At 60.5% G+C, this 57,671-nt stretch carries 47 protein-coding genes and 1 pseudogene (1 of these 48 running past the window's edge); 40 read left to right on the top strand and 8 right to left on the bottom strand.

Annotated features, from left to right (window positions below; translation table 11 throughout):
* The 7 genes from Q0R02_RS03955 to Q0R02_RS03925 form a co-directional block, all read left to right on the top strand.
* On the top strand, positions 1–1,232 hold the 3' portion of the coding sequence (locus tag Q0R02_RS03955; protein ID WP_293881043.1) for a TonB-dependent receptor. It extends 1,069 nt beyond the left edge of the window; only the last 1,232 of its 2,301 coding nucleotides appear in the window; its start codon lies beyond the left edge, outside the window; its stop codon occupies positions 1,230–1,232.
* Positions 1,233–1,319: 87 nt separating this feature from the next.
* Entirely contained in the window at positions 1,320–2,579 is a 1,260-nt protein-coding gene (locus tag Q0R02_RS03950; protein ID WP_293881041.1) for an MFS transporter, read from the top strand.
* The gene (locus Q0R02_RS03945) at positions 2,576–3,991 is read left to right on the top strand and encodes an amidase (protein ID WP_293881039.1); all 1,416 of its coding nucleotides are present in this window, start codon (positions 2,576–2,578) and stop codon (positions 3,989–3,991) included. Before Q0R02_RS03950 ends, Q0R02_RS03945 begins: the two co-directional genes overlap by 4 nt.
* A 30-nt stretch (positions 3,992–4,021) precedes the next feature.
* Positions 4,022–5,347 carry a histidinol dehydrogenase gene (hisD, locus tag Q0R02_RS03940; RefSeq protein WP_293881037.1) on the top strand — a complete coding sequence of 442 codons (1,326 nt, stop codon included), beginning with the start codon at positions 4,022–4,024 and terminating at the stop codon, positions 5,345–5,347.
* Positions 5,344–6,108 carry an SDR family NAD(P)-dependent oxidoreductase gene (locus tag Q0R02_RS03935; protein ID WP_293881035.1) on the top strand — a complete coding sequence of 255 codons (765 nt, stop codon included), beginning with the start codon at positions 5,344–5,346 and terminating at the stop codon, positions 6,106–6,108. The genes hisD (Q0R02_RS03940) and Q0R02_RS03935 overlap by 4 nt, the downstream gene beginning before the upstream one ends.
* Before the next feature lie 15 nt (positions 6,109–6,123).
* The gene (locus Q0R02_RS03930; protein WP_293881033.1) at positions 6,124–7,266 is read left to right on the top strand and encodes a cobalamin-independent methionine synthase II family protein; all 1,143 of its coding nucleotides are present in this window, start codon (positions 6,124–6,126) and stop codon (positions 7,264–7,266) included.
* The gene (locus Q0R02_RS03925; RefSeq protein WP_293881031.1) at positions 7,263–8,018 is read left to right on the top strand and encodes an aldolase/citrate lyase family protein; all 756 of its coding nucleotides are present in this window, start codon (positions 7,263–7,265) and stop codon (positions 8,016–8,018) included. The genes Q0R02_RS03930 and Q0R02_RS03925 overlap by 4 nt, the downstream gene beginning before the upstream one ends.
* A gap of 14 nt (positions 8,019–8,032) precedes the next feature.
* On the opposite strand, the gene Q0R02_RS03920 is transcribed toward Q0R02_RS03925, so the two are convergent.
* The gene (locus tag Q0R02_RS03920; RefSeq protein WP_293881029.1) at positions 8,033–9,058 is read right to left on the bottom strand and encodes a LacI family DNA-binding transcriptional regulator; all 1,026 of its coding nucleotides are present in this window, start codon (positions 9,056–9,058) and stop codon (positions 8,033–8,035) included.
* A gap of 232 nt (positions 9,059–9,290) precedes the next feature.
* Here Q0R02_RS03920 and hisD (Q0R02_RS03915) point away from each other — a divergent pair, with 232 nt between their 5' ends.
* Positions 9,291–10,604, top strand: coding sequence for a histidinol dehydrogenase (gene hisD / locus Q0R02_RS03915; RefSeq protein WP_293881027.1), 1,314 nt, complete (start codon positions 9,291–9,293; stop codon positions 10,602–10,604).
* Between the two features lie 44 nt (positions 10,605–10,648).
* Here hisD (Q0R02_RS03915) and Q0R02_RS03910 read toward each other — a convergent pair whose 3' ends face one another.
* The gene (locus tag Q0R02_RS03910) at positions 10,649–11,680 is read right to left on the bottom strand and encodes a cupin domain-containing protein (protein WP_293881025.1); all 1,032 of its coding nucleotides are present in this window, start codon (positions 11,678–11,680) and stop codon (positions 10,649–10,651) included.
* A gap of 105 nt (positions 11,681–11,785) precedes the next feature.
* Here Q0R02_RS03910 and Q0R02_RS03905 point away from each other — a divergent pair, with 105 nt between their 5' ends.
* Positions 11,786–12,616 (top strand): alpha/beta fold hydrolase, encoded by an 831-nt coding sequence (locus Q0R02_RS03905; RefSeq protein WP_367271426.1) that lies wholly within the window; start codon positions 11,786–11,788, stop codon positions 12,614–12,616.
* Entirely contained in the window at positions 12,613–13,749 is a 1,137-nt protein-coding gene (locus tag Q0R02_RS03900) for an ester cyclase (RefSeq protein ID WP_293881023.1), read from the top strand. Before Q0R02_RS03905 ends, Q0R02_RS03900 begins: the two co-directional genes overlap by 4 nt.
* Before the next feature lie 138 nt (positions 13,750–13,887).
* Here Q0R02_RS03900 and Q0R02_RS03895 read toward each other — a convergent pair whose 3' ends face one another.
* Positions 13,888–15,435 (bottom strand): serine hydrolase, encoded by a 1,548-nt coding sequence (locus Q0R02_RS03895; protein WP_293881022.1) that lies wholly within the window; start codon positions 15,433–15,435, stop codon positions 13,888–13,890.
* A gap of 46 nt (positions 15,436–15,481) precedes the next feature.
* A complete protein-coding gene (locus Q0R02_RS03890) occupies positions 15,482–16,246 on the bottom strand; it encodes a helix-turn-helix domain-containing protein (protein ID WP_367271425.1) in 765 nt (254 codons plus the stop codon).
* 131 nt (positions 16,247–16,377) lie between these two features.
* On the opposite strand from Q0R02_RS03890, the gene Q0R02_RS03885 reads away from it, so the two are divergent.
* The 9 genes from Q0R02_RS03885 (at position 16,378) to Q0R02_RS03845 (ending at position 30,168) form a co-directional block, all read left to right on the top strand.
* On the top strand, positions 16,378–18,408 hold the full coding sequence (locus Q0R02_RS03885; protein WP_293881021.1) for a serine hydrolase: 2,031 nt from the start codon (positions 16,378–16,380) through the stop codon (positions 18,406–18,408).
* On the top strand, positions 18,408–19,418 hold the full coding sequence (locus tag Q0R02_RS03880; RefSeq protein ID WP_293881019.1) for a dipeptide epimerase: 1,011 nt from the start codon (positions 18,408–18,410) through the stop codon (positions 19,416–19,418). Before Q0R02_RS03885 ends, Q0R02_RS03880 begins: the two co-directional genes overlap by 1 nt.
* Positions 19,415–20,704 carry a peptide MFS transporter gene (locus Q0R02_RS03875; RefSeq protein ID WP_293881017.1) on the top strand — a complete coding sequence of 430 codons (1,290 nt, stop codon included), beginning with the start codon at positions 19,415–19,417 and terminating at the stop codon, positions 20,702–20,704. The genes Q0R02_RS03880 and Q0R02_RS03875 overlap by 4 nt, the downstream gene beginning before the upstream one ends.
* A gap of 75 nt (positions 20,705–20,779) precedes the next feature.
* Positions 20,780–23,092, top strand: a complete 2,313-nt coding sequence (locus Q0R02_RS03870) for a TonB-dependent receptor (protein ID WP_293881015.1) — start codon at positions 20,780–20,782, stop codon at positions 23,090–23,092.
* A 4-nt stretch (positions 23,093–23,096) separates the two neighbouring features.
* Positions 23,097–24,152 carry a DUF1611 domain-containing protein gene (locus tag Q0R02_RS03865; protein ID WP_293881014.1) on the top strand — a complete coding sequence of 352 codons (1,056 nt, stop codon included), beginning with the start codon at positions 23,097–23,099 and terminating at the stop codon, positions 24,150–24,152.
* Positions 24,149–25,282, top strand: a complete 1,134-nt coding sequence (locus tag Q0R02_RS03860; RefSeq protein ID WP_293881013.1) for a hypothetical protein — start codon at positions 24,149–24,151, stop codon at positions 25,280–25,282. The genes Q0R02_RS03865 and Q0R02_RS03860 overlap by 4 nt, the downstream gene beginning before the upstream one ends.
* Positions 25,279–26,877 carry a serine hydrolase gene (locus tag Q0R02_RS03855; RefSeq protein WP_293881011.1) on the top strand — a complete coding sequence of 533 codons (1,599 nt, stop codon included), beginning with the start codon at positions 25,279–25,281 and terminating at the stop codon, positions 26,875–26,877. The genes Q0R02_RS03860 and Q0R02_RS03855 overlap by 4 nt, the downstream gene beginning before the upstream one ends.
* Positions 26,874–28,163 carry a dipeptidase gene (locus Q0R02_RS03850; protein WP_293881009.1) on the top strand — a complete coding sequence of 430 codons (1,290 nt, stop codon included), beginning with the start codon at positions 26,874–26,876 and terminating at the stop codon, positions 28,161–28,163. Before Q0R02_RS03855 ends, Q0R02_RS03850 begins: the two co-directional genes overlap by 4 nt.
* A 49-nt stretch (positions 28,164–28,212) precedes the next feature.
* Positions 28,213–30,168, top strand: a complete 1,956-nt coding sequence (locus Q0R02_RS03845; protein WP_293881007.1) for a serine hydrolase — start codon at positions 28,213–28,215, stop codon at positions 30,166–30,168.
* An 85-nt stretch (positions 30,169–30,253) separates the two neighbouring features.
* Here Q0R02_RS03845 and Q0R02_RS03840 read toward each other — a convergent pair whose 3' ends face one another.
* Positions 30,254–31,525, bottom strand: coding sequence for a cysteine desulfurase-like protein (locus tag Q0R02_RS03840; RefSeq protein WP_293881005.1), 1,272 nt, complete (start codon positions 31,523–31,525; stop codon positions 30,254–30,256).
* A gap of 90 nt (positions 31,526–31,615) precedes the next feature.
* Here Q0R02_RS03840 and Q0R02_RS03835 point away from each other — a divergent pair, with 90 nt between their 5' ends.
* Positions 31,616–32,752: a membrane dipeptidase gene (locus Q0R02_RS03835; RefSeq protein WP_293881004.1), complete on the top strand. Its 1,137-nt coding sequence runs from the start codon at positions 31,616–31,618 to the stop codon at positions 32,750–32,752.
* 8 nt (positions 32,753–32,760) lie between these two features.
* Here the strand turns inward: Q0R02_RS03835 and Q0R02_RS03830 are convergent, their stop codons facing one another.
* Entirely contained in the window at positions 32,761–33,240 is a 480-nt protein-coding gene (locus Q0R02_RS03830; RefSeq protein ID WP_293881003.1) for an Lrp/AsnC family transcriptional regulator, read from the bottom strand.
* Between the two features lie 94 nt (positions 33,241–33,334).
* On the opposite strand from Q0R02_RS03830, the gene Q0R02_RS03825 reads away from it, so the two are divergent.
* The 13 genes and pseudogenes from Q0R02_RS03825 (at position 33,335) to Q0R02_RS03765 (ending at position 49,174) form a co-directional block, all read left to right on the top strand.
* The gene (locus Q0R02_RS03825) at positions 33,335–33,571 is read left to right on the top strand and encodes a hypothetical protein (protein WP_293881001.1); all 237 of its coding nucleotides are present in this window, start codon (positions 33,335–33,337) and stop codon (positions 33,569–33,571) included.
* On the top strand, positions 33,571–35,292 hold the full coding sequence (gene ilvB, locus Q0R02_RS03820) for a biosynthetic-type acetolactate synthase large subunit (protein WP_293881056.1): 1,722 nt from the start codon (positions 33,571–33,573) through the stop codon (positions 35,290–35,292). Before Q0R02_RS03825 ends, ilvB begins: the two co-directional genes overlap by 1 nt.
* A gap of 15 nt (positions 35,293–35,307) precedes the next feature.
* Positions 35,308–36,006, top strand: coding sequence for a DUF998 domain-containing protein (locus Q0R02_RS03815; RefSeq protein WP_293881000.1), 699 nt, complete (start codon positions 35,308–35,310; stop codon positions 36,004–36,006).
* A 171-nt stretch (positions 36,007–36,177) separates the two neighbouring features.
* A complete protein-coding gene (locus tag Q0R02_RS03810) occupies positions 36,178–37,488 on the top strand; it encodes a sugar MFS transporter (protein WP_293880998.1) in 1,311 nt (436 codons plus the stop codon).
* Between the two features lie 56 nt (positions 37,489–37,544).
* Positions 37,545–39,122 (top strand): alpha-L-arabinofuranosidase C-terminal domain-containing protein, encoded by a 1,578-nt coding sequence (locus tag Q0R02_RS03805; RefSeq protein WP_293881054.1) that lies wholly within the window; start codon positions 37,545–37,547, stop codon positions 39,120–39,122.
* A gap of 29 nt (positions 39,123–39,151) precedes the next feature.
* Positions 39,152–40,141 carry an arabinan endo-1,5-alpha-L-arabinosidase gene (locus tag Q0R02_RS03800; protein ID WP_293881052.1) on the top strand — a complete coding sequence of 330 codons (990 nt, stop codon included), beginning with the start codon at positions 39,152–39,154 and terminating at the stop codon, positions 40,139–40,141.
* A 2-nt stretch (positions 40,142–40,143) separates the two neighbouring features.
* Positions 40,144–41,175 (top strand): annotated as a pseudogene (locus tag Q0R02_RS03795) (family 43 glycosylhydrolase); the annotation flags it as partial.
* A 259-nt stretch (positions 41,176–41,434) separates the two neighbouring features.
* Entirely contained in the window at positions 41,435–44,245 is a 2,811-nt protein-coding gene (locus Q0R02_RS03790; protein ID WP_293880996.1) for a TonB-dependent receptor, read from the top strand.
* A gap of 14 nt (positions 44,246–44,259) precedes the next feature.
* Positions 44,260–44,838 (top strand): hypothetical protein, encoded by a 579-nt coding sequence (locus tag Q0R02_RS03785; RefSeq protein WP_293880994.1) that lies wholly within the window; start codon positions 44,260–44,262, stop codon positions 44,836–44,838.
* Positions 44,835–45,785 carry a family 43 glycosylhydrolase gene (locus tag Q0R02_RS03780; RefSeq protein ID WP_293880992.1) on the top strand — a complete coding sequence of 317 codons (951 nt, stop codon included), beginning with the start codon at positions 44,835–44,837 and terminating at the stop codon, positions 45,783–45,785. Before Q0R02_RS03785 ends, Q0R02_RS03780 begins: the two co-directional genes overlap by 4 nt.
* A 40-nt stretch (positions 45,786–45,825) precedes the next feature.
* Complete coding sequence (locus tag Q0R02_RS03775) at positions 45,826–46,968, top strand: aldose epimerase family protein (protein WP_293880990.1); 1,143 nt, start codon at positions 45,826–45,828, stop codon at positions 46,966–46,968.
* Between the two features lie 23 nt (positions 46,969–46,991).
* Entirely contained in the window at positions 46,992–48,155 is a 1,164-nt protein-coding gene (locus Q0R02_RS03770) for a cellulase family glycosylhydrolase (protein WP_293880988.1), read from the top strand.
* Between the two features lie 29 nt (positions 48,156–48,184).
* Positions 48,185–49,174 (top strand): glycosyl hydrolase family 43, encoded by a 990-nt coding sequence (locus Q0R02_RS03765; protein WP_367271427.1) that lies wholly within the window; start codon positions 48,185–48,187, stop codon positions 49,172–49,174.
* Here Q0R02_RS03765 and Q0R02_RS03760 read toward each other — a convergent pair.
* On the bottom strand, positions 49,171–49,929 hold the full coding sequence (locus tag Q0R02_RS03760) for a FadR/GntR family transcriptional regulator (protein ID WP_293880984.1): 759 nt from the start codon (positions 49,927–49,929) through the stop codon (positions 49,171–49,173). The two genes, Q0R02_RS03765 and Q0R02_RS03760, sit on opposite strands and share 4 nt — an antisense overlap.
* 108 nt (positions 49,930–50,037) lie before the next feature.
* On the opposite strand from Q0R02_RS03760, the gene Q0R02_RS03755 reads away from it, so the two are divergent.
* The 7 genes from Q0R02_RS03755 to Q0R02_RS03725 all read left to right on the top strand — a co-directional run bounded on the left by Q0R02_RS03755 (position 50,038) and on the right by Q0R02_RS03725 (position 57,145).
* A complete protein-coding gene (locus tag Q0R02_RS03755) occupies positions 50,038–51,597 on the top strand; it encodes an aldehyde dehydrogenase (NADP(+)) (protein ID WP_293880982.1) in 1,560 nt (519 codons plus the stop codon).
* 49 nt (positions 51,598–51,646) lie between these two features.
* Positions 51,647–52,639 carry an AraD1 family protein gene (gene araD1, locus Q0R02_RS03750; RefSeq protein ID WP_293880980.1) on the top strand — a complete coding sequence of 331 codons (993 nt, stop codon included), beginning with the start codon at positions 51,647–51,649 and terminating at the stop codon, positions 52,637–52,639.
* Entirely contained in the window at positions 52,639–53,565 is a 927-nt protein-coding gene (locus Q0R02_RS03745) for a Gfo/Idh/MocA family oxidoreductase (RefSeq protein WP_293880978.1), read from the top strand. The genes araD1 and Q0R02_RS03745 overlap by 1 nt, the downstream gene beginning before the upstream one ends.
* Positions 53,549–54,442: a 2-dehydro-3-deoxygalactonokinase gene (locus Q0R02_RS03740; RefSeq protein ID WP_293880976.1), complete on the top strand. Its 894-nt coding sequence runs from the start codon at positions 53,549–53,551 to the stop codon at positions 54,440–54,442. The genes Q0R02_RS03745 and Q0R02_RS03740 overlap by 17 nt, the downstream gene beginning before the upstream one ends.
* Positions 54,439–55,086: a 2-dehydro-3-deoxy-6-phosphogalactonate aldolase gene (locus tag Q0R02_RS03735; RefSeq protein ID WP_293880974.1), complete on the top strand. Its 648-nt coding sequence runs from the start codon at positions 54,439–54,441 to the stop codon at positions 55,084–55,086. The genes Q0R02_RS03740 and Q0R02_RS03735 overlap by 4 nt, the downstream gene beginning before the upstream one ends.
* 41 nt (positions 55,087–55,127) lie before the next feature.
* Positions 55,128–56,090, top strand: a complete 963-nt coding sequence (locus Q0R02_RS03730) for a glycoside hydrolase family 43 protein (RefSeq protein ID WP_293881050.1) — start codon at positions 55,128–55,130, stop codon at positions 56,088–56,090.
* A gap of 98 nt (positions 56,091–56,188) precedes the next feature.
* On the top strand, positions 56,189–57,145 hold the full coding sequence (locus tag Q0R02_RS03725; RefSeq protein ID WP_293880972.1) for an IS1595 family transposase: 957 nt from the start codon (positions 56,189–56,191) through the stop codon (positions 57,143–57,145).
* Positions 57,146–57,278: 133 nt separating this feature from the next.
* Here the strand turns inward: Q0R02_RS03725 and Q0R02_RS03720 are convergent.
* Positions 57,279–57,671: DUF3800 domain-containing protein (locus Q0R02_RS03720; protein WP_293880971.1), on the bottom strand; the 393-nt coding region annotated here is incomplete at its 5' end.

Raw genomic sequence — 57,671 nt, 5'->3', positions numbered from 1 at the left:
CCGACAATGACCAGTCCAGCGTGATTTTCCAGAATCCGGCGGCCGGTTTCGGGTCTGGCGTTCAAGAGCCGAACACTTCGTCGGCCGCCTTCACACAGGAATTCCAAATTGCTTCGACCGCCACCGCTCCCCTGCAGTGGATCGTTGGCGCATTCTATCTGCATGATCGTGTCAACGAGAGTTACCAGCAGAAGATCACGGCTCCCGGCACGATTACGCCCGGTTTCAAGGCCAGCGCGCTGTTGCGGACCGATGCCTATGCAGGTTACGCGCAGGCGACATACGCAATCGTTCCCGAGCTTAAGGTAACGGCGGGCATTCGTTACTCACATGAGAAAAAGGCATTCGAATTCGCCGACTATGCCAACGGCGTGCCCGGAACCTATGACTTCGGCGCTCCGTATAGCCAAACTTCGGGTGCGCCCACGTTCAACAGCACGACATGGCGCGCTGGATTGCAATACACACCCGACCGCAGCCTGATGCTTTATGCGACGGCTTCGACGGGATTTGAATCCGGCGGCGTTAATGACACTGGTGGAAGCGCCGTTATTCCAAGTTCCTATGCGCCCCAAAAGGTCAACGCTTATGAAGTTGGTGCAAAAGCGCGGATGTTCGATGGCAAAGTCCAGGCCGATTTCAGCCTGTTCTATAACAAGTTCCGGAATCTGCAGATTAATGTCTACACGCCTTTGGTGTCGTATTTCGGTAGCGCGGGTAAAGCGCGATCCAAAGGTGGAGAGATCGCAATCAGAACACTTTTGGCTACCGACTTTCATGTGGATCTGACCGCTGCATATCTTGACGCCAAATACACTACATATATCAGCCGTAATAACTTCTTTGGTGCATCAAATGGTCAGGATCCTGTTTCGGTAGACTTGGCGGGTAAAAGAATACCGAACTCACCCAAGCTAACGACGACAGCGGCAGTCTATTACGAACTGCACGTCGGCGATGAAGCTGTTGTGACGCCATATGTGAGCTGGATGCACTCGAGCGGATATTATACGACGGACTATAACACTGCTTTGGATCGTCAGAAAAACTACAATCTGGTTGATGTGGCGCTCCGTTATGCTCCAAATTCAAAGCTGTTCGTCGAAGCATATGGTAACAACGTGTTCGACAAACCAGTATTGTTCAGCGGCGTGGTTGGACGTACCCAGCGGGTTCAAGTCTCATATGGTCCGCCCGCAACTTACGGGCTGCGCGCAGGTGTGAAGTTCTGATAATTGTAATCTTAATGCCGGTATAAACGGCGGGGAGCGCGCAGCTTAGGCGTCGGGCTCCCCTTCAAGGCGAGGGATTTTGCCACTGTGACCGACAGCAAATTGCCCGATAGCACAAGCGGGGATGGCGACGTCCTCGACCTATCGCACGGGCGGCGCATATCGATCTTTTGCCTGCTGCTCGGTGCCGAATTTCTATACGGTTGGGCATGGAATACGGTCGATGTGCTCAGGCCTTTTCTCCGGCAATCGCTTGGCCTGAGCTTAATCCAGGCAGGATCGGCTTATTCTGCTCAAGGTGCAGGTGCCCTGGTGGGCGCAATCATCGCCGGTCAACTTGCCGACCGCTTCGACCGTCGCAAGGTGCTCGCCGGGCTCATTCTCGGCTATGGCACCGTTCTGCTTGCGGGCGTGGCCGTTGGCAATTACCCACAATTGCTCCTGCAGCGGTTTGTCCTTGGCCTGTTCATGGGCGGATCGTTTCCCGTCGGCGTCAGCATTTATGTAAACCTATTTCATGCCCGTATTCGAGGGCGGTTGGCGGGCACCCTGAATGTCGCGTTCAGTTCCTCGATCATCTTGCTGGGCCTGGCGCTGGGCGTAGTGGGCGGCAGCGGGTGGCGTTTGCTGTTCTGGATGGGCGGAGTCCCGGCGATCGCGATGGCGGTGGCGGTGTACTGGCTCATCCCACCTTTCCCGAAGGCTGCGGTCGAGGTCAGCGCCACGCGGCGAACTTTTCCGATCGGCGAGCTGTTTCGTCCCGAAGTGCGCAGGCAGACAATCCTGCTGGCAACCATGACCGGGCTTAACTTTTTTGGCTATCAGGCGTTTAGCGGGTGGTTCACGACCTATATGACGGGACCACGGGGACTGGACGCTGCAACCGCCGGTGAATTGGTCGCGTGGCAGTTCACCGGCAACATCATCGGTGGATTCATTTGGGGATGGGCTGCGGATCGCTTCGGTCGACGCTTCAATGCGCTGGGCTTCTTTATCGCGTCGGCCGCTATCGCCCTTTACATCGCCGCGCCGACACAGTTGCCGTTGCTGCGTGCCATCGGCTTCCTTTACGGGATTACAATCTGCTGCAGCGTGATCTGGGGGCCGTGGCTGGCGGAGCTTTATCCACCACACCTGCGCGCGACGGCGAGTTCGATTTTCAACTGGGGCCGGATCATCAGCTTTTTCGCGCCGCTGATCACAGCTTCGATCGCTACCCGCTTCGGGCTTCCCGCAGCCATGCTCGCGGGCGCTGCCAGTTTTTCGCTGGCCGGAATAATCTGGCTGATGCAACCCGAAACGCTCGTGCGTCGAGGCATCAAGCTGCCGGTTGCGGTCGTCGTGTGACGACCAACGCTACTATTGCCGAAGTTGCGCGAGACGTAGCCGACGGGTTGGTGTCGTCGGCTTCGCTGGTCGCAGATGCAACGGCCCGGATCGCCGCGCATGATCGGCAGGGTGCTTCGCTCGGCGCGGTCATAACCATGAACCCGCAGGCAATGGACGACGCCGAAGCGCTCGACCGTGAACGGCTGAGGTCCGGGGTTCGGGGGCCGCTGCATGGCGTGCCGATCGTCATCAAGGACAATATCGACGTCCTGGGATTGCCGACCACATCGGGGTGCATTGCTTTGGCCAAGGCCATGCCGAGGTGCGATGCCGTCCAGACAGCAAGGCTTCGGAAAGCCGGCGCGATCATCCTCGCCAAGACCAATATGTCCGAGTTCAGCTTTGAAATTCGTTCACGCAGTTCGATCGCTGGTGATGTTCGCAACCCATTCGACACCGCCGTCAGTGCGGGCGGGTCGAGCGGCGGCGTGGCGGCGGCGATTGCTGCGGGCTTTGCCTATGGCGGACTCGGCACCGACACCGGTGGGTCAATCCGCACCCCGGCTTCCTACAACGGTCTGATCGGACTCAGGCCGACTTTTGGATTGCTGGACTTGGGGGGCGTGGCACCGCTTGCACCGAGCGCAGACACGATCGGTCCCCTCGGCCGATCGGTGGCGGATGTCGCGATCATGATGGCAGCGATGACGGGCCTGAACTACGCCCCGCCAGCCACGTCGATAGACGCAATCCGCGGCAGGCGGATCGGCATTTTACGGCAGGCGTTCGGAGCCTCCGACGAAATCGCCAAAGCCTGTGAAGATGCATTGGAGCGGCTGGCGTCAGCGGGCCTCGCGATCGTCGATCCCGTGATACTACCCGAGGCGGTTCTACCGACCTGCCCAACTGATTTGGTCGATTACGAATTTCCCAACGCATTCGACGCCTATCTGCGGTCGGGATTTGAAGGCGGTATTCCATCGTCGCTTGAGGAGATTGTCGCCAGTGGCGCGCACTTGGTCGACTATCATGATGTACTGCGGCGGCGCCTGCGCGTGCCGTTGGATCGGGCACCTTATGAGCGGCTTCTGGCATGGCGTGACGCTCTTGCCGACGCGGTGAAATTGTTGATGGCGCTGCACCGCCTCGATGCGCTGGTCTATCCGACTTCAGCGGTCGTGCCGACCTCACTTGACAATCCGCGCGGCGGCTGGGCACCCGAAATCGCGGCCTATATCGGCGCCCCCGCCCTGACATTGCCCGCTGGCTTCTCGTCGGGCGGGATACCAATCGGCATTGAACTTCTTGGGCATCGTCAGGATGATGCCGGGTTGATGGCTATCGCAGCGGCGGTTGAAGCAGTCCTCCATTTCAACCATAGCCCGACTTCTGCACAGTCACAGGTTGAAGTCGAACCAAACGCAGATTAAGGTTTGCATTCGAATTCATAGGAGGCGAAAATGGCAGTTTGGTTGAAGCGCGGCGCGACTGCCGAAGCGAAAGCGGAAGCGAACAAAAAGGTGCAGGACATCGTCGAGGGCGTCCTTGCCGATATTGATGCGCGCGGTGATGCCGCTGTCCGCGACCTATCGATCAAATTCGATAACTGGGATCGCGCAAGCTATGTGCTGACCGCTCAGGAGAAGCAGGACTGCCTCGACCAGCTTACCGGCCAGGATTTGAAGGACATCGAATTCGCGCAGACGCAGGTGCGCAACTTCGCACAGATCCAGCGTGACAGCATGAAGGACGTCGAGGTCGAAACCATGCCCGGCGTTATCCTGGGCCACAAAAACCTGCCGCTCAATGCTGCGGGCTGCTATGTCCCTGGCGGCAAATATCCGTTGCTGGCTTCCGCGCATATGAGCGTGATCACGGCGAAGGTTGCAGGCGTAAAGCGTGTCATCACATGCGCGCCACCCTTTCAGGGCCGCCCGGCCCCCGCCATCGTTGCCGCACAGGTCATGGCAGGTGCCGACGAAATCTATGCTCTGGGCGGTATTCAGGCAGTCGGCGCGATGGCGCTTGGCACCGAAACTATCCTGCCCGTCGATATCCTCGTCGGCCCAGGCAATGCCTTTGTCGCGGAAGCCAAGCGCCAGCTTTTTGGCCGCGTTGGTATCGACCTATTCGCCGGGCCGACCGAAACGCTGGTTATCGCCGACGAAATCGGCTGCGATGGCGAACTGGCGGCGACCGACCTGCTGGGACAGGCCGAACATGGCCCCGACAGCCCGGCAATACTGCTCACGACGAGCCGGAAGCTTGCCGAAGACACGATGCGCGAGATCGAGCGGTTGCTGACAATCCTGCCTACGGCTGACTATGCCGGACGGGCATGGGCGACTTATGGCGAGGTTATCCTGGCTGAGGACGATGCCGAAATGGTGCGCATAGCCGATGAGATTGCTTCGGAGCATGTTCAGGTGATGACGCGCGATCCGGACTATTTTCTGAACAACATGACCAACTATGGCGCGCTGTTCCTGGGCGCGCGGACCAACGTGGCGTTCGGTGACAAGGTGATTGGCACCAATCACACCTTGCCGACCAAGAAATCGGCGCGTTACACAGGTGGTCTGTGGGTCGGCAAGTTCCTGAAGACTTGCACATACCAGCGCGTTCTGACCGATGAGGCTTCCGCGATGATCGGCGAATATTGCAGCCGGTTGTGCGCTCTCGAAGGCTTTGCTGGACATGGGGAACAGGCCAACATCCGCGTGCGCCGTTATGGGCATCGTGACATTCCCTATGCGGGCAAGGCCGAGCCGCTGGTCGTCGTATGAACCTGCCAAAAACCCCCAGCTTTCGACTTGACGGGCGACGTGCGGTTGTGACCGGGGCCGGTCGCGGGATCGGCCTCGCTCTTGCTGCTGCGCTGGCAGAAGCGGGTGCCGAAGTGACGCTCGTCGCGCGGTCGGAAGACGAAATTGCGGCGGGTGCCGAGGCTATTCGCGTTGTTGGCGGTCTTGCCAGTTGGGCGATCCTCGACGTGAGCAACCTGGCGGCAGTATCGGCGTTTTTCGAAGCACGCCCAGCGTTTCATGTCCTCGTCAACAACGCGGGTACCAACCGACCCAAACCGATGCAGGACGTCACCGAGGACGATTACGACGTGGTACTCGGCCTGAATGTGAAAAGCGCGTTCTTCGTGGCGCAGGCTTGCGTGCGAAAAATGCTTGCCGACGGAACGCTCGGCAGCCTGGTCCACATCGGATCACAGATGGGGCATGTCGGCGGACCGAACCGATCGCTTTACTGCGCTTCAAAATGGGCGCTCGAGGGTATGTCGAAAGCCTTCGCGCTCGATCTGGCCGTGCATGGGATCCGGTCGAACACGATCGCACCGACCTTTATCGAAACGCCGCTGACCAGGCCGTATTTAGAGGATACCGCGTTCATGGCGAGCGTTCTTGCCAAGATCAAGCTCGGACGGGTGGGGCAGGTCGAGGATATCATGGGCGCCGCGCTCTTTCTTGCGTCCGATGCATCGGCGCTGATGACCGGTACCAGCCTGGTGGTCGACGGCGGCTGGACCGCAGACTGAATTCAAAGAGGGACTATGATGACGAGCACGCCGATCCGCACGACACACGTCGGTTCACTGCCTCGCAGCAAGGCTGTCACCGACCTCGTGTTCGCAGTGGAACGTGGCGAAGCGGTCGATCTCGCTGAGTTCGACGCCGTCATCGGGCAAGCCGTCAAGGATTGCATCGCACGCCAGACTGCAGCCGGAGTCGATATCGTTTCCGACGGCGAAATGTCGAAAATTTCCTATGCGACTTACATCAAGGACCGGATCACGGGATTTGACGGCGACAGCCCGCGCACGCCGCCCGCCGATTTGGAGGACTTCCCCGTCTTCATGGCGCGTCAGTCCAAAGGAGGCGGCACCCCCACCTATCGTCGGCCACGCTGCATCGGACCGGTTGCGATGGCAACAATGGTGTCGCTGGAACAAGACATCGCCCGCCTGGACGCCGCGATGGTCGGCAGCGCGGCGCACGGCGCGTTCATGAACGCAGCATCGCCCGGCGTGATCGCGTTATTCCAGCCAAACGACTACTATCCGACGCAGGACGACTATCTCGAGGCGCTCGCGGAAGCGATGCGGCCTGAATATGAGGCGATCGTCGCGGCGGGCCTGATCCTGCAACTCGACAGCCCCGACCTCGGTCTGGGGCGACACATGATGTACAAGGATCGCACCGAAGCCGACTACCTCGTGCTGATTGCGCGCCATGTCGAAGTGCTGAACCATGCATTGCGTAACGTGCCCGCAGAAGCCGTCCGGATGCACGTTTGCTGGGGCAATTACGAAGGACCCCATCATTGCGATGTCGAGATGGGCGTTATCCTGCCGGTCCTGATGAACGCCAAGCCGCAGGGACTATTGTTCGAAACCGCCAATCCCCGCCACGCGCACGACTGGAGCTATTTCGCGGGTATGATCGACCTGATTCCGGAAGATCGCGTTTTGATCCCTGGCGTAATCGACAGCACGACCAACTTTGTCGAACATCCAGAGGTGGTCGCCGAACGCATCGCGCGCTTTGCCAACATCGTCGGGCGCGAACGGGTGATCGCAGGGACCGACTGTGGGTTCTCGACTTTTGCCGGGTTCGGCGCAGTCGATCCGGACATAGTCTATGCAAAACTAGCAACGCTGGCGGCCGGGGCGGCACTGGCGAGCGCGCGGCTGTGATCGCGACGCTGAAAGAACGGCTGGCGGCGCGCGAACTGATTGTCGGCACGTTCGTCAAAACACCTTCGCCGATAGTGGTGGAGGTACTGGCGCTGACCGGAATGGATTGCCTTTGCCTCGACGCCGAGCATTCGCCCTTCGATCGAGCGGCCATCGATCTGTGCATCATGGCTGCGCGCGCTAAAGGTCAAGACGTTCTGGTCCGCGTGCCATCGTCAACGCCCGAACATATCCTCAACGCGCTCGATTGTGGCGCGACGGGGGTTGTCCTGCCCCATATTCGCTCTGTCGAAGAAGCACGCGCTGCGGTGGCCGCGTGCCATTACGGACGCGGCGGGCGCGGCTATGCCGGGTCTTCACGTGCAGCCGGATACACGACGACCCCCATGGCGATGCACAAGGCAGCAAGCGCCGCGCGCACCGTTGTAATTGCCCAGATCGAAGACCCGGAAGCCATCGATGGCATCGATGAGATTGCTCAAGTCGAGGGCATCGACGCGCTGTTCGTCGGTCGTGTCGACCTGACGGTGGCCTATGGCAGCGAAGATCAGGACGACCCCCGCGTGGTGGCGGCGGTGGAGGCCGTGTGTGCCGCGGGTCTTCGTCATGATCGGCCGGTCGGCATGTTCCTCGCGCGCGTCGGCGACGTTCCCTATTGGCGGGACAAGGGCGCGAGCCTGTTTCTGTTGGGTTCGGACCACGGCTTCATGCTTGCGGGTGCCGCCGACCTGATCGCCCGCGCCAAAAGCTGAAAGCGAGATTGCAGTCAGGCCATTCGTGCCGACCGACCGATAATGAACTGGCCGGTGAAAAGACGGCGCTCGGCAGGAAGCGACGCATCCTCGATTCGTTCGACCAGCATCGTCACCGCCGCCTCGGTCATCCGTTGGACAGGCTGGCGGACCGAAGTCACCTGATAGCTCGACCAGGTTGCCGGACCCGAACCGTCAAACCCTACGACCGACAAATCTTCGGGAATGCGCAGCCTGAATACTTCACGACCGGCATCGATCGCCCCGATCGCCATCTGATCGCTAACGCAGACAACCGCGTCGAAGCTCGCGTCGTTCGCCATCAAAGCCTGCAACCCCGTACTGCCGCTTTCATAGCTGAAATCGCCGCGCACAACGGGAACGTCGAGAATCCCCGATTGGCGCAAAGTTTCAGACGCTGTTTCGCGCCGCTCTTCTCCGACATAGCTATCCTGCGGCCCGGCAATAATGCCGAACTTTTTATGTCCCGCGGCCAGCAGCTTGCCGATGAGGTCCCGCTCCCCCGCCACGGAATCGCAGCAGACCGAGGCGGCGGAGGCGGTTCCTGATACGCGATTGTAAAGAACGAGAGGCACATGGCGATCCTCGAACATCTGGATCTGCTCATCCGAGAGTCGCGCGGCGCAAATTACGCCGTCCACGCTATGGCGCCAGACCTGATCCAGCACGTCGTCTACTTCGCCTTCCGCGTGCAAGGAAAACAGCAGCACACGAATGTTCCGCACAGTCAGACGCTCGGTCAGCTCCGCCAAAACCTCGGGATAATACAGCATGGTCAGGCTTGATATCAGCACGGCGACGAGGTTGGTGCGCCGCGAAATCAACGCCTGCGCCAGGGCATTCGGGCTATAGCCCAGCTCGTTGGCGGCAAGAATGATTCGCTCGCGCGTCGCGGGTGCGATGCTGGCGTTCGGAGAATAGCAGCGCGAAACCGCCGATTGCGACACGCCTGCCCGAAGGGCGACATCGTACGACGTCGGCCGTCGACCATTGGCACGAAACTCGGTTTCTGCCGGCATCACCTCGCCTGCCGGCTTTGATCGCTTGCTGCCGCTGCCCGCTGCCATAACCGCCCTCGAAAACTAACAAGATCGGGCATCAAGCCGCCTTTTGCCCCGAGTGCAATAGATGACCGTTTCAATCCCAAAATCAAAGAGTCCTTGGCAACCGTTGCATTCGGATGCAATGCATGGTGGAACGGTCCATAGAGTTTCACGCATGGTATCCGGACAGGCAACGAGAGGATCAACGATGACGACGGCGATTGGAAGTGCCCCGATTGGGTTCGAGGGGCGAGCGACATACGTAAAGGCACCGGGTCGGAATTCGCTTGCCGATACCGGCGACGTCGTCGATCTCGTAACCCAGATCCTGAAAGACGTGCGGCTTCGTGGGGATGCGGCTGTGCGCGAATATTCGGGCAAGTTCGACAAGATCGAGTTGGAGCGTTTCGAAGTTTCTCCCGCCGAACGCCTTGCTGCGCTGGCTGGCATGGAAAAGCAGACCCAGGCCGACACCGAATTCGCTATCGAAAACGTTCGTCATTTCGCACAGGCGCAGCTCGACACGATACTGCCGCTCGACATCGAACCGATGCCGGGCCTCCACCTCGGCCACCGCGTCATCCCTATCGAACGCGTCGGTGCCTATGTTCCTGGCGGTCGTTTCCCGCTGCTTTCGGCGCCGATCATGACGATTGTTCCGGGCAAGGTCGCTGGCTGTGACGAAGTCGTCGCCTGCCTTCCGCCAAACGCCCACCCCGCGATGATCGCCGGTTGCCATCTGTCCGGCGCAGACCGGATTTTCCGGATCGGTGGCGCACAGGCAATCGCGGCAATGGCGTTCGGCACCGAAAGCGTGCCGCAGGTGAACAAGATCATGGGACCCGGCAATGCCTTCGTGAACGAAGCCAAGCGCCAAGTTTTCGGCCCCATCGGCATCGACCAGCTTGCCGGGCCATCGGAAATCTTCGTCGTCGCCGATTCGACCGGCGACCCCGAACTGATCGCCACCGACCTTTTGGGGCAGGCCGAACATGACGTCCGCACTCGCGTCGGCCTGATCACCACCGATCGCGCGCTTGCCGAAGCGACAGTGCTCGAAGTCGCCCGCCAACTTGAAACACTGGCAACCGCGACCGTCGCTCGCGAAAGCTGGGACAATTACGGCGAAATTGTCTATTGCGTCGATGAAGCTGCGATGATCGCTTATTCAGATCATGTCGCTGCCGAACATCTCCAGATACACACCGCCGACCCGCACGCGTTTTCGTACAAGGTCCGCAACTACGGGTCTCTCTTTATCGGTGAAAATGCCAGCGTCGTCTATTCGGACAAGTGTGTGGGCACCAACCACACGTTGCCAACGATAGGCGCAGGCCGTTACACCGGCGGCTTGTGGGTTGGTTCTTATGTGAAGATCGCAACTTACCAGTGGCTCGACGCCGCCGGTGTTGCCGCGGTTGCCCCATCGGCGATCCGCCAAAGCGGCAGCGAAGGTCTTGAAGGCCATCAGAAAGCCGCAGCCATCCGCTACGACCGGCAGTTGGCCGCCAGCGCAGCCTGATCACCAAACTCCGCATCTCCCCAGTGGAGATGCGGAGCAAGCGGCTAAACCGGCTTCGAATCGAAAACCGGGAGCGCCGGATCAACCGTTCCACGCACCACGAATACTTTGGCGGGCACCGACGCTGTATTCCGGAATGCGTGGCTCAGCCCGATCGGCACGGTCAGCGTGTCGCCAGCGCCCATGATCAACCCACCATCCGCCCAGCTGATCTCGATCGTCCCCTCCTGAACCATCAGCACTTCGGCTTCGGCTCGTGCGTGTGTCGGGACATACGCTCCGGTTTGCAAAGTGAGCTGGCGCAAGTTGAAATCCTGTGGCCACCAGCCCTTGATCGGTCCAGCGGCAAACCCATCACGTGTCGCGCACGGCACGATGATGCCTGCTTCCTCGACGCCGACCGCCGCGAGTGGCGAAGTTGGATTGGCGACGATATCGCCTGCCAGCACAACGCATTCGGCCAGCTTTTCAGCGGGAGGCGTCTGCAATTCAGCAAGCTGGCTTTCGGTCAGCACGCCTTCCATCTCGACATCTTTCAACTGGGCGGAACCGCTCGACGTGTCGATCAGGCGACCACCCTTTGCCAGTTTCAAACCAAAATCCGCCGCCGCTTCGAAAACTGCTGGAGCCCAGGTTACCTGACCTGGATCGTCCTCACCCAAAACCGTGAACAGAAACCCTGTGCCTTCATCGACTTTCTCGAACCCACGGAACATTCGGGTCGGCACAGAGGCAACGTCGCCCGGCCCGATCTCGAGCGAGCCGTCTTCGCGATTGGGGCCAAAGATCAGCCGCCATTTACCCGAATGAATGATGAAAACCTCGGCGGTCTCATGGCTGTGCTGCGAATTGACGCATCCCAACGGCTGGCGCGCGGCACCGATGTTGAAACCATGGGGTTCGGCGATATGGACGACCTGCTCGGGACTTTCCGACACACCCTTGCCGATGATCGTGAAGTTTTCCTTTTCGGTCGATCCCGGCGTTTTGGTGTCTAGAAATGCCGTGCGGCACGGGATCAGGTCCGCATAACGAACAAGGCGCGCATTCATCGCCGATTGGCTCCACTCGGACACTGTAATTCCCTTGAATGGTCGTGTTCGACGACCTGTTGCATTCGGATGCAATAACGCTAAGACATATGAAACCGCAACGCAAGAGCGACCGGAGCAATTCCAGCCATGATGGCACCAACGACGCAAGGGGAAGACCGACGAAAGGGCGCAGCCCTTTTTGCCAACTCACCCGATTTCGACGATCCAGTGCCACTGCTGTTACTTCCCGGCACATTGTGCGACGCCCGCATATTCGCGCCCTTTGCTTCGGTTTTTGCAGATAGTCCGACGATGGACATTCCAATAAGCCGCGCGGAATCGACCACGGCACTGGCTCGGCACATACTGGCCCGTGCGCCATCAAGATTTGCGTTGGTCGGCTTTTCGCTGGGCGGCATCGTTGCTCTCGAAATCGCAGCCATTGCTCCGGAGCGCGTTATGGGACTGGCGCTGATCGCCACCACCGCGCGCGCCGATCCTGTGAAAAATGCGGCCATTCGTCGCCACGGCGTCGCCGACGCCCGCGCACGCGGACTGGCTGCACATTTCATTGATAATATTTGGCCCGAATCGACGGCTCCTGCAAATCGGGATGATAAAGATCTCAAGGCGCTGGCAATCGAAATGGCCGAAGCGACGGGCGTTGCTACCTATGCGCAGCAAGTTGAAATCGCCATTTCCCGAGCCGACAGTCGCCTTCGCCTGCGCAATCTTAAAATGCCGACGCTGGTCGTATGCGGTGCTGTCGACAGTATCTGTCCCCCTAGCCGTCATACCGAGATCGCCGAAGCTATTCCTGGCGCGGAGCTCGCCATCATTCTCGGGGCCGGTCACTATGTCCTGCTCGAAGCACCCGACGCCGTCGCCCGCCATCTGAGCGACTGGTTGAAGATTCTTTCCATCAACACTGATACCCTCCCTCCTCGCACTGCGCGACAGACCAAGGATTTCCAATGAGCGACGCCGATCCAACAGCTTCGACGAAAGTCAGCAAAAACAGCACCCAGCCTTATTCGCCGGAAGCCGTCCTCCAGGTCGAGCGCCGCGATTATACGCAGTTGGCGCCCGAAGGGCGCGCGCGCGTCCAGAGCCTGAACGGCTTTGACGACGTTTACACCGATATCGTCGATTACATCATTCGTTGCACCCACAAAATCTGGGACGAGCGTGATGTCGGCCTGATCTACACCCACTACACGCATAATTGTGTCGTCTATGGCAATCTCGGCACGATGTATGATCGCGAAACCATCGTTCGCGAAACCATCCAGCGTCTGGTCGAACTGCCCGACCGTCGTGGCATGGCGACTCAGGTCATCTGGCGCGGCAACGATGTCGACGGCTTTTATACAAGCCACATGACGCACGGCACCGGACGCCACACCGAATACGGACAATGGGGAAAGCCGACGGGCCGAACCTTTGTGACACGTACTGTGGCCGACTGCATGATCTTCGAAAATAAGATTTACCGCGAATGGGTCGTGCGCGACAATATGGCGCTGCTCGTCCAACTCGGCATCGACCCCCATGCCTATGCCGAAACCCTCGCGGCGGCCAAATTAGCGCGTGGCGAGGACGTGTTCGAACTGTCTGAAAACCGCCGCCTGCTGGGCCAGTATCCGCCCGAGTCCGAAGCCGATGTCTCCATCGCGCATACCGACAACGAAGCGCAGGTTCTCCGTTGGCTCCATCACATTTACAACAAGCGCATGTTCGGCAAGATCGCTGACATCTATGCACCGACTGTCCAGTGGCACGGCCCGATGATGCGCGAACTCTATGGCACCGCTGCCGTCCTCCAGCAGACGATGCGTCTTGTCGCGCTGATGCCCGACTGCGCGTTCGTGCCGCAGCACATTTGCTCAACGCCGAGCGAAGAGGGCGGCGAAAAGGTCGCGGTGCGCTGGATGATGGACGGCCATCACTTTGGCTACGGCTCACTCGGTGCCCCGACCGGCCACAAATTGTCGGTCATGGGATTTACCCATTTTCACATCATAGATGGCAAGATCGTCGACGAATGGGTCGTTTACGATGAGTTTTCGATGCTGGTGCAGTTGAAACTGGCGGCGATGACATCGGAATAAACCCACCTTTGCTGTTTAAGGGAGCATAGCCTGGGCTATCTCCCTTCGACGCGGGCCGACTAGCTCCGTCAGCGCTTTTCGGACCTCAACTTCCCACAAGCCCCGTTTACGCCGACCATTAGCTCAAGCACCGCGATCTCATGGGGATTGGCGCGCACTTTCCGATAAGGAAACCGGCAAAAGCAAAAGGTCTGAAAAGTCGAAGCTGAAATCTGCGATCGGGGAAACGGGTTTCATCCGTGCGCTCTTAACGCGGCGGTCGGAACCCACTGCAAAGGTGACGTAAGCGTTCTCAATAGCCGGATCCCCCCAGTGGGTGCGGAACGTGTCATGATCGACATGGATCAGTTGTCCGGCCATCCCGGTCGAGCGATCAAATGACATGGCAAGACCGTTTGCTGCTCGCGTCACCGTGATCGTGCCATACCATGCGTCGCGGTAAACGCCCGCATAAGTCTGGAGTGGCAAGGGCGGGGTAACATTTTCATCAGGCTTTACCGCTGCCCGGACGGCCATCTCGGCCAAACCCAGTTGACGATCTCTGACGATCTTGCCCGCTGCTGCCCAGTCGACGGGACTTGCTCCGAGATAGTGATCGAGCAAGTGATAGGCGATTGCCTTGACTGCATAATGTTCCTCGGCATTTGTGAGGACGGTGATGCCGACGCCAAGGTCCGGAATCATGACAACCATCGAAATGCCGCCATATACACCGCCGCCGTGGGTCACGATTTTATGCCCCCGATAATCGGAAATGGTCCAGCCGAGGCCATAGGCTTCCAGGTTCGGACGCGAGGTTGCGAGTTCGGGCTCGCCAGGTGGTGTCGGCACGATCACTTGCGGCGCCCACATTTCCCGCGCTCGGGTCTCACTGAAAAGGCGCTTACCATCCGGGATGATCTCGCCATGGCGAAGCTGCACCGACATCCATTTCGTCATGTCGGTCGCGCTGGCGTTGATCGACCCCGCCGGGGCCTCGTTGTCGATGTTCGGAACCGACGGCAAGGCACCAACGGGGCCGAGACCCCGCACAAGACCGGAGGTCCGCGCGTGTGGCCATGCCCGATTGCCTGTTCTTATTTCACCGAAAGAAGGCGTTGCGTCGCGCATGCCGAGCGGTTCGAAAATTTCTTTTCGCGTAAAGTCCTCCCAGCGCTGACCGGACACACGTTCGAGCAAGACGCCAGCCGCAATATAGAGAACATTATCGTAAGCAAAAACACTACGGAAGCTCGTTTTGGGCGGAAGAAAGCGAAGACGATCCACGATTTCCTTGCGCGAATAGCTCGTCTCGGGAAAAATAAGGAGATCGCCCTGTCCTTTGCCCAGCCCGCTGCGGTGAGTCAGCAGGTCACGAACCGTCAGCTCCCTGCTGGCATATGCATCATATAATTTGAAACCTGGCAGGACATCCTCAATGCGGTCGTCCCATGACAGCTTGCCGCGATCGATGAGTATCGCCAGCCCGGCAACTGTGAACGCTTTGGTATTCGACCCAATCGGAAAAAGCGTATGCTCGTCCACGCGCATTGTGCCGGCAAGCTTACGGACGCCAAATCCCAAGGCAGCACTTCCGCCAGGCTCGACGATTGCGACGGCCGCTCCGGGAACGCCGAAATTCGTCAGTGTACTGGTAACGTAGTTCTCAATGTCGGCAGGCGGTGCCGCAGCCAGCGGCGATGCCACAACGCCACACGCCAGCGTGAGCACAACCCACAGCGAATGCAGGGCTTTAACGCCCCGCAACCGAGTCAACGCCGCTGCCCGCTTTATCCCGCTTGTTCAAACCTGCGGTGCGGCTTCTTTGCGTCGCCGCTGTCGTCAGTGAGACGATGCCGTCTTGAACGGCGTTCCCAGAGGCAAGACCGTCTTGCCAGCGTCCTTCGTGCCTTGATGCCAGTGCAAGCAGCAATTCTTCATCGACGCTGGCCATGACGCCAAGAACTTCTGCCTCATCGCAGCCATCGGCAGCAAGGTAGGCGTGCCCCATGCTCGAATCGATATATATTGCCTGCCCTTCTCCGAGCGTCACTGGATCGTAAAACTCAGTGCTAACAACGATCGTGCCTTTAAGGACGAAAACGAATTCCTCACCGTCGTGATGAATCAGATCACCGAACTGCTCGGGGGTCTTTGCACGGATCCGGGTAATTACGGGAATCATGCGTTTGCGCCGCAATTCAGTACATAGATAATAATAGTCGTAATTATCTGTCTCAACCCGAACCGCAGTTTCGATATCGCCGATGCTGCGCCGCGCCGTCACCATTCCGGTTGTCTGTTCTGTCGGTTCTGCAAACAGTTCGGACATGCGCATGCCCAGCCGCTGGCTAAGCAGATAAAGCTTGTCGTATGTCAGCGTCAGCCGGTCATGCTCGACTTTCGACAGGGTGGAGACCGGAATGCCGCTTTTTGCGCTCATTTCCTTCAACGTCCACCCCTCTCGGCTGCGGACGCTGCGCAAAAGAGCGCCGAGTGTAGGCTGGTTGGGTGACATACGTGATCTCTGCCGTTGACAAATCTCTAATCAGGATCACAATGTCCCGAATAGACTAAGTTTAGACTGTAGGCGGTGCGAGTGATCCGGGCAATGCCCGATCTTGCCATACGATGGAAGAGGGGCTCTGAATGAATGCTTGGAAGACGGTGTTGGCAGGCGCGTTGCTGCTGACCGGGATGGGGAGTGTTGCACAGGTCCGTGATGCGCTCGTCCCTTCGCTTGCCCCCATTCGCGCCGGTCGTGCCACTCTGGCCCCGGCGGCTCCGATTGCGCCACAACCCGGAGGACGTCTGCTAACCAAGGAGGACGTCGACGCATGGCTCGATGGCTATATGCCCTATGCGCTTCGCAGCGGTGACATTCCGGGCGCAGTGGTGACGGTCGTGAAGGATGGAAAAATCCTGACTTCGCGGGGCTTCGGTTACGCTGACGTCCAAAAACGAACGCCCGTCGACCCAGATCGCACGCTTTTTCGCCCAGGATCGGTTTCGAAGCTGTTTACCTGGACGGCGGTCATGCAACAGGTTGAGCAGGGCAAGATCGACCTCGACGCCGACATCAACCGCTATCTCGATTTCAAGATTCCCGATCGCGGTGGCAAGCCCGTGACGATGCGCCAGTTAATGACGCATACTGGCGGTTTCGAGGAAACATCGAAGGGCATTTTGTTCTACGACCGCAAGTACGAGTTACCACTTGGCGACTATCTCAAGCGCTGGGTGCCGACCCGCATCTATGAGGCGGGGACGATGCCGGCCTATTCGAATTGGGGAACCGCGCTGGCCGCATACATTGTCCAGCGTACCTCAAAAGAGAATTTCAGTGATTATCTGGACCGCCACGTGTTCGGACCGCTTGGTATGCGCAACACCACGATGCATCAGCCGGTGCCTGCCAATCTCACTGCGCAACTGGCGTCGGGCTACCCGAAACCAGGCGAGCCATCACCTGGTTATGAATTCGTGGGTCCGGGACCGGCTGGCGAAGCAGCGGCATCTGGCAGCGACATGGGTCGGTTTATGATCGCCCATCTTCAGAACGGGGAACTCGACGGCCAGCGTATCCTGAAGCCAGAGACGGCTGTCATGATGCACGACAGCCCGCTCGACAAGGTAAACCCCATCTCGGTAATTCCGCCGCTCAACCGGATGGAGCTTGGTTTTTTCGAAACCAATATCAACGGGCGCGAGGTCGTGGGTCATCTGGGGGATACCATCGCCTTTCACACCTCGCTGCACTTGTTTTTGCGTGACAACGTCGGATTTTATGTTTCGTTCAACAGCCCTGGCAAGGGCGGCGCGGTCGGTCCGTTGCGCACCGCAGTGTTCGAGGATTTCGCCGATCGCTATTTGCCCAACGTCGCCGCACCTGACGGGCGGGTCGATGCCAAAACGGCAGCCAAGCATGCCCAAATGATGGTCGGCACCTGGTGGGCGAGCCGTCGTGCCGAGACGACGTTCCTGTCGATCCTTTCATTGGTTAGCCAAACAAACATCTCGGTCGGGCCCAAGGGCGAATTGATCGTCCCAGATGTGAAAAATACCGGAGGACGGCCGCAGGAATGGGTGGAAATCTCACCGTTCCTTTGGCGTGCGGTGAACAGCCATGATCTGCTGGCTGCGCAAGTCGTCGATGGCAAGGTGACACGCTGGAGCTATTCACTTCCCGCACCGTTCGAATTTTTCGACCGGGTGCCTGGGGGGCGGTCGTGGAATTGGATAAAGCTGGCGTTGATCGGCAGCGCGATCGTCCTGCTGCTGACCCTGATTTTCTGGCCCTTCTCCTGGGCCATCCGCCGGCGTTTCAAAACGGCACCGACGGTTTCAGGCCGCGCATTCGGGGTCTATCGCGCAACGCGGATCATGGCGGGTTTAGCACTGGCCGCGCTCGTCGGTTGGGTCGCTGCGCTGGCTACGATGCTCAGTAACCCGTCGAACCTGGCAGGCGCGTTCGATACGCAACTTTGGCTGCTGAAGATTGCGGGCTGCATCATCTTCGTTGGCGCCGTCCTGATCACCGGGTGGAACGCTTGGCTGAGTTTGACCGATGGTCGGAATTGGTCCCGCAAGGCATGGAATACGCTCATCTTTCTGAGCACGCTCGTCATACTCTACGTTACTTGGGCGTTCGGGCTCCTTGCCTTGTCGGTGAATTACTGATGGCGCGGCTTGCTTTGACTGTCGCAACCGAGACGCTCCGGCTCGTCAAGCCGTTCCGCATTTCGGGTTATGTCTTCCAAACATCGGACGTGATCGTCATTAAGCTCGACGACGGCGGACATTGCGGGCGCGGGGAAGGCGGCGGCGTATTCTATCTTGGCGACGATGTGCCGCATATGCTGGCGGCTATCGAGGGCGCGCGTGCAGCCATCGAAGCGGGGCCGACCCGTGACGAACTGCGCGCGATCCTACCACCCGGCGGGGCGCGTAACGCCGTCGACTGCGCGCTGTGGGAACTCGACGCAGCGCACGCGGGCAGGCCGGTCTGGGGACTGTCCGGTCAACCGGAGCCCAAGCCATTGCGGACGACGTTCACCCTGGGAGCCGATGATCCGGCGATCATGGCCGAAGGCGCGCGCGCCTATCGGGATGCGCGATCGATTAAAATCAAGCTGACCGGTGATTTGGACCTGGATTTGGCGCGCGTCGGTGCCATTCGGGCGGCGCGTCCCGACGTGTGGCTCGGTGTCGATGGGAACCAAGGCTTCGCAATCGATGACCTTGATGCGCTGGCTTCGGGGCTGCTCGCGGAGCGCGTTTCGCTGCTCGAGCAACCGCTGGCGCGGGGCCGCGAGAGCGATCTCGATGGCTACCGCTCGGTCGTGCCGATCGCGGGCGACGAAAGCCTGCTATCGCTTGTCGACTTGCCCGGCGCGGTCGGCCGCTTCGATGTCGTCAATATCAAGCTCGACAAATGTGGGGGGCTGACCGAGGGTCTGATGATGGCTGCCGAAGCCCGTCGATTGGGGCTCGGCGTGATGGTTGGCAATATGATCGGCACAAGTCTTGCGATGGCCCCCGCATTCGTGCTCGGGCAGCTGTGCGACCTTGTTGATCTGGATGGCCCAACCTTCCTAGCGCACGATCGCGTGCCTAGCATCACTTACACCGATGGTGACGTCTGGGCGGGGCCGGATGTTTGGGGATCCGGGACGGTGAGCGCCAGGTGACATCGGAAAGTCCATGGTTTGGCCAGCCTCGCGGCCTGACTATCCTGTTTCTCACCAATATGTGGGAACAGTTTTCTTATTACGGCATGCGGGCACTGCTGGTATATTACATGACCAAGGAACTGCTGCTCGGCCAGGCACAATCCTCGTTCATTTATGGCATTTATACCGCATGTGCCTATTTCACGCCGATCTTTGGAGGCGCTATCGCAGACCGTTATCTGGGTAAACGTCGTGCGATCATCATCGGCGCGAGCGTCATGGCACTCGGCCATTTCATGATGACCTTCGGACCCCTGTTTTATGTCGCGTTGGCAACAATCGCATTGGGCAATGGCCTGTTTCTGCCAAGCCTGCCCAGCCAGGTCGGCGACCTTTACAAATCGGATGATCCGCGTCGCGGCTGGGCGTACAATGTCTATTACGTCGGAATCAATATCGGCGGGTTTCTGGCGCCGCTGATCTGCGGGACCGTCGGCGAGCTTTATGGCTGGCACTATGGCTTTGGGCTCGCGGGGATCGGGATGCTTGTTGGCCTGGTGATCTACCTGAGCGGCCAGCGATATCTTCCACCTGAACCCGCACGTTCGGCAACAAATAAAGTCGCGCACGGCAGTTTCGACCGGCAAACACTGCTTGTCCTGTTCGGTATCGGCGTGTCGGTCACGATCTTTCGTGCAGCCTATGAACAGGTAGGCAATACCGTGGCACTCTGGGCCGACAGTGGCGTCGATCGCAGCGTGGGAAGCTGGGCCATCCCGATGACATGGTTTCAGTCGCTCAATCCCCTATTCGTGATGTTCATGACCCCGCCGTTACTTGCCTGGTGGGGCAGGCGCGCGGCGGCGGGATCCGATCAGTCGCCGGCACGACGTATGGCGATGGGCGCGCTCATCGTTGCGCTCGCCTATCTGATGCTCGCTGCGCTCGTTTGGTTCGATGCGGGGCAACGTTCTGGTTGGCTGTGGCTGGTCATTTTCTTTGTAGTCTTCACTTTCGGCGAACTCTTTATTCTGCCGACGGGGCTAGGGCTCTTTGCTCGCTTGGCGCCGCTCAATCTTGGCGCGACGACCGTGGCCTCGTGGTTCCTGATCACATTTTCGGGCAGCCTGTGTGCGGGGTTGGTGGGATCGCTGTGGAGCCGGATGGCGCCCGCATTGTTTTTCGTGATCCTGGCCGGACTTGCAGCATTTGCCGCGCTACTTCTGCGCAGTCTGGAAAGAGCGGTGGAGCAGGTCGATCAAAGACCGAATCAGGTTGACAAGTTTCAGATCAAGACAATATGATCCTGTTATGCCGCAATTTATCACTGCGGCGGGTTAATCAGCGCACGCAAGTATGCGGCGAATAAAGGGAAAGCCATGACAGCACATCGCACCGGACTCCTTCTGTCTTCTGCCGCCGCCGCTTTAGCGGCAATCGCACCAGCATCGGCGCAGACCATGCCTGATGCGTCGAGCACGGACGAAAGTGTGATCATTGTGACCGCACAAAAGCGCGAGCAAACTCTGATTGACGTTCCGCAGTCAATCTCGGTGGTATCTGGCGATCAGCTTCGCGGTCAGCAGGCAACAAGCTTTCAGGATTATCTGAAACTCGTTCCGGGCCTCTCGATCGATCAGGCGACCCCGGGACAGACGCGCTTGACGATCCGCGGTCTCAATACCGGTGGCGTTGCCTCGACAGTAGCGGTCTATCTCGATGAAGCTCCGTTCGGGTCAAGTACGGGCCTTGCCAACGGCGCGATACTCGCTGGCGATTTTGACACGTTCGATGTCGCACGGATTGAGGTTCTGCGGGGACCGCAGGGCACACTTTATGGCTCCAGTTCTCTGGGCGGCGTTTTCAAATTTGTAACTACCGCGCCTGAGTTGGGAAAGTTTGGCGCGCGAGGCCGCGCGGCTCTCGAAACTGTCAAAGGCGGTGACGCGTCTTATGCCGGAAACGCCGTGATTAACGTGCCACTCGGCGAGACGCTGGCGGTTCGCGCGTCGGGCTTTTATCGCAATAACACCGGCTTTATCGATTCGATCGGCACTGGCGGGTCGCGGGTCCGTGACAACGTCAATCGCTCGCGCAACTACGGCGGCCGCGTTGGGCTGCTGTTCAAGCCGAGCGAGACCTTTTCGCTGCGCTTGAACGCGCTTTTACAAAACATTGAGTCGAAAGCGCCGACGTTCGTCGAATCCGACCCCGCCACACTCAGTCAGCGATATGGGCGGCCGACTCAGTCGATATTCGTGCAGCCGTTCAGGAACATAAATTATCGCCTGTACAACGCGACAGCGGACTTTGATCTCGGGTTTGCTACGCTCACTTCAGCGTCCACTTACAGCACGCAGAAGCAGTCTATTCGCGATGACCTGACAACGCAGCTGGGTGGTACAATTGGCTTCTTGTTTCAGGTCCCTGCAGCGGGGGCGACGCCAGCGCGGTTCCTCTCCAACGAACTGTATCTACGGCAGAACACCAATTTGAGGAAATATACTCAGGAAATCCGTCTTGCGTCGTCAAAAAGCGACGTTTTCGAATGGCTGGTAGGTGGTTATTATTCGAATGAAAAAGCACTTATTTTCCAGCAGTATGTAGCTGTTATACCGGGGACCCTGACGCCAATCACGACACTCCCGCCTGGCACTGTTAGTGTTTTGGCGGGTAACGCTCCGGTCACAACGCTGCCGCTCCTGGCCCAGGTCAACCTGAATTCAAAATATGAAGAGGTTGCGGGATTCGCGAATGCAACCGTCCATCTCGGCGATCGGTTCGACATCGATTTTGGCGGGCGGTACAGCCACAACAAGCAAACGGCGACACAGGCTTTAGCCGGTGTTCTGGTCGGGGGCGCATCGTCCTATACTCAACCGTCGTCCGAAAATGTCTTCACTTATTCGGTTGCTCCAAAGTTTAAGTTCGGCGACCGCGCATCGCTCTACGCTCGCGTGGCCAAGGGCTTCCGGCCCGGTGGCCCGAACGCCCTCGGGCCCGGAGCACCGGCCGCCGCGCGCTCGTACAAGTCCGATCAGACGGTTAATTACGAAGTCGGGTTCAAGGCCGAAACCGCAGATCGCAAGCTGTCAGTCGATATCAGTGCCTATCACATCGACTGGTCGCGTATTCAGCTGCTGACGACGATCCAGACTGTGGCAGGACCCTTTAACTTTAACGGCAACGGCGGCAAGGCACGAAGCGACGGTGCAGAATTCACGATCGTGGCGCGTCCGACCCCGGGGTTGGTGGTGTCTGCTAACGGTTCCTACATCAACGCTCGCCTGACTGCCGACGCCCCCGCCGCTAGCGGCCTCAAGGGCGACAAGCTGCCGTTCACGCCCGAATATTCGGTTGGTCTCAATGGCGATTATCGGTGGAATATCGGCGGGTCGACAGAGGCGTTCTTTGGTGGTTCGCTTCGCTTTCTGTCAAAGCAGGTTGGTGGGTTCGATAGGACTTATCGTGGCACCTATGGCCGCCGTTCGAACATCCCGTCTTATGAAGTTGTTGATCTTCGAGCCGGTGTAGATTTGGGGCGCGCAACGGTCGAGGTTTATGCCAAGAACATCACCGACGCGAAGGGGATCACCGCAGTCGGCGCTTTGGGGCAGTATCCAGCAGGAGCGATCGGGGTGGGCGTTATCAATCCACGCACATTCGGTATCGCTCTCACCGCATCCTATTGACCTGATGTCGCTTGTCTCCGCCTTTTCACCCGTCTCGGCCGGTCCAGTGCCGGCCAGCGGGCCGCCGCCCTTGCTGCTGTTCCTTGGTGACGAGGTCGAGAGTGGTTACGCAAAGACCGCTTTTGGTCTGCGTGATTGGGCTGGAGAACGCTGTGTCGGTGAATTGACGCTGCCAGGTGCCAAGGTGACCACCGGATTGCCTACTCTGTCAGTTGTCCAAGCTTACGGACTAGGTGCCCGGGCGTTGGCCATCGGGGTTGCGACGCGTGGCGGGATGATACCTGTTAACTGGATGGCTACGCTGTTGAGCGCGCTTGAGGCTGGTCTCGACCTGATTTCCGGCATGCACGTGCGCTTAACAAGCATCCCGGAGCTGGTGGCTGCTGCCCATCGGTTAGGTCGCCAACTGATCGACGTCCGTGTGCCGCCGCCAGGCATCACGGTAGGAACCGGCGTGCGGCGATCGGGATGGCGCGTTCTGACGGTTGGTACCGATTGCGCACTTGGCAAGAAATACGCTGCTCTTGCGATCGCGCGTGGATTGCAGGACCGTGGCCTTGACGCTGCGTTTCGGGCGACAGGCCAGACAGGAATCCTGATTGCGGGCAGTGGCATGCCGATCGACGCTGTCGTGGTCGATTTTGTCGCAGGCGCGGCCGAAATGTTGAGCCCGTCGGCTCTGCCCGAGCATATCGACGTTATTGAAGGTCAGGGCTCCATCTTCCACCCGTCCTACGCGGCGGTTTCGCTTGGACTCCTGCACGGGAGCCAGCCCGACCGTTTTGTGGTCTGTCATCAGCCCGGTCGTACTGTTATGCTCGGTATGACCGGTTTTGCATTGCCGTCGATCGAAAGCGTCATAGCGCAGACGATCGCGCTTGGGCGGCTGACCAACCCCGACATTGCATGTGCTGGAATTTGCCTGAATACTTCCGCGATGGACCCTGTGGCCGCCGCTAACGAGATCGAACGAATCTCTCAATCGTTAAGCCTTCCCGTTGCCGACCCTATCCGCGGTGGCAGTAGGTTAGAACAACTTTTGGACGCCTGTCAGCAATGAAGCTTTCGCTTGATGGCACGCCGTCAAGCTGGTTCAAGCGCATTGTCCTGCCCGGCTTCGCCTTCAAGGCAGTGGTCATCGGTGGCGGTTACGCCACGGGGCGCGAAATTGCTGAGTTCTTTTTACCGGCGGGGAATTGGGGCGGACTGGCCGCGATGCTTCTTGCAACCGCCATCTGGAGCGGCGTGTGCATAGCCACGTTTTTGTTCGCGCGCGCGACGGGTGCGCGTGAATATCGGACTTTCTTCCAGGCGCTGCTCGGCCGTGGCTGGATCGCTTTCGAGATCGCATATGCACTTTTCGTTGTTCTGATCCTGGCGGTTTTTGGTGCGGCGGCAGGAGCAATCGCGCAGGCGACAATCGGCATTGCGCCGATTTGGGGCACGCTCGCGCTGATGGTGGGCATTGCTGGATTTGCAGCGTTTGGCAACACGTCGGTAGAACGGCTCTTCGCGGCTGTCTCAATCCTGCTCTACATCGTTTACGCACTGTTCTTTGTGCTGGCGCTTACCCATTTCGGCGATCGCATTTCCAGCGCGTTTGCGGTCTTTCATCCCGGAAATGGCAGTTGGGTTGCAGGTGGCGTAACGTATGCGGCCTACAACATCGTCGGCGCCGTGATCATCCTGCCCGTGACACGACACCTGACCAGCAATCGTGATGCCGTGATGGCCGGGATGCTGGCAGGACCGCTCGCGATGCTACCGGCGCTTCTGTTCTTTATTTCGATGGTGGCGTTCATGCCGGAAGTCGCGGGGCAAACGCTTCCCTCAGACTTTTTGCTCAACAAGCTGGGCCAGCCTGCCTTTCACATCCTTTTCCAATTGATGATTTTCTGCGCGTTGCTGGAAAGCGGCACCGGCGCCGTCCACGCGATCAACGAGCGTATCGCCGCCGTTTGGGCGCGGCGGCACGGCACCACGACGAGCCGCCAGGCGCGCGGCGCGGTCGCGCTCGTTTTGCTGATCATATGCATGCTGATTGCCGACCGTGTGGGGCTCGTCGCGCTGATCGCGGATGGCTATCGCGCGCTCGCTTACCTGATCCTCGCCGTCTACGTCGTACCGTTGATGACCTATGGCATCTGGCTGCTTGCCAAACATGATTTGCGTCCAAGGGAGATCGCATGAACAAGTTGATCCTGCTCAATGCCTTTGCCTTTTTCCCTGCCGTTATCGGCCATCCGGCGTTGGCCGCACCACCCGTGGGGTTTGAAGCGCGGATCGAAAGCATTCGCGCCCGGGTCGGAACGCCCGGCATGTCGGTCGTAATCGTCGAGAACGGGCAGACGGTGTTCGCCAAGGGGTTCGGTGTGCGCAAGCTTGGTCGGGCCGAGCGTGTCGACGCCGATACCATTTTTCCTAACGGATCGACGGGTAAGGCATTCACGACAGCAGCACTTGCAACGCTGGTCGATGCAGGCAAAATCGGCTGGGATGATAAGGTTACCGATCGCCTGCCGGGCTTTCAAATGTATGATCCTTACGTCACGCGCGAGATGACGATCCGTGACCTGCTCGTCCATCGCAGCGGACTGGGGTTGGGCGCAGGCGACCTGCTGTTCGTGCCGCGGACGAACCTGTCCCGTGCGGAATCGGTGCGGCGGCTGCGTTACATCAAACCCGCGACAAGCTTTCGCAGCGGTTACGCCTATGACAATATCCTCTACATGGTTGCGGGACAGTTGATCGAAGCGGTTACCGGCCAACGCTGGGAGGATTACGTGCACGATCACGTGCTCGTCCCGGTCGGCATGACGCATTCAACGACGGACGGCCCGGCACGTTTTGCCGAGCCCGACCGCGCTATCCCCCATGCCCGCACGACCCAGGCTGTTCGCGGTGTCGGGCCGCTTGCGCCGCTTGATGAACGCGATGAGCTTGGTCGCAACGCCGCGCCTGCGGGCGGAATGGCTGTGAGCGCAAACGACATGGGGCGCTGGCTCCAGGTCCAGCTCGCAAAGGGTGCACTTCCTGGGGGTGGACGGTTGTTCAGCGAGGCCCAATCCATCGAAATGTGGAAGCCGACGGTAATCCAACCAATCAGCGACCGCGGCGGCGAACTATCGGCGCTCACGCCGAATTTTGAAACATATGCACTTGGGTGGGACGTCCGCGATTATCGTGGTGCAAAGATCGTCAGCCATGGCGGCGCGGTGCTTGGCTTTCAGGCGGCGGTGGTGATGATCCCCAGCAAAAACGTGGGCTTTGCAATGCTGATTAACAGCGAGGACGGCGAAATTTTGCTGGGTTTGCAGAACGAGCTGCTCGATCATTATCTCGGTGCCCCGGCCAACGACTGGCCGGCAAAACTTTCGGCATACAAGGCAACACGCCTGGCAGCGGCGATGCAGCAAGTAAGCGCGACCACTGCAAGCCGCGCGCAGGTTGGTCCTTCGCTGCCAGTCGCGCGCTATGCGGGCACTTACAGCGACCCATGGTATGGCAAAATCGTAATCGGCACCGCGGGTGCTGGCGCGAACGGGGCGCTGACGGTCGATTTCAAATCGACGCCGCGCATGACGGGCCGTCTCGAGCATTTCCAATACGACACGTTCATTACCCGGTTTGACGACAAGACGATCGAGCCAGGATATATGACCTTCAGCCTCGACGCTCAGGGCAATGTCGACCGGATTACGATGAAACCAGTCTCGCCCAACGCGGACTTCAGCTTTGATTATCAGGACCTACAATTCACGCCCGTTCTGAAAGCCGCGAAATGACCCGTCATGCCTTGATTGCCGTGGCGGCGCTGTGGACGATCGCCGCTGCTCCCGCGTTGGCGCAGGATTATGACGCGCGCGTCGCGCGTGTGCTGAAGGCGACGCCGCTGATCGATGGCCATAACGACTGGGCCGAGACGCAACGCAACGTCGCTGGCGACGCCCGCTGGACGCTGGACCTGCACCAGTTGGATCCTGCCAAGTATAACACCGATATTGCCCGGCTCAGGCGTGGCAAGGTTGGCGGCCAGTTCTGGTCGGTGTTCATTCCGGCCACTCTGCCCGGGCCCGAACAGGTCAAAGAGACGCTTGAACAGATCGACCTTGTTCACCAGTGGGTCGTGCGATACCCGGACACGTTCGCACTCGCACGAACCGCCGCCGATGTCCGCCGCATCCACGCCAGCGGCCGTATTGCGTCGCTGATCGGCGTTGAAGGGGGGGGCCAGATCGACAAAAGCCTGTCGGTCTTGCGCACCTACCATGATCTTGGCGCGGGATATCTGACGCTGACTCACACGCGCACGATCGAGTGGGCGGATTCGGCCACCGACGTGCCCCAGCATGGCGGATTGACCCCGTTTGGCGAGGCGGTCGTGCGCGAATTGAACCGACTTGGGATGCTCGTTGACCTCAGCCACGTCGATGAGGACACGATGCGCGACGCTTTGCGCATCAGCAAGGCGCCGGTAATTTTCTCGCATTCCAGTGCGCGTGCCCTTGTCGATCATCCCCGCAACGTTACCGACGATGTCCTTCGGTTGGTCGCGGCGAAGGGCGGGGTCGTCATGGGCAATTTCGCGCCGCCCTATATTTCCGACGCCTATCGTCGCTGGTCGGCCGACCTTAATGCTGAACGCGCACGCGTCGGCACGCCGCCCTATGGCGGGCTGTTCATCGGTCAGCCTGAACGGGCGGCAGCGGCGATCGTGGAATGGCAACGGGTGCATCCAGAGCCGCGTGCAACGCTGGCGCAGGCTGCCGATCATATTGAGCATATCGCGCAGATTGCCGGGCACGATCATGTCGGAATCGGCGGCGATTTCGACGGGCTTGGTGATATTAAATTGCCTGAAGGATTACCCGATGTCGGTAGCTATCCCGCGTTGCTCGCCGAGCTGATGCGTCGGGGATGGAGCGATGCTGATATTGCAAAGCTTGCCGGTGGAAACATCCTGCGGGCAATGGAAGCCGCCGAACGCGTCGCCGCGAGCATGACAGGTGCAAACGCGGAAAACGCGGTTGTGCCGACGTCGCAGCCATCGACAGTTTCGTCGGGCAATTAGCACGTCGAAAACCAAGGGTCTTCGTACCCGCCAAACGCTTGGAGCAAATATGAAACGCCTGCTGGCCCTCTTGCTTGCCACTCTGCCGCTCCCCGGACTGGCGCAAACTGTCGTGACCGCCGACACCGCCGGCCAGACAGCCGAAGGCGCGACTTTCGTCCAACCCAAGGACTGGGCTGTCACGACCCGAGGACCTGCAACGCTGTTCTCTTCGCCCGAAGGAAATTTCACGGTTGCAATTGTCGCCGTCGGTAGTGCCGCGAACGCCAATGAAGCGGCGGCAAAAGCCTGGTCGCTTTACCAGCCCAACGCGAAACCGGTGCTGCGCCTTACAAGCCCCGACGCGCCAGCCTCGGGCTGGGACGAGCGCGTGGCGCTGTCGTACGAGACTCCGCCGACCGCAAAATTGGTTAACTCGGCGCTGGCGTTGCGCCGCGGTGCGGCCTGGACAGTCCTGATCGACGATGGCTCGGAAGGAACGGCGTCGAAACGGCTCGCGGCAATATCCCTGCTACAACAAACCCTGCGTCCGAAGGGCTATCAGCGCGAGACATTTGCGGGCCGCAAAGCGCACCCGCTCGATGCGGCGCGAATTACAGCGCTCAGGGCATTTCTGGCGCAATCGATCCGCGATCTTGAAGTTCCCGGTGTCGGCGTCGCATTGATCGATGGGGGCAAGGTCGTGTGGGAAGGCGGTGTCGGCGTCAGGCGTTTGGGATCGACGGAGCCGGTAACGGCACACACCAAGTTTATGATCGCGTCGAACACCAAGGGGATGTCGACCTTGCTGCTGTCGCGGCTCGCCGATGAGGGCAAGCTGCGCTGGGACCAGCCGGTGACCGAGCTCTATCCTTCCTTCCGGCTCGGCAACGAAGCGACGACAAGGGCGACTCTCGTGCGGCATCTCGTGTGCGCCTGTACCGGCCTACCGCGTAAGGACTTGAGCTTTATCCTCTCTGCGTCGACGGCGCCTGCCAGCGACACCTTCGTACAGCTGGCGGCGACCCAGCCGACGAGCGGTTTCGGCGAGCTGTTCCAGTACAACAATCTCATGGCGTCGGCGGCGGGCTATCTCGGCGGGCATCTGGCCTATCCCGGCCTCGAGCTCGGGGCGGCCTATGACCAGGCAATGGAAACGCGGATCTTCGGGCCGCTGGGCATGCGCGACAGCGGGTTCGATACGCCGCGCGCGATGACGGGCGATTTCGCGACGCCGCACGGGCGTGATGTCGATGGCCGGGTCGTGACGATGTCCAACGCCTTCAATGCCACAGTCCATCCTTATCGCCCCGCCGGCGGAGCCTGGTCGTCTGCCGACGACATGGCACGTTACGTTCAGCTCGAATTGTCGAAGGGACTTGGCCGCGACGGCAAACGAGTCATCTCCGAGGCCAACCTGCTGGAGCGGCGTAAACCTGGCGTTCTTGTTGGGGAGGATAAATACTACGGCATGGGGCTGTTTTCCGAAACCGATTACGGGGTGCCGGTGGTGACGCACGGCGGCACGCTGCTGGGCTTCCGGTCGAATTTCTATGTCTTGCCAGAAGCGAATGTTGGCGCCGTGCTGTTGACGAACGCCGACGATGGTGCGGCGCTCACGCAACCCTTCCTGCGCCGCCTGCTCGAGGTGCTTTACGACGGCAAGCCTGAAGCCGCTGCCGATGTCGCCGCAGCCGGGGCACAGGCGCGCACGGCCGCGCAGGCTCGCCGTGCGCGCCTGACATATCCGGGGGACCCCAAAGTGGTGAACGGGCTTGCCGCCAACTACCGCAATCCCGAGGTCGGGCCACTGACGATCCGGCGCAAGGACGGGGTGCTCTGGATGACCGCAGGCGCAATTGACGGGTCGCTGGCCACGCGGCGCAATGCCGATGGCAGCGTGTCAATCGTCAGTGCGGGTCCCGGTGCAATTGGGGTCGATGCGCTGGTCGGGGGCAAGCCCGGCGCGCGCACGCTGATGATCAGCGACGGGCAGCACGACTATCTTTACACTGAGGAGCGCTAGCGGGCGCGCGCCGCTTTGCTCAGGCAGCACTGCCGACAGAGGGAGGTTGCCGCCAGTGGTGCAGCGGGGAGCCCGGAGTCGTCGATCAGATGATCTCGGCCAGTGCTTCGACAGTGCGATCTACCTCGCCGATCGTGTTGTAGTGACACAACCCCAGCCGCAGCAGCCCGCCCCGATCCGTCAAGCCAAGGCGCTCGACAGCCTCAGCGGCATAAAAACTTCCAGCCCATGCGTAGATATTGCGCGTGGCGAGCGCAGTCGCCACGGCGTGTGGATCGTGGCCTGCAATGGTCATCCCAAACGTCGGCACCCGTCCCGCCATTGTCGGTGGTCCCCACAACTTTATCGCCGGAAGCGTTGCCAGCCCTTCAAGCAACCGGTGACCGAGTTGCTCCTCATAGCTAATGCACGCTGCCATCGTTTCGGCGAGGCGACCGCGTCGGTCGTTTGCAACAGGACAAATGCCGCCGCCTAGTGTCTCCAGATACTCTATCGCGCCCGCCGTGCCGGCCTGCCCCTCGAACGATGGCGTACCCGTTTCGAAGCGTCGCGCTGCGGGATAGTCGGGGGACGGTCGCAACTTATACGGTCGTATGCGCTCGAGAAGTTCGCGGTGCCCCCATAAAACCCCCTGGTGCGGTCCAAAGAACTTGTAGGGTGAGCAGACGAGCAAGTCGCAGCCCATCGCCATTACATCGACCGTGACGTGAGGCACCGATTGCACGGCATCGACGAACACGAGTGCGTTGCTGAACTGACGGACGATCTTGACGATTTTGCCAATGTCGTGGAGCGTCCCGATGGCATTGCTCGCATGGCCCACCGCGACGAGTCGGGTCTGTGCATTAATGAGGCTCGGCAGCGACCCAATATCGAGTTGCCCGTCTCGAGGATCGAAATCGAGCCAGCGAACCGTCATGTTGCGGTCGGCGGCTACCGCGAGCCAAGGCGCTACGTTCGCGTCGTGATCCAGGCGCGTTACCACCAGTTCGTCGCCTGGCTGCCAGTCGCGCGCCAATGCTCGCGCAACGGCAATTGTCAGTGACGTCATATTGGGCCCGAATGCTATCTCGTCAGGCCCGCCGCCCAGCAGGTCCGCCATCGCTGCGCGGGCGGCGGCTGTCGTTGCGTCGGAATTTTGGGACGTCGCGAACGATCCGCCGCTGTTGGCAGTACCAGCCTCGAAATGCCGCGTGATGGCAGCGATTGCGGGCGCGCAGACCTGGGTGCCGCCGGGCCCATCCAGATAAATGCGCGCAAGTCCGCCGTCGCATGCCTGCAATGAAGGAAATGCAGCCCGGACTGTCTCGATCGGAAAGGACTTGGCAGGATTTACTAAAATTGCCGAAAGCGCCATCCGCACGTCCTCAAATCAATAACGAAAAGCCACGTTGACGTTTTCGTATCCGGTCCATAGCATCCTAATTGGAAAAAGGGAGGTCATGTAATGATTTCGGTAACTCGACGCAATGTGCTGACCCGCGCTGCCGTTGCGGCTGTCGGGTTTCCGATGATCGTGTCGGGCCATTACCGACTGAACGCCGCGGTTCCACGGGCTTACTCAAAGCGTGCAGTCGATGTGGTCCGTCAGTCGCTCGTTATTGACATGCTTGCCCCGTTAAAGATCGAGGCCGATCTGTCTTTTTCGACCGCGCCCATCAGTGCACGCGACGCTCGGGAATTCTTGTCGAGCGGCATCACCGGTTTTCACCATTCCTCGGGTTTGGGCGGCCCCAACGCTTACCAAGATGCGCTGACTTATTTAGCCACCTGGGGCAATTTTGTTGCGCGCAATCCGCATGTCTTCTGCGCAATCGGCAGCGTCGCCGATCTTGTGCAAGCCAAGGCGGATAAGCGCTGCGGCGTGATTATGGGGTTGCAGAATGCGGAACAGTTTCGCGGGCCTGACGACGTAAAAACTTTTTATGAAATAGGTTTGCGGTGCGCCCAATTGACTTACAACAGTCAGAACCTGATCGGATCGGGATCAACCGATCGGGTTGATGGCGGCGTCAGCGATTTCGGCGAGGCCATTGTCAAGGCCATGAACAACACTGGCATGCTGATCGACGTATCGCACAGCGGCGACCGTACGACACTCGACGCAATTGCCCTCTCACCCAAACCGATTGCCGTTACTCACTCGAATTGCCGTGCTCTGGTCGATCATCCGCGTTGCAAGACAGACGAGGCGATCAAGTCGTTGGCAGCAAAGGGCGGCGTTATGGGCATCACAGGCGTTCGCAACTTCGTTAGCAAGACAGAGCCGACCAATGTCGGCACCATTGTCGACCATATCGACCACGTCGTGAAACTGGTTGGTATCGATCATGTTGGCATTGGTTCGGACGCCGACCTGAACGGCTATGACGACACGTCTCCGGCGTTCAACAAACGCCTGCGAGAGTCGTATAAGGCAAGTTACGCATTCCGCGATCGGATCGACACCGATGGATTCGACCAGCCCCTCAAAATTTTCAACCTGACCGAAGAACTAATCCGCCGAGGATATTCCAACGCCAATATCGGCGCGATCCTTGGCGGCAACTTCCGCCGCCTCCTCACCAGCACCTGGGGTAGTTGATGCGGCAGTTATGCTGACTGGAAGGGAATGGGTAACGCTGTCGTTGCCTTAATGTCCGATAGTGCCACTGTTGAATTTATTTCCTGGACACCCGGGATCTGGCTTAGCGTCGAGAAAAACAGGCGCTCATAAGCATCGATGTCAGCCGTAACGATACGAAGCATGAAATCTACTGCGCCCATCAGGACATAGCATTCCATGACTTCGGGAATGGCCTGCACGCGCGCTGCGAATTCGTCGAGGTGTTGGCGGCCGTGGGCAGTCAATTTTACCTGCGCGAACACCTGCGCATGAAGTCCAACCTTGCGCCGGTCGATGAGCACGACCTGAGCTCGGATAATTCCGGCATCTCGCAATCGCTGAATACGCCGCCAGCACGGTGACGGGGACAAACCAACCCGTTCGGCGATCTCCGCGGTTGAAAGCGTGGCGTCGATCTGGAGTAGTGAGATTATCTTCAACTCGAACTCGTCCAGATCGCAGGTCATATTTTTCTCCAAACTGCTAAACCATGGAAGATTTTGGCATTAGTAGGGCTTCTGGAGCAAAACGCGCAAAGATAATCCGTTCTGAAGGCGCTAATTGTCTGGAATGGAAACCACGCACACGTTAACGCTGAGCATCGATAGCGATCTGAATGTCGTGATCCGCATACTCGATCTACTGATCACGCTCGATGTCGCTCTGCCCGACGTGTCGCTCCGCGCATCAGGCGAGGCCAAACTGGTGGTCTCGAACCTGTCTGTCTCTGAAGCCCGGTTTGCGGTTCTCAAGCGTCGTGTCACTCAGATACCCGGCGTTCGGTTCGTCGCGCCATGATGATATCGGGAGCCGACTATCTGCTTGAAACGCTCGCAGAACTGGGGGTCGAGGTCATTTTCGGCTATCCTGGTGGCGCGGTCCTTCCGCTTTACGACGCCCTTATCCGCCAGGATCGGATTCGGCACATTCTGGTGCGCCACGAACAGGCCGCGGTGCACGCCGCTCAAGGCTATGCACGATCGAGCGGCAAACTGGGGGTTGTTCTTGTGACGTCGGGACCGGGCGCAACAAACACGCTCACCGGACTGGCCGACGCCCTCATGGATTCAGTGCCGGTGTTGTGCATTGCCGGACAGGTTAATCGCGCTCTCATCGGAAGCGATGGCTTTCAGGAGGCCAACATTGTTGCGATGTCGCGCGCGGCGACAAAATACAACGTCTCCCTGCGCGATCCCGCGATGCTCGACGGCGTGCTGCGTCGGGCATTCGCGATCGCCATCGCGGGACGACCGGGGCCGGTTCTGGTCGAAATTCCTAAAGACGTTCAGGGTTTTTGTGGCAGTCCGGCTGCCTTTCGGTCCCGATCGTTTGCGGTCACCACAACATCGTCGGCACCGGCACGCCCGGGGGATTTCGTTGCTGCTGCAGCACTCATTCTTGGTGCGCGACGGCCTGTTATCTACACCGGTGGCGGCGTGATAAATTCGGGGACGCGCGCCACTGCGCTGCTGAGGGCACTGGCCGAACGGACCGGCGCACCCGTCACCAGCACGCTGATGGGGCTTGGCGCATATCCGGCCACGGGATCGCAGTGGCTTGGGATGCCCGGCATGCACGGCACCTATGAGGCAAATCTGGCGATGCACGGGTGCGACGTGATGGTCTGTATCGGGGCGCGGTTCGACGACCGTGTCACCGGTCGGCTTGACGGATTCGCGCCCGATGCCCGCAAAATCCACATCGACATCGATGCAAGTCAGATTGGCAAGATAGTCCCGGTCGACGTCGGCTTGGTTGGCGACTGTGGCGACATGCTGGCGGCGCTGCTGGCGGTTCTTGGAACGGGGGACCCGCTCGATGCCTGGTGGCAGACGATATTTGGTTGGCGCGACCGCGAATGCCTTGGCTACACCCCAGATGACAGGGTCATTTTGCCACAGCATGCCATCGCTCGCGTGCACGCGCTGACCGCTCATCTGTCGCCTATTATTACGACCGAGGTCGGGCAACACCAGATGTGGGCGGCCCAATATATCGGCTTTGACAGGCCAGCGCGCTGGCTGACGAGCGGCGGTTTGGGGACGATGGGTTATGGCCTTCCCGCCGCGATCGGAGCCCAAGTCGCGCATCCCGAAGCGTTGGTGATCGATATTGCGGGAGAAGCTTCGATCCAGATGAACATCCAGGAATTGGCGACAGCGATACAATTCGGCCTTCCAGTCAAAGTGTTTATTGTGAACAACGAACGTATGGGCATGGTTCGTCAGTGGCAGGACCGTCATCACGAGGGCCGTCGCGCGCATAGCTATGCCAGCGCGCTTCCCGATTTCGTGGCGCTTGCGGCGGCCTATGGCTGGACCGGCCTGCGGGTTAGTGATCCCGCCAAGCTCGATGCAACCATCAGTCAGATGATCTGCACGCGCGGCCCGGTGCTCGTCGACTGCCGCGTCGCCGCCGATGAAAACTGCCTGCCGATGATGCCAACAGGCGCTGCGCATAACGAAATCGAACTGGCGGCACCGGCGAAGACGGATCTGGCGTGGTGTCGAGGTTCCTGATTGCGGACGGTCGTCGTGGTCTATATTATCGGCGGGGATCAAACGGGAGGGCGGCAAGTGGCAGCGTCGAAACATGATTTGCAGCGCGATCAGTCCAGAGTCTTGTCGACAGCAGCGGTGGGATTCTTCCTCTATTTCATAGCCGCCCTGTTGCTGCTGCATGCGATCCGACCGGATTATACGATCGTCGATCATATGATCAGTGACTATGCGGTCGGACAGTTCGGCTGGATCATGACGACCGCCTTTGTCTCGCTAGCGCTGGGCTGTCTGACGCTCGCGATCGGGCTGTTCCGGGACGGGCTGAAATCGTGGTTGGGCCGGGCCGGTGCGGCGCTGTTGGTCGTGGCGTTCGCGGGTCTTATTGTGTCCGCACTTTATCCGACTGACCTCGAAACTCTCCCATCCACGCGTACGGGTAATATTCACACCATAAGCTTCCTGGTAAATATCGTCAGCATCCTTCTCTCAACGATTTGTTTGGCTTTAAGCTATGCGCGCAACCCGGATTGGCGCCGTCACCGCGCCGTCGCGCTGGCATTTTCCGGGCTTTTGATTGTCGCCTTCGTGGCCCAGTATCTGACACTGCACAAAGGCGCACCGTACGGCATAACCAACCGACTGTTCGTTGCCGTTCTGATAACATGGCTGATATTGAACGGCTTCTGGCTCAGATCATCTGCGAGCAAGGGCCACGCCTTCGGGGCGGATTAAAAAGCGAGGCGTCTTCGAAAAGCCGATGTCAGGGCCGAGCGCTTGCATGCCGCACTTCGATGCAGGCGCCATTGACGCGCGCTCGCCTCGCATATAGTCCTACAAATAGAATTGGCGTAAGCGACGGCGACCGACAGGTTGATCGCGCAGGATCAGGGGAGAAGCGTATTTATGGCCATGCCGCCATCGACGACGGGTAATATGGGTGCGGCCACGGACCAGAAGGGGTTCAGCTATGCCCCCGCGCTGACTCTCCTCGGCACATTGTTCTTTATGTGGGGGTTTATCACCGTCATCAACGGCACACTGCTTCCTCATCTGCGTAGCGTTTTCGACCTGTCCTACACCCAGACGACCTTGATCGAGAGCGTGTGGTTCATCGCCTATTTCTTCGCGTCGATCCCGTCAGCAAAGCTGATCGAGCGGATCGGCTATCAGAAATCGATGGTCGTCGGGCTCGGCATGATGGCGGCGGGTGCGCTCGTCATGGTGCCCGCGGCGCGTATACCCTCTTACGGCGTCACCCTGTTCGCGCTGTTCGTCATCGCCAGCGGCATTACCTTGCTGCAGGTCGCGGCCAATCCCTATGTCGCGGTGGTCGGCAAGCCCGAAACGGCATCGTCGCGGCTGAACCTCGTGCAGGCGTTTAACTCGGCGGGTGCGACGCTGGCACCATTGTTTGGCGGCTACCTCATCCTCGGCCGCACCACATCGGGCACGGCCGTTGCGGGTGCCGCCGCACTGACGCCGGCCGAAAAACTTGCCGATGCACAGTCGGTCGTGCTGCCCTATCTCATCGTGGCGGTCGTGCTGCTGATCCTGGCCGTCGTCATTGCTCGCTTCCCGCTTCCCGCCATGGGGGTCGCGACGCAACGCGCCGCCAAGGCAGAGCGCAAGGGCCATTCGCTGTGGAAGCACCGCAACCTGGTGTTCGGTATTCCGGCAATCTTCATCTACCTGATCGCTGAAATCGGCGTCGGCAATCTTTTCATCAACTTTGTTTCGCAGCCAGAAATCGGTAACCTGACGCACGAGCAGGCGTCGCATTACCTGTTCCTGCTTTGGGGCGGGATGATGGTTGGCCGTCTTGTTGGGGCGTTCGTAATGCAGAAGGTCGATGCCGGCCATGTCCTCGCTTTCGCCAGCATCGGCGCTACCGTGGTTATGCTTGTTGCGGCCTTTACCACGGGCCATGTCGCAATGTGGGCGCTGATATCGGTCGGACTGTTCCATTCGATCATGTTTCCCACGATCTTCACGCTCGGCATCCGCGGTCTGGGTCCGTTGACGGAGGAGGGGTCGGGGCTGTTGATTATGGCAATCGCAGGCGGCGCGCTCGTGGTTGTTCAGGGTTGGCTGGCCGACAGTTATGGTCTGCAGGCGTCGTTCCTGCTGACCACCGCGTGCGAGCTCTACGTTCTGTTCTATGCGCTCTGGGGTTCGCGCCCGACCGAGATGTTGCCGGACCAGATCATTACCTGAGCGGCGCACGACCCCATACGGTCCGTGCTGAGTTCGCCAGACCATAGGAGAACATGATGATCCGCACGCTGCGCGGCCTTGCCGCCGTCATTCTGCTGGCCTCCAGCGCGGTTTCGGGGGCGCAGGCGCAACCGACTGCGGAGCGGGTCCCTGTCGAGACGCCTGTGACGATGGCGGTGCACGGCGACCGGCCCGGTCCGGTTTATGACCGGCGCATCTTTACTCAGTTCGCCGAGCATCTCGGCACTGGTATTTATGGCGGTCTGTGGGTTGGCCCGAATTCCGACATTCCCAACACGCGCGGCTTTCGCAATGATGTGGTTGCGGCGTTGAGGGGCATCGCCGTGCCGGTCATTCGCTGGCCCGGCGGATGCTTTGCGGACGAATACCACTGGCGCGAAGGAATCGGCCCCCGGGCAAAGCGGCCGGTGAAGATCAACACGCATTGGGGCGGGGTGACCGAACCCAATACGGTCGGCACGCACGAATTCATGGACCTTGCCGAACAGATCGGGGCCGAGGCCTATATCGCGGGGAACGTCGGCAACGGCACGCCGCAGGAAATGGCCGAATGGGTAGAATATATGACCGCGCCCGCTGGCACCCTTGCCGACGAACGCGCCCGGAACGGCCGCAAGACGCCCTGGGCCGTGCCCGTTTTCGGCGTCGGCAATGAACTGTGGGGCTGTGGCGGCAATATGCGCCCCGAATATGCTGCCGACGTGACGCGGCGCTATGCCACCTTCATCAAGGCACCCAAGGACACGCGCATCCTGAAGGTCGCCAGTGGGGCCAATGTCGACGATTTCCGCTGGACGGAGGTCATGATGCGCGAAGTGACGGGCCAGGTTGATGCCCTGTCGCTGCACTATTACACCGTCCCGGGCGGCTGGCCGCCGCGCGCTTCGGCCACGCTGTTCGACGAAGCGGGCTGGGCAGAGACAATGTCCGAGGCGCTGCGCATGGACGACCTCATTACGCGGCACAGCGCGATCATGGACAAGAGCGATCCGAACAAACGGGTATGGCTGGCGGTCGACGAATGGGGCACCTGGTATGCCGGGGACAAGGGGACCAATCCGGGCTTCCTGCGCCAGCAGAACACGTTGCGCGATGCGCTGGTTGCGGCGGTCAACCTCAATATCTTTGCCAAACATGCCGACCGCGTGAAGATGACCGCGATCGCGCAGATGGTGAATGTGTTGCAGGCCATGATCCTGACCGACGGCAAGAAGATGGTGCTGACGCCGACTTATCACGTCTTTGCCCTGTACAAGGGTTTTATGGACGGCACGGTGCTGCCCATTGACATCAAGTCGCCCCCTTACAGCAAGGACAAGTGGACGATGCCCGCGATCAGCGCGTCGGCGGTGCGCGGCAAGGACGGTAAAGTGCGCATCGCACTCGCCAATCTCGATCCGAACCTGGCGCACACGGTATCCGCGACGCTGCCCGGCCTGACCGCGCGGAGCGTGTCGGGGCGGATACTGACCGCCCCACAGATGAACGCGCTCAACAGCTTCGACGCGCCCGCGACGGTCGTTCCGATCGCCTTTACCGGCGCGACGCTGAATGCGGGCGTCCTGTCCGCAAAGCTGCCGCCGAAATCGGTGGTCATGCTCGTGCTGGAGTGATGACGAGACCCAAGGCTTATCTGTTCGCGATGGCGCTGCTGGTTTGTGCCAGCAGCGCCTTGACGCCGGCCACGGCGCAGCAAACGCCAACGCTGAACAGCCGGCTGAGCGGAGATCTGGTGCCGACGCACGATCCGGTAATTGCACGCGAAGGCGATACTTATTACGTTTTCGGGACCGGCATGTCGGCGCGAAGCTCGCGGGATCTGGTTCACTGGACGCTCGGCAAGCCATTGGTGGACAATCGGCTACCCGAATGGGCCACCAAGGCGGTGCCCGGCGCCAAGGGCATGTGGGCGCCCGACATTTCGTTCGCGAACGGCCGGTGGCAGCTTTACTATGCGGTCTCGACCTTCGGCTCCAACCGGTCGGCGATCGGGCTGTTCACCAGCCCGACACTTAACCCTGCTGCACCCGGCTACGGCTGGCGCGACGAGGGGATAGTGCTGATGTCCACCGCGCAGAGCGACTTCAACGCGATCGATCCCAATTTCATCGTCGATCGGCAGGGGCGGCACTGGTTGTCATTGGGCAGCTTCTGGAGCGGACTGAAGCTGTTCGCGCTGGATGCCAAGACCGGCAAGCCGACGGACCCGACCGCCACGCCCACATCGATCGCACGCCCCCCCGCACCAAAGGGAGCGCCCGCGCCGGTCGAGGCACCGTTCATTTTCGATCATGGCGGCTATTACTGGCTGTTCGCCTCGTACGACTATTGCTGCAAGGGTGTGAACAGCACCTATTACACCGTGGTCGGTCGGTCCAGGGCGATCACCGGGCCCTATCTCGGCAAGGATGGCAGCGCCATGATGACGGGCGGGGGGACCATTTTCCTGCGTGCCGACCTGCCCGAAAAGGACCGCTTTCGCGGGCCCGGCCATGTCGGCTTCCTGCATGACAGGGACGGCAACGACTACGCCGTTTACCATGCCTATGATCGCGACAATCAGGGCGCACCGACGCTGCGGATCGCGCAGGTGAAATGGGCTGCGGACGGCTGGCCGCAGGCGGAGAATTGATCATGCACAATTTTACCCGACGTGGTTTCGTGGCTGGGGCGGCAGTATTGGCAGCGACCCCGGCCCTCGCCCGCAGGCCAGCGAACAAATCCGTTATCACCAATCCGCTGGTGCGTCAGCGTGCCGATGCACAGGTGTTCCGCCATACCGACGGCTGGTATTACATGACCGGATCGGTGCCTGAATACGACCGGCTGGTGCTGCGCCGTTCGCGCACGCTCGCCGGGTTGGCGACGGCCAACGAGCGGGTGTTGTGGCGTCATCTGTCCAGCGGGCCGATGTCGGGCTTTATCTGGGCACCCGAACTGCATCTGATCGACGGGCAATGGATCATGTATTTCGCCGCCGGTCCCAGTGGCGGCGGCGAGGATGTATTTCGCATCCGCACCTATGCGGTGACGTGCAACGGGCACGACCCGATGACCGGCACCTGGACCGTGCTCGGCCAATTGCAGACGGGATGGGACAGCTTCACGCTCGATTCGACCAGCTTCGTGCATCGCGGCACCCGCTATCTCGCCTGGGCGCAGCGTGAGGACGGGATCGACAGTAATTCGAATCTGTATCTGGCACCGCTGGCGACGCCGCTGACCCTGGCGGCCAAGCCCGCGCGGCTGACCGTACCAACGCTCGCGTGGGAAGTGCGCGGCTTTAAGGTCGCCGAAGCGCCAGCCTTTCTGGCGCGCAACGGGCAGGTGTTCATAACCTACTCGGCCAGCGCGACCGATTCGCGCTATTGTATGGGGATGCTGCGTGCGAAGGACGATGCGGACCTGATGGAGCCGGCAAGCTGGTCAAAATCGCCCGTGCCGGTTTTCAAATCCTCGCCCGAACACAAAGTCTGGGGACCGGGGCATAACAGCTTCACGGTGGATGAGCGGGGCGGTGACATGCTAGTTTACCACGGTCGCGATTATGAGAAGATCACCGGCGATCCGCTGTTCGATCCCAACCGGCATACCCGGGTGCAGCCGTTCCGCTTTGCGCCGGACGGCAGCCCTGACTTCGGTGTGCCATTGGGCAACGGTCGGCTGTAGGTCGTCGATCAGGCCATTAGTCCTACAACCACCGGGCAATCACTGGCTGGGTGGGCCTCATGGCCCGATCAGTGCATACCATTTTGATAAACTTTAGGCCGAATAATCAGGCGCGCCGATGCGGCTCCAACCTGAACTGTACCCCATTTGCAACAAAATTCATTTCTCCGACAAATGATCTTGCCTGCACGTTGCTAAAATTCTAGCAGGAAAAAAACGCCCGGAATATCGATGGCGTCGTGAAGGGGAGAGGCTGATGACAACCAAGTCCATATTAAGCGCGTCCGTGGCAGCATTTGCGCTGGTCTCGGCGCTGTCGCCGCTGGTGGCGCAAGCCAAGCCAGCAAAGCGGGTGCCAGACGCACGGGAAGCGCCGAAGCCAGCGGCCCCATCGGACCTGAGCATCAATTCGGCGTCGCCCGCGCCTGCGGTTCAGGATGAGCCCGCCGAGGGTGGCGACATCGTGGTCTCCGGCCTGCGTCGCAGCCTCGAATCCGCGCAGAACATCAAGCGCCTGTCCGACGGGATCGTCGATGCCATCGTCGCCGAGGATATCGGCAAACTGCCCGACACCTTCGCGTCCTCGGCGCTGCAGCGCGTGGCCGGCGTGTCGGTCACGCGTGGCGGCGGCGAATCGGCCGGCGTTACGGTCCGCGGCCTGCCCGACCTCACGACGACCTATAACGGGCGTCAGATTTTCACCGCTGAGGGTCGCTACGTCCAGATTCAGGACTTTCCCGCCGGCACCGTGGCGGCGCTGGAAGTGTATAAGTCGGGTCTCGCGCCGCAGATCGAGGGCGGCATTGCCGGATCGATCAACGTGCGCGGCCGCAAGCCGTTCGATTTCGCCGGCTTCGAACTGTCCGGTTCGGCAAATGCCGTGCTGTCGCAGCAGTCCGAAAAAATCGTGCCCAATGCCAACCTGCTGATCAGCGATCGCTGGAACACGGGCATCGGCGAGATGGGCCTGTTGCTGAACGTTTCCTATGTCGGCATCAACTTTCTGGATTCGACGCGCGAACAGTCGCTCGTGATCGGCAAGACCGATGCGAACAACGCACCCGGCGTCCAGCCCGGGCTGCGCTTCCCCGACGCGCAGGGCAATTTCCTGGGTTACGGCGAGCGTTACCGTCCGTCGGCCAACGCCGCTTTCCAGTGGAAGCCCACGCCCGAACTCGAAATCTATGCCGACGGCCTGTACCAGGGTTTCCGGTCAAAAGATTATAACCGCTATATGTTCATCCCGATCTTCGGCGACATCAAGCTGTCGAACGTGACGGTCATTCCGGGCACCGACCAGATCTCGACCGCGACCGTCACCAATGCAGTGCGGCCGGACGGCTTTAGCGGCTCATTCAACGGCAAGACCGACACCTACCAGGCTGGTGGTGGCGCGATCTGGACCAAGGATCGGCTGAAAATCTCTGCCGATCTGGCCTATACCGACAGCAAGTTCACCGCCAACCTCGTCAACGTGGATTATGCGATGGCCAGTTCGCCGGTGCGTAATGTCCAGTTCGATGTGGCGAAGTATGGCGGTGCGTCGCAGAGCTACGTCAACTTCAACATCACCGACCCAGCCAATTACATCAGCCGCGGCCTGTATCAGGAGCTGACTGTGGTCAGTGGTCAGGATTGGCAGGCGCGAACCGACCTTTCCTATGAACTTGACATGGGTTTCCTGAAGCGGATCGAGGTTGGTGTGCGCTATGGCGATCGCAAGGCCGCGCGGGACTTCGGTAACATCTACCGCAACAATGAGGGACTGCGCATTCCGCTGACCTCGCTGCCTGGCGCGGACGTCAGGGCGACACTGCCTGGCTTCACCTATAATGATGCCCAGCCCAACAAGACCTATGCCGCGATCACGCGCAACAGCATCCGCGACAATCTCGTCGCCCTGCGCAGCTTCTTTGGGGAGCCGGCCGGTCTCCCTGCCTTTAACCCTAGCGACAATTTCCGCGCCAACGAGAAGTCCTATGCTGCGTACGCGCAGGTGAAATACGGCTTCGACCTGGGCAACATCGTGGTCGATGGTGTCGTCGGCCTGCGGGCGATCAAAACCAAAACAAAAATCAATGGTTTCTCACGCATTGTTCTAGGTTTGAATCCTGACGGCAGCGAAATATTATCATTCCCTGCGATTTCGGCAAACAGCAACTATACAGATTATTTGCCGAACGTCAGTTCGCGGATCGCCCTCAGTGACAAGCTGCAATTGCGCCTCGCCTACACTCAGACACGCACGCGGCCGAATTTCAACGATCTTCGTCCGAATACGTCGCTCGGGCAGCCTGTGATCCTCGCACCCGACAGTCCTTGCCGCGTCGACCCAACCACACCGCAGTGTGTCGAGCAGTTGCGTCGGGGCGGCTCGGCAGGCAATCCCAACCTGAAGCCGCTCACGTCCAACAATTATGACGTAAGCGCTGAGTATTACTTTTCACGGACCGGGTCGTTTACTGCGGCGGTCTTCCGGCACGACGCGCAGGGCTTCCTCGTGACGGTGGACGATCGCTCCGCCGCTGGTCTACGCATCGCGCGGCCGGTGAACCTGGGCAAGACCCGGCTGCAAGGGGCGGAGGTAACGTTTACCAGCTTCCTCGATATCGATAGCCTGCCCGACTGGGCAAAGGGTTTCGGCCTTCAGGCAAACGGCACGTTTATCGACGCGAAGGGTGATCTTCAGCCTAACTTCGCCGCTTCGCGCAACAGCAAGCAGGGAGACTTTCCGGGCGTATCGAGATGGTCGTACAACCTGGTCGCGCTCTACGAAAAGCCGATGTTTTCGGCGCGTGTCGCCTATAACTATCGATCGAAGTTCGTGTCTTACTACAGTCTCGAACCCCTTGATCCGATCGCCCATGCCGTCATCGAACGGGGCCGTGGGCAGGTCGATTTCTCGACCTCGGTTACCCCAACACCCAACGTCACGATCGCGTTCGACATCATCAACCTGCTCGGCACTCCACTGCAGCGCACGCGTCAGTATGACACGGGCACCTACACGCGGCAGACCATCGACCTCGAGCGGGCCTATTCGCTCGGTGTGCGCTTTCGCTTCTGATTAGAGGGCCAACGATGATGCGTTTCGTTCTGCTTGGCGCGGCGGCACTAGCCGTGCCGCTGGTTGCCGCGACGGGCCAGACGCCCGCCCCGGCGACAGCATCGGCACCCCGGTCGGCGGAGGCTATCTTCGCCGACCGGCTTTCCAACGATCCGCGTGCCGAATCGCTGCGCCCTTATGGTCAGCGCATTCCGCCCGAGGTCCGCACCGACAAGACCGTCCAGTTCGGCAAGGCGCTGCGCATCCCGATCAGCGGCGCGATACCTGAGTTCGGACGCATCGGGGTGGTCACGCCCACGTTGAAGCCAGTCAGAAAGGGCGACCGGATCGTCATCGCGTTCTGGGCCCGCGCGCAACGGACCGAGGGCGATGCTCCCGGCAAGATCTGCCGCAGCCAATTGGAAGCGACACCGGTCGTGCGCACCATCTTTGAACAGCCGTTCGACATCACGCCCGAATGGAAAATGTACAAGTTGATCGGCAAGGCCGACCAGGCCTATCCAGCCGGTGGGCTGAACGCCGCCTTCCATCTCGGCTGTGCCAAGCAGACGATCGATATCGGACCCGTATTCATTCTGGATTATGGCCAGTGAAGCGCTTTTTGTTCGCCGTCGCTCTCCTGCTGGCGACGGTGCATCCGGCGCTGGCCCGCAACCCGCAATTTCAGGGTGCCGACCCGCACGCAATGTATATCGGCAAGGAATTGTGGGTCTTTCCGACCGGCGGGCCCGGCGGTAGCTGGGTCGCCGATCGCTTCGGGGCCTTTTCCTCGACCGACCGAAAGCACTGGAAAAGTCGCGGCGAATTGATCCGGCGCGACAGCATCGCCTGGATCGGCGACGATCACGCAAAAGAGCATTTCCTGTGGGCGCCCGCCGTCGCAACGCGTGGCGGCAAATGGTATCTTTATTATTCGGTCGGCCCGCAGAACCCGACGCCAAGCCGCATCGGCGTCGCGATAGCGTCGCGCCCCGAAGGACCCTTCATCGATAGCGGCAAGCCGCTGCTGACCGGCGAACTGGTCAGGGACGGTCGGGGTTTCGAGGCGATCGATCCGATGGCATTCGTCGACCCCCGATCGGGAACCGCTTATCTCTACGCCGGGGGCAGCGCGGGCGCGAAGCTGCGCGTCTTCGAACTGACCCCTAACATGATCGGCATCGCGCGAGAGGTGCCGGTCGAAACGCCGCCCCAGTTTACCGAAGGCGCGTTCATGCACGAACGCAACGGCATCTATTACCTGTCATACAGCCATGGGCACTGGAACGGACCCGACTATTCGGTGCACTACGCTACCGCCGCGTCGCCTATCGGGCCGTGGACCTATCGTGGCGTAATCCTGAGCAGCGACCAGCGGCATAAGGGGCCAGGCCATCACAGTTTTGTGCGCGACCCGAAAACGGGGCAATGGCTGATCGTCTATCATCGTTGGGAAAAGCCGGTCGGGGGCATGCCGTTCCGGGGCGAGCGGCAGATCGCGGTCGATGTGTTGCGCTATGCACGCGATGGCGCGATCCTGCCGGTGCAGATGACCGATTGAGCAGGCGTCTGTTGACAGTTTCCAGGAAAGGTATTCCTTCATGAACCGCATTTTTTTCGCCGCCACCGCGCTCGCCGCCATCGCGATCGGCACTGCCAGCCCAACGCTTGCCGCAAACGCCAGGAAAGCGAGCTTCGGCAAGCTGCCGGACGGTCGCGACGTGTCCGCGGTAACGCTCACCAACGGTCGCGGCATCTCGGCAACGGTGATCGCACTGGGTGCATCGCTGCAAGCACTGCTGATGCCCGACAAGGCCGGTAAGGTGGAGGACGTGCAGATCGGCTACGACACGCTCGACGGCTATCTTGCCAAGCCCGAATTCTTTGGCGCAACGGTCGGCCGCGTCGCCAATCGTATTGCCAAGGGGCGCTTCACCCTCGACGGCAAGGTTTATCATACGCCGACCAACGACGGCGCCAACTCGCTGCACGGCGGGACCAAGGGCTTCGACAAGGTGTTGTGGGAAGTGACCGACGTGAAAAGCGGTCCTGCCGCCTCGGTCACCTTGCGCTATGTCAGCCCCGACGGGGACATGGGCTATCCGGGCACGCTGACGACCTATGCGACCTATTCGCTCGACGAGAAAAATCAGCTGACGATTGAATATCGCGCGACGACCGACAGGCCGACCGTCGTCAACATCTCCAACCACGCCTATTGGAACCTTGCCGGTGTCGGTGCTCCGCGTGGCGCGATGGGTCATGTCGTGACGATCCCGGCGGAGCGCTATACTCCGACAGATGCGACCGCCATCCCGACCGGGCAACATGTGCCCGTCGCGGGCACCGTGTTTGACTTCCGCAAACCGCGCGCGATCGGCGACCGGGTGCGCGACGCACGCGATCCCCAGATCGCCTATGGCCGCGGCTATGATCACAATTGGGTGATCGGCAAAGCGGTGACGCCGACGATTCACCTGATGGCGCGCGTTGTCGAACCGGTGTCGGGACGCAGCTTTGAACTATGGTCGAACCAGCCGGGCCTGCAATTTTATTCGGGCAATTTCATGAACGGAACGATCACCGGCAAAAAGGGCCAGATCTATCGCATGGGTGACGCCATCGTCATGGAACCGCAGTTGTTCCCCGACGCGCCCAACCAGTCGGCCTTCCCCTCGGTGCGGCTGAACCCCGGCCAGACCTATCTCAACCTGATGGTCTACAAACTAAACACGCAACGCTAATTTTGGGCACCAGGAGAAAAACGATGAAGCTATTCCTCACGGCGTTGCTGCTGACCTCGACGGCGATCGTCGCCACTCCCGCCCAGGCGCGCGACCGGTGGAGCGAAGCGCAGGCCAATGGCTGGTACGCCACGCAGCCTTGGTTGGTCGGATCAAACTACACACCGGCAACCGCCATCAACCAGCTCGAGATGTGGCAGGAGGCGACCTGGGATCCCAAGCGCATCGACTACGAGTTGAACCTGGCGCAGGGCATCGGCATGAACACCATGCGCGTTTTTCTGCACGACCAGTTATGGCAACAGGATCCCGAAGGGTTCAAGCGGCGGGTGAGCGAATTCCTGACCATCGCCCACCGCCATGGCATCAAGCCACTGTTCGTCCTGTTCGACAGCTGCTGGGACCCCGAACCCAAGCTCGGGCCGCAGCATCCGCCGATCCCGGGCGTTCACAATTCGGGCTGGGTGCAGGGCCCTGGCATGCCCGGGCTGCGCGATCGTGCCCATTACCCGGCCTACAAGGCGTATGTGCAAGGGGTGATCGGTGCCTTTGCCAAGGATGAGCGCATTCTCGGCTGGGATGTCTGGAACGAACCTGACAATGGCGCCGACCAGTACAAGGGGCAGGAAGGCAAGGAGCCGCTGGTGCGCGCCTTGCTGGCCCAAGTGTTCACCTGGGCCCGCGATGCGAACCCCAGCCAGCCACTGACATCGGGCGTGTGGTTGGGCAATGACTGGACGCCGGGAGGCAAGAATTCAGCCATGGAAAAGCTCCAGCTCACTCAGTCGGACGTCATCACCTTCCACGACTATAGCTGGCCCGAGACATTCGAGGGCCGGATCAAGCAATTGCTGCCCTACAACCGTCCGATCCTGTGCACCGAGTATATGGCGCGCGGTAACGGATCGACCTTCGATGGATCGCTACCGATCGCAAAGCGCTATAATGTCGCGGCGATGAACTGGGGCTTTGTCGATGGGCGAACGCAGACGCGCCTGCCATGGGACAGCTGGCAGAAACCCTATGTCCTGTCGGAACCGACGATCTGGTTCCACGAAGTGTTCCGCGCCGATGGCACGCCGTATCGCCAGGCGGAAGTCGACCTGATCCGCCGTCTCGCCGCCGCCCCTAAGGGCGTGGTCCCGCCGGCCCAGCCAATCGCCTCGCCTGCGCGTAAGCGGCGCTGATCGTGTTGCGACGGATCGTCCTGGCGCTCATGCTGGCGGTGCTGGCAACCCCGGCGGCCGCGCAGGCCCCGGGCGGGCCAGTGACGCTCCGGGTCGATCCGACGAGGGCGTATTTGTTGGCGCACATGACCAAGGAGCATTACGGTGAACTCTATTATTCGGTTAGCATCGATGGGTTTCACTGGACGCGGTTGAACCGCGGGAACCCGGTATCGGCGGACTATCACGGCCATGCCTCGATTGCGCAGGGCGGGGACGGGCGGTACTACTTGGTCGGCAATAAGGGCGACGACGATCCGCTGATCCGCTTCTGGGTGTCGGACGACTTGATCCGCTGGACGAGCTTTGGCACCTATCGCCCTGACCTGAAAAACATACCAGACCACCCGCATACGCTGCAGCGGATCGGGGCACCGAAGCTGTTCTACGATGCGCAGTCGCACCAATTCCTGCTGACGTGGCACACACCGAACCTGGACGGCTCGGCTCAGGATCCGGAACGGTATTGGGGTAGCCAGCGCACGCTTTATGTCCGGTCGCCCGACCTGAAAACCTTCGCCGCCCCACCGCGCCGACTTTTCGACTGGAACATGGCCACGATCGACACGATCATACAGCCAAACGGCCGGGCCGGCTATTGCGCTGTCGTCAAGGACGAACGCTATCCATCATATGACTGGCCAACCGGAAAGACGATCCGGACCAGTTGTGCAAAATCGCTGTTAGGCCCCTATCCCTTGCCCGGGCCGCCGCTCAGTCCCAACTTCCGGGAGGCACCGACGATCGTGCGCGCGCCAGGCGGGACTGACTGGCTGCTTTATTATGAGCAATATGCCGGGACCAGCTACGGCCTGTCGATGGCGCCGACACTGGAAGGACCATGGTATCAGGTCTCTGGTAACAGTGGCGTGCCCGAATGGAACCGCTACGAAATGCCAACGGGGACGCGCCACGGATCGATGATCAGCATTGCGCGTCGTCAATACGACGCGATCGTCGCCGCCTTTCCTGCGCGTTAGCCGGTCAGCCGCTCCATTGCGGTGCGCGTATCCTCCAGAGCCAGATCGACCAGCACGCGCATCGCATCGCTTGCCCCTTCCTGATCACCTGCAACGATCGCATCGTACACGCGCATATGGTCGGGCAGCGGATTGCGGGGCAAATTCCGCCCGCGCTGCTTGAACTGCGTGGTCCAGTTGACCGCAGCGCCGATACTGGCGCTGAGTGTCAGCAAGGCGTCGTTGCGCGTTGCCTGCAAGATTGCGGTGTGAAAATCCCGGTCAGCCGCGCGGCCCACTTCGGTGGCCAGCGTATGGCGACGCATACCCACCAGCGCGTCCTTCATGATCTTAAGATCCGCCTTGTCACGGCGTTCGGCCGCCAGCCGCGCGGCCGCGGGCTCGACGATCGCGCGAAGCTCGAACAGGTTGCGCACGAAATCGACGTCGGGCTTGCCGGCAAAGGCCCAGGCCAGCACATCGGGGTCGAGCAGATTCCAGCGGCTGCGCGGCAGGACGCGCGTGCCGGTCTTGGTGCGGCTCTCGACCAGCCCCTTGGCCATCAGCACCTGCACCGCCTCACGATAAGCGCTACGCGATACTTCAAGTTCCTCGGCAAAGGCGACCTCGCCCGATAGCGTGTCACCGGGCGCATATTCGCCCGACAGGATGGCGAGGCCGAGTTTATGTGCCACAGCGCCGTTCAGGCGACGGCCGGTGCCGCGCGCCTTGCGCGGACTTTCGGTTGCGCCCTCAAGGGCAATGCCGTCGCTCATCTTTTTGTTCTCCGGGGGTCTTCCTAACAGCACTGCCGCCAACTCGGAACGACAAATCATTGCGTTCTGGACCTTGGTGCAATATGTCGGAGTAATCAGGAGAATTCAATGACAGCCGATGTTGCCACGATCGTCCGCGCCGACACCTCAAGCTTTCGTTCCATTACTGCCGAGACCGGTGAACCGGATGGAGAGGCGCTTGCGGTTCATGGTTTTGCCGATATGGAGGCGGCCTGCATCGCGGCAGACGCCGCATTCGATGTCTATCGCGCCACCGATCGCGAGGCGCGTGCCCAATTCCTGGAGCGGATCGCCAAAGAAATTCTGGCGATCGGCGACGACCTGATCGTCGCCGCGATGCGCGAAAGTGGCTTGCCGCGCGCCCGGTTGGAGGGTGAGCGCGGTCGTACGGTGGGCCAGTTGAAACTATTCGCAGGCGTGGTGCGCGGCGGCGCCTGGCTCGGCCTGCGTATCGATCCTGCAATGCCCGATCGCCAGCCTTTGCCCCGTCCCGACTTGCGGATGCGCATGATCCCGCTCGGACCGGTGGCCGTATTCGGCGCGTCCAACTTCCCGCTCGCTTTCTCGACCGCTGGTGGCGACACCGCTTCGGCGCTGGCCGCCGGGTGCCCGGTGGTCGTGAAGGGCCATCCAGCGCATCCCGATACAGGGGCCATGGTGGCCGATGCGATCCACCGCGCCGTCGCCGCTTGCGGACTGCCAGCGGGTGTTTTTGCGCATCTGGTTGGCCCGGGCAAAAACCTTGGAAGCGCGTTGGTCAGGGATCCGCGTATTGCCGCGGTCGGCTTTACCGGTTCGCGCGATGGTGGTCTTGCCCTTGTGGCGCTGGCGCAAGCTCGCCCCGTGCCGATCCCGGTCTATGCGGAGATGTCGAGCATCAACCCGGTCCTGCTGCTGCCGGCGGCGCTGAAGGCGCGGGGCGCGGCGCTGGGAACAGCATTTGTCGGTTCGCTGACGATGGGGGCGGGGCAGTTTTGTACCAATCCCGGCCTTGTGCTCGCAATTGATGGCGAGGGATTCGACACATTTGTCGCCGCGGCGGGCGGGGCGCTCGTTGCGGCAGAGGCGGCAACCATGCTGACGACCGGAATCCATGCCGCTTATACCAAGGGCGTCGACGCCCTGGCCAACAGCGACAGCGTAACGACGATCGCACGTGGCAAGCAGGGCGATGGCCCTCGCGGACAGGCGGCCTTTTTCGCTACCACCGCGGAGGCATTCCTGGCGGACAAGGCGCTTGGCAATGAAGTCTTCGGCGCAGCTGGTATATTGGTGAAATGCCGCGACGAGGCCGAGCTTCGCGATGTGATCGAGGGACTGGAGGGCCAGTTGACTGCGACCCTCCACATGGAGCCGCAGGATGAACCCGTCGCGGCGGCGTTGCTGCCCGCGCTCGAACGCCGCGTTGGTCGCATCCTTGCCAATGGCTGGCCGACCGGAGTCGAAGTCGCCCATGCCATGGTCCATGGGGGGCCATTTCCGGCAACGTCAGATGCGCGCACGACTTCAGTTGGCAGCCTGGCGATCGACCGGTTTTTGCGCCCGGTGTCCTACCAGAATCTGGCGCAGTCGATATTGCCGCCTGAACTGCGCGACGACGCGACGGGCGTTCCCCGCCTGCTGGATAGCACGCCGAGGCTCGGCTGATTGCACGAACACAGGCCATAACGGCCTTCGAATTCAAGGGAGAGGTTTCATGGCATTTCGTTTGCTGCAACATCGTGGAGCCGACGGGGTGCGATCGGTCATCGCGGCAACTGCCGAAGGTGTGACCTTTGTGAACGGCGTGACAAGTGTACGTGAACTTGCCGGGCGCGCCATCGCTGATGGCCTCACGCTGGCGCAAGCGGTCGAAACGTGCGGCAAGCGGACTGGGGTCGATCTCGCGGCGGAATATGCCGCGGGGCGGTTGCTCGCGCCGATCGACCATGACGATGATGCGCATGTCCTGCTCTCCGGTACCGGCCTGACCCATCTCGGGTCGGCCGAGGGCCGCGACCAAATGCACCGCCAAGCTGCAGCCACCACGACCAAGACAGATTCGATGCGGATGTTTCTGGAAGGTGTCGATGGTGGCAAGCCCGGCGCTGGCGAGATCGGACAGCAGCCCGAATGGTTTTACAAGGGCGACGGATCGCAGCTGGTCGCGCCAGGCGCACCGCTGACGATGCCTGATTTTGCCAAGGACGGCGGCGAAGAGCCCGAACTGGCGGGTATCTACTTGATCGGCCCCGATGGCACCCCGTTCAGGCTTGGCCTGTGCCTCGCCAACGAATTCAGCGATCACGTGACCGAGCGGCACAATTACCTTTGGCTGGCGCATTCCAAATTGCGCCAGGCCGCACTTGGCCCCGAACTGCTGGTTGGTCCGCCGCCGAGCCATTTCGAAGGCACCAGCCGGATCGTGCGCAACGGGGAAACCTTGTGGGAGAAACCGTTCCTGTCGGGCGAAGACAATATGTCGCATACCATCGCCAACCTCGAGGCGCATCACTTCAAATACGGGCTGTTCCGCCGCCCTGGCGACATCCACATTCACTTTTTCGGCACCGCGACCCTGTCGTTCAGCGACGCGGTGCAAACCGCGGTCGGCGACGTGTTCGAGATCGAGGCGGCACCCTTTACGCTGGCCGTCCGCAATCCCCTAGCGCGCGCGGCGCAGTCGCCCGTCATCGTCCGAGCGCTCTGATGGAGCCGATCCACATCGCCGTCGTCGGCATGGGCAAGATTGCGCGCGACCAGCATCTGCCGGCGATCGCGGGTAACAATGCCTTCGGACTTGCAGCCACGGTCAGCCCGCACGACCCGGGGGTGGAGGGTGTCGTCCACCATCGCAGCCTCGATGCCCTGTTGGCCGAAGGGCCGGCGGTCGACGCCGTCGCGCTCTGCACGCCGCCGCAGGTTCGTTACGATCTGGCGGCGCAGGCGCTCGCGCGCGGCGTCCACGTTTTCCTTGAAAAACCGCCCGGTGCAACGCTGGCTGAGGTGGCTGCGCTCAACGACCAGGCGCGCAAGGTCGGGGTAACCCTGTTTGCCGCCTGGCATTCGCGTTTCGCCGCCGGGGTCGCACCGGCGCGCGCCTGGCTGGCCGAGCGGCGGATTGACCGGGTCGCAATCGTTTGGCGAGAGGACGTTCGGGTCTGGCATCCCGGGCAGGCGTGGATCTGGGAACCGGGCGGGCTGGGCGTGTTCGATCCCGGCATCAACGCGCTCTCGATCGCGACGCATATTCTGCCGCGACCGTTTTTCCTGAAGGCCGCGACGCTGACCATTCCCGCCAACCGCGCCGCGCCGATCGCCGCCGACATCGAGTTTCGCGATACGGCGGGCGCGCCGATCCTGATGGACCTCGACTGGCGCCAGACCGGCCTGCAAAGCTGGGATATCATCGTCGAGACCGATGTCGGGACGCTGAAGCTGTCCAATGGCGGTGCCTTCCTGTCGTTGCCGACCGGCACCGATTATGGCGAGGACAGCGAATATCCGGGCCTGTACGCACGCTTCGCCTCGTTGGTCCGTGCCGGACGCAGCGATGTCGACACCGATCCTTTGCGGCTGGTAGCGGACGCCTTTCTGCGCGGACGCCGGGAAATCACCGATGCGTTCCATGACTGACGCGGAGGGCAGAACTTTTTTGGCGGTCGATTGGGGGACGACCAATCGTCGGGTGTATCGCATCGTCGATGGCCAGGTCGAGGAGACGCAGCGCGATGATCGTGGCATATTGGCGGTGGAACCCGGTAGCTTCGGAGCCGAAGTCGCCGACATCCGGGCACGGATGGGCGATCTGCCGATGCTATGCGCTGGCATGGTCGGGTCTAATCGCGGGTGGGTCGAGGCGCCCTATGTCGGTTGCCCGGCCGACTTAGCAGCACTGGCCGGCAAACTCGTCTGGGCAGAAACCAACCGCACGGCCATCGTGCCGGGAGTCGCGGTCCGCGCGGACGGACGCAGCGACGTCATGCGCGGTGAGGAGGTTCAGCTGCTGGGGGCGGTCGCAACCGGGCTGGCCCCTGCCGACGCGCTGCTTTGCCAGCCCGGCACACATTGCAAATGGGCGACCATGACCGGTGGAGCGATTACGCATTTTGCCACAGCAATGACCGGCGAGTTCTTTTCGCTGCTGCAAAAACACAGCCTGCTCGCCGCGCAGATGACCGGCCCCGTCGAACCCGGCGCGGATTTCCTGCGCGGGGTTCGCGACGCCGCCGGCGACGCGCTGCTCACCCGCCTGTTCGGGGTGCGCGCCGACTTCGTCACTGGCCTGCGTAACGCCACCGGGAGCGCATCCTATGTCAGCGGCTTGCTGATCGGCACCGACGTGCGATCGCGGCTCGACGGGGAAGATCGTGCTGTGTTCGTGCTCGCCGACCCGCAACTCGGTGCCCTGTACGCCGCCGCGATTGATGCGGTCGGCGCGCGCCCTTACCTGATCGACAGTCAGGCCGCCTTTGTCGGCGGCATCACCAGCATCTGGGATAGCTTGTCATGACCATGCCCGTCGACTTCAAGAACGCATTCGACCATTTTCCGCTCGTCGCCATCCTGCGCGGCATCACACCCGACGAGGTGCTGGCAGTCGGCGACGCGCTGGTCGACGCAGGCTTTACGCTGATTGAGGTGCCACTAAATTCGCCCGATCCATTGGTGTCGATAGAGCGCCTAGCCCGACATCTGGAGGGCGTGGCAGTGGCCGGGGCCGGCACCGTCCTGTCGGTCGATCAGGTGACCGCAGTCGCTGCAGCGGGCGGACGCATGATCGTTTCGCCCAACACCAACGGCGACGTGATCGCCGCTTCGGTTGCCGCAGGACTTGCCTCGTTGCCGGGCTGCTGGACCGCGACCGAGGCATTTGCCGCGCTGCACTCCGGCGCCCATGCGCTGAAGTTCTTCCCGGCCGAGGCGATGAGCCCTGGCGTCGTCAAGGCACTGGCGGCAGTTCTGCCGCCCGCCGTCCCCAAACTCGTGGTCGGGGGCATAACCCCCGAAACGATGCAGCCCTGGGTTGCTGCGGGTGCGTCAGGATTCGGCTTGGGCTCCGCCCTGTATAAGCGCGGCGATACCGCCGAGTTGGTCGGCCGGAACGCGCACGCCTTTGCCCTAGCGCTCGCAGCACTCGGGATGGCGCAGGGCTGATGGCGAGGCTGGCCTTGCTCGGTGCGCTCGCGCTTGGTGCGATGCCGACTGTCGTGGCCCATACTGGACGGGCGACGTCCACGATTTCCAACCCCCTGCTGCCCTCAGGCCCCGACCCCTGGATCGTGCGGCAGGGCGACACCTATTTCTACATGAACACAGTCGGCAATCGACTTACGATTCGTAAGACTAAGGACCTTTCGCGCTTGGCGGAGGCTGCGGAGATAACGGTCTGGACCCCGCCCGCGACCGGGCCCAATGCGCAGTCGATCTGGGCGCCCGAACTGCACCGGATCGGAAATGCCTGGTACATCTATTACACGGCGGCCGAAGTCGGGCACGATGACGATGAGCATCGCGGCATCTTTGTTCTTGAAAATCTGAATACGGATCCAACGCGGGGCGCGTGGACCGATCGCGGGCAACTGAACACTGAACATCGCGGTATCGACGGCACGACCTTCGCGTATGCCGGAAAGCGTTATTTCGTCTATTCGCCCTATGTCGGGCCTGCCAGCGACCTGGCGATCGTCGCAATGGCCAATCCGTGGACCCTTGTCGGCAAGGAAACGATCATCGCCCGGCCCGACCTGGAGTGGGAACGCCGTGGTGGCCGCCAGATATTGGAAGGGCCGGAGTTCCTCGCGGGGCCAAAAAGCGACCTGTTTCTCAGCTATTCCGCCAGCGCCTGCTGGTCAGACGATTATGCCATCGGCCTGCTCAGCGCTGGCGCCGGCAGCAACCCGCTAGACCCTGCGGCCTGGAGCAAGGCACCACGTCCGGTCATTGCCAAGGCACCCGAAGCCAGCGTCTATGCACCCGGCCACAACGGTTTTTTCGCTGCCCCCGACGGCGCGACTTGGATCGTCTATCACGCCAACCCGCGACCGGGCATGGGATGTACCGCGGCGCGGGCACCCCGCATCCAGCGGGTCGAATGGTCACTGTCCGGAACCCCGATGTTCGCGCCTCCGACAGATGCGAAGGTGCATATCGCACGCTAGGCTTCGGGAGGCCATTTCCAGCCCTAAATATTTGGCGATTATGTACTTTACAAACCCAAGGGTCTGATGCATAAGTGACGGCAAGGAGTTAAGCCGTCATGTCCGTTCTATCGCAGGCCCATTTTCACGACGAAGCCAAAGCATTCGAGTTTCTCGAAAGCGTCATATGGGCTGACGGCGTGGCTTGCCCGCATTGTGGAGTTATCGGTGGCCGGATTTACGATCTGGCTGGCGTTCGGGGCAAACCAAGCCTGAAAAGCCCCGAAGGCGCTATCCGGTTCGGCCTGAAGAAGTGTGGCGAATGCCGCAAGCAGTTCACCGTGAAGGTTGGCACCGTGTTCGAACACGCCCGTATGCCCCTGCACAAGATGCTACAGGCCGTTCACCTTATCATCAGCAGCAAGAAGGGCATCAGTTCGCACCAGCTTAGCCGCGTCCTTGAGGTTCAGTACAAGAGCGCGTGGTTCCTTGCCCACCGCATCCGCGAAGCAATGCGCTCCGGTGATCTTTCGCCATTCGGTTCGGACGGCGGCATTGTCGAGGTTGACGAGACTTTCATCGGTCGCGTGAAGGGTGCGCCAGTAAAGCGCGCCTTCCACCACAAGATGAAGGTTCTGGCGCTGGTTGACCGTGATACCGGCAAGGCTCGCACGATGGTTGTCGATAACGTCTCGGCCAAAACGCTGATGCCAATCGTTCTTGCCAACGTCGCGAAGGAGGCGACGATCATGACTGACGAGCATAACGCCTATCGGTCAATCGCTACCTACTTTGCCGCCCACGGTACGACGAACCATAACTCCGGCCAGTATGTCGATCTGACCGACCGTCGCATTCACAGCAACACGGTTGAGGGTTATTTCAGCATATTCAAGCGCGGCATGAAGGGCATCTACCAGCATTGCGGCGAGCAGCATTTGCACCGCTACCTCGCCGAGTTCGAGTTCCGTTATAACAACCGGATTGCCAACGGTTGCGATGATAAGGGCCGCAATTTGGAAGTCCTCAAGGGCATCATCGGCAAGCGCCTTACTTATCAGGGGCCTAGTGCATAGTGCGAAACCCGCGCCCAAAAAGCCTTGACATAAAGCACAAAAAAGCAGATTCGATGAATGCAGCCCTTGCTTAGCGAATTGGCCCCTGGGCCTCTTTCATGATAGCTAAGATCGCCAACATGGCGGGTTGCAATTAGTAGTGGTGATTAGCGCCACGCTCCCAAAGATCATATTCTCTGGTTATACGCCTTGCGATCAAATTATAAGATCGCGTGTCGTTCAGTTCCCATTTGCGCTGAATTGCCCATGCGCAATAGTCCGCAACTTGCAAACATGGATCGGCCTGACAGGGCCTAAAATCAACCGCCCACTTCTTGTCTCTCATGTTTTGGGACATAATGTCCTCTAAGGACTCGATGAAAGTGATTTTCTCTTTTTTAGTCCCGATCGAAGCGGCTACAACGGTTATTTCGTCTGCTTTACTTATCTGACCAAGCAAACGGTGTTTGCAGTGAAAATACCAAGGTATTTTATAGAATCGCGACTTTGAAGCGGTGACCTGCGGTTGTGCTTTAGACTTTTCGCA

This window comes from Sphingomonas sp. (assembly GCF_025353885.1).
GTDB lineage: Bacteria > Pseudomonadota > Alphaproteobacteria > Sphingomonadales > Sphingomonadaceae > Sphingomonas_O.
The sequence above is the reverse complement of the archived record's forward strand: the minus strand, read 5'-3'. Positions and strand labels throughout refer to the sequence as shown.

Excerpts from the sequence above, each read along its gene's own strand:
- Q0R02_RS03775 (WP_293880990.1), top strand. The coding sequence starts at position 45,826 with ATGAACCGCATTTTTTTCGCCGCCACCGCGCTCGCCGCCATCGCGATC.
- Q0R02_RS03840 (WP_293881005.1), bottom strand. The coding sequence starts at position 31,525 with ATGGCGCTTTCGGCAATTTTAGTAAATCCTGCCAAGTCCTTTCCGATC.
- Q0R02_RS03935 (WP_293881035.1), top strand. The coding sequence starts at position 5,344 with ATGAACCTGCCAAAAACCCCCAGCTTTCGACTTGACGGGCGACGTGCG.
- Q0R02_RS03785 (WP_293880994.1), top strand. The coding sequence starts at position 44,260 with ATGATGCGTTTCGTTCTGCTTGGCGCGGCGGCACTAGCCGTGCCGCTG.
- Q0R02_RS03835 (WP_293881004.1), top strand. The coding sequence starts at position 31,616 with ATGATTTCGGTAACTCGACGCAATGTGCTGACCCGCGCTGCCGTTGCG.
- Q0R02_RS03885 (WP_293881021.1), top strand. The coding sequence starts at position 16,378 with ATGAATGCTTGGAAGACGGTGTTGGCAGGCGCGTTGCTGCTGACCGGG.
- Q0R02_RS03870 (WP_293881015.1), top strand. The coding sequence starts at position 20,780 with ATGACAGCACATCGCACCGGACTCCTTCTGTCTTCTGCCGCCGCCGCT.
- Q0R02_RS03860 (WP_293881013.1), top strand. The coding sequence starts at position 24,149 with ATGAAGCTTTCGCTTGATGGCACGCCGTCAAGCTGGTTCAAGCGCATT.
- Q0R02_RS03725 (WP_293880972.1), top strand. The coding sequence starts at position 56,189 with ATGTCCGTTCTATCGCAGGCCCATTTTCACGACGAAGCCAAAGCATTC.
- Q0R02_RS03805 (WP_293881054.1), top strand. The coding sequence starts at position 37,545 with ATGATCCGCACGCTGCGCGGCCTTGCCGCCGTCATTCTGCTGGCCTCC.
- Q0R02_RS03770 (WP_293880988.1), top strand. The coding sequence starts at position 46,992 with ATGAAGCTATTCCTCACGGCGTTGCTGCTGACCTCGACGGCGATCGTC.
- Q0R02_RS03845 (WP_293881007.1), top strand. The coding sequence starts at position 28,213 with ATGAAACGCCTGCTGGCCCTCTTGCTTGCCACTCTGCCGCTCCCCGGA.
- Q0R02_RS03755 (WP_293880982.1), top strand. The coding sequence starts at position 50,038 with ATGACAGCCGATGTTGCCACGATCGTCCGCGCCGACACCTCAAGCTTT.
- Q0R02_RS03800 (WP_293881052.1), top strand. The coding sequence starts at position 39,152 with ATGGCGCTGCTGGTTTGTGCCAGCAGCGCCTTGACGCCGGCCACGGCG.
- ilvB (WP_293881056.1), top strand. The coding sequence starts at position 33,571 with ATGATATCGGGAGCCGACTATCTGCTTGAAACGCTCGCAGAACTGGGG.
- Q0R02_RS03730 (WP_293881050.1), top strand. The coding sequence starts at position 55,128 with ATGCCGACTGTCGTGGCCCATACTGGACGGGCGACGTCCACGATTTCC.
- Q0R02_RS03920 (WP_293881029.1), bottom strand. The coding sequence starts at position 9,058 with ATGCCGGCAGAAACCGAGTTTCGTGCCAATGGTCGACGGCCGACGTCG.
- Q0R02_RS03880 (WP_293881019.1), top strand. The coding sequence starts at position 18,408 with ATGGCGCGGCTTGCTTTGACTGTCGCAACCGAGACGCTCCGGCTCGTC.
- araD1 (WP_293880980.1), top strand. The coding sequence starts at position 51,647 with ATGGCATTTCGTTTGCTGCAACATCGTGGAGCCGACGGGGTGCGATCG.
- Q0R02_RS03865 (WP_293881014.1), top strand. The coding sequence starts at position 23,097 with ATGTCGCTTGTCTCCGCCTTTTCACCCGTCTCGGCCGGTCCAGTGCCG.
- Q0R02_RS03830 (WP_293881003.1), bottom strand. The coding sequence starts at position 33,240 with ATGACCTGCGATCTGGACGAGTTCGAGTTGAAGATAATCTCACTACTC.
- Q0R02_RS03810 (WP_293880998.1), top strand. The coding sequence starts at position 36,178 with ATGGCCATGCCGCCATCGACGACGGGTAATATGGGTGCGGCCACGGAC.
- Q0R02_RS03905 (WP_367271426.1), top strand. The coding sequence starts at position 11,786 with ATGATGGCACCAACGACGCAAGGGGAAGACCGACGAAAGGGCGCAGCC.
- hisD (WP_293881027.1), top strand. The coding sequence starts at position 9,291 with ATGACGACGGCGATTGGAAGTGCCCCGATTGGGTTCGAGGGGCGAGCG.
- Q0R02_RS03790 (WP_293880996.1), top strand. The coding sequence starts at position 41,435 with ATGACAACCAAGTCCATATTAAGCGCGTCCGTGGCAGCATTTGCGCTG.
- Q0R02_RS03745 (WP_293880978.1), top strand. The coding sequence starts at position 52,639 with ATGGAGCCGATCCACATCGCCGTCGTCGGCATGGGCAAGATTGCGCGC.
- hisD (WP_293881037.1), top strand. The coding sequence starts at position 4,022 with ATGGCAGTTTGGTTGAAGCGCGGCGCGACTGCCGAAGCGAAAGCGGAA.
- Q0R02_RS03890 (WP_367271425.1), bottom strand. The coding sequence starts at position 16,246 with ATGTCACCCAACCAGCCTACACTCGGCGCTCTTTTGCGCAGCGTCCGC.
- Q0R02_RS03855 (WP_293881011.1), top strand. The coding sequence starts at position 25,279 with ATGAACAAGTTGATCCTGCTCAATGCCTTTGCCTTTTTCCCTGCCGTT.
- Q0R02_RS03735 (WP_293880974.1), top strand. The coding sequence starts at position 54,439 with ATGACCATGCCCGTCGACTTCAAGAACGCATTCGACCATTTTCCGCTC.
- Q0R02_RS03930 (WP_293881033.1), top strand. The coding sequence starts at position 6,124 with ATGATGACGAGCACGCCGATCCGCACGACACACGTCGGTTCACTGCCT.
- Q0R02_RS03740 (WP_293880976.1), top strand. The coding sequence starts at position 53,549 with ATGCGTTCCATGACTGACGCGGAGGGCAGAACTTTTTTGGCGGTCGAT.
- Q0R02_RS03760 (WP_293880984.1), bottom strand. The coding sequence starts at position 49,929 with ATGAGCGACGGCATTGCCCTTGAGGGCGCAACCGAAAGTCCGCGCAAG.
- Q0R02_RS03850 (WP_293881009.1), top strand. The coding sequence starts at position 26,874 with ATGACCCGTCATGCCTTGATTGCCGTGGCGGCGCTGTGGACGATCGCC.
- Q0R02_RS03900 (WP_293881023.1), top strand. The coding sequence starts at position 12,613 with ATGAGCGACGCCGATCCAACAGCTTCGACGAAAGTCAGCAAAAACAGC.
- Q0R02_RS03765 (WP_367271427.1), top strand. The coding sequence starts at position 48,185 with ATGCTGGCGGTGCTGGCAACCCCGGCGGCCGCGCAGGCCCCGGGCGGG.